Raw genomic sequence first — 56,991 nt, 5'->3', positions numbered from 1 at the left:
TACTGCCCCTTTGACTAGTCTGTTACTATTGTAGCGAAGTCGACAGAAGAAACCTATTCACGTTTGTCACCACATGGAGATGACACGTGTCATAAATGAAACTTAGAAGACGTAGTCACCCAAAAGGATGGCATAGTTTTCTGAAAGTGAACCATGTAGAATAATGAAGTAGAAAGATAAGGAGGTCGTTGAATGAATATGAATATTTTTATTATTGAAGATGATCCTCTTCTCCTAGAAGCTCTTAAAGATGGCTTAAATCAGTGGTCATATGAGGTAAGTAACCCCACCGATTTTTCACATGTGATGGATGCCTTCGCAGAGCACCGCCCGCACCTCGTAATGATTGATATCCAACTTCCAAAGTTTGATGGCTTTCATTGGTGTCGAGAGATACGAGCCGTGTCCAACGTTCCGATCATCTTTCTTTCATCAAGAGATCATCCGATGGATATGGTGATGGCCATGAACTTGGGCGCGGACGATTACGTACAGAAGCCTTTTAATATGGACGTATTGATTGCTAAGGTTCAGGCTATGCTTCGTCGAACGTATACATACGAAGAAACCTCCGACGTGATCGAATGGAACCAAGCGCTGATTGACCTCAATTCTGGTGGCATCTATAAAGATGGTAAAACGATTGATCTGACAAAAAACGAATTTTTTATCCTTTCGGTTTTAGTTCGTTCAACTAATAAGATTGTTTCACGTCATGAACTGATGAAATTGCTTTGGGATGATGACCAATTTATCAATGACAATACTCTTACAGCCAACATCACACGATTACGCCAACAGCTCTCTGCACTCCATTTAGCTGAAGGAATTGTGACCAAAAAAGGACTTGGATATATGGCTATTACGCTTTAGGAGGTAATGCATTGTTTTTCTCTTATCTCGTTTCTAAAAAAAGTTGGATTGCCTTACTCGGTTTCCTACTTCTACTTACAAACGCTTTAATCCTATTTGACGTTGGGATTCGTATAGAGTTCTATTCGCTCCTCTATTTAAATTTGTTGTTTTTGACGATCTGTTTCGTTTTTTTACTTTGGCGTTATAAAAAAGAAACTACCTTCTACACGTCTTTACAAATGCTTTCTCGTGGTGTTGGAGATGACTGGTTTGAAAACACACCAGAACCTCGCAACCATTTTCCAGACGGCATCGTGTATACTCTTTTACAAACAATTCATAAACATGAGCAAAACCAACGTCGTAACGATCAATCCACTCAGCTCCTGGAACAAAACGATCTTGCTTCGTGGGTTCATGAAGTGAAAACACCTCTTACAGCAATGAAGATTACTCTTGATGCTCATCGCTCTAATGAATTAGCTCAAAGACTCGATGCACATTGGCTGAGAATACACTTATTAATTGACCGCCAACTCTATATTTCACGATTAGCCAACTTAGACGCCGACCTACTTCCAGAAAAGCAACAAGTAAATCACTTAATAAGAGAAGAGATTCGTGAGCTATCAACTTGGTGTATGGAAAAGAATATATCGATTGCTTTGACGGGAGACGCAGCCTCTATCGTGTATACCGATAAAAAGTGGTGTGGGTTTGTCATCAGACAGCTTCTAACAAATGCGATTAAATACAGTCCAACCGATGGCAACGTCGTCATTCACATGAGTGCTGATGAAAATGAACACGTTACTGTCGCCATTAAAGATGAAGGACCTGGCATCCAAGCACACGACCTACCGCGTATCTTTGATAAAGGCTTCACTGGAGAAAACGGGAGGGTGCAGCATTCAGCCACTGGAATGGGACTTTACCTTGCTAAATTGATTAGTCAGAAGTTACACATTCGACTTGATGTTACGTCTTCCGTTGGTGAAGGCACATCAGTCTTGATGGCATTCCCGACTGATAATTCATTTGAACGAATGAGGCGCTCATTATTTGAGTAGTCAGGCGATTTTAGATGCCTGACTGTTTTTTATTTGGAACGTGACAAAAATATCACATTCAGTCTGCATTTATCACCTTAAGCATACGACCTGAAATCATAAACAAACTACACTATGAATAGAACAACTCGATTGGAGTGTACGAGATGACGAGTCAAAAGACATCAAATACCGTATTATATGCTGAGGGGATTCGCAAAACGTATGGGTCAAGTGGGAATGCCCAACACGTATTAAACGGCATCGACTTTCGTGTGACAGAAGGTGAGTTTGTAGGCATTATGGGACCTCGGGTTCAGGTAAAACAACACTTCTTAACACGTTAGCCACGATTGACCGTGCGACAGAGGGAAAAATCTTTATTAATAAGTATGAAATTTCAAGCATGAAAGATCGTAAGCTTTCGAACGTACGTCGCAAGCATTTAGGGTTTATTTTTCAAGATTACAACCTACTTGATACGTTAACGGTAAAAGAAAACATCTTGTTGCCTGTGTCGTTAACGAAAATCACGAACAGTCAAGCTGAACAAGAATATGAAACGATTGCATCGAGCTAGGCATTCAGGAGTTAGCAAACAAATACCTTCTGAAATTTCAGGTGGGCAAAAGCAACGAACCTCGGCTGCACGGGCGTTAATTCATTCACCTTCTTTAGTGTTTGCGGATGAGCCTACAGGGCACTTGATTCCAAATCAGCCTCCAATTTATTAGAGAACTTGCACAAGATTAATCAATCCAGACAAGTGACAATCGTAATGGTCACTCATGATCCACTTGCTTCAAGTTATTGCAATCGTGTGGTGTTCTTGCACGATGGCAGGATATTCTCTGAATTGTACCGTGGAGAAAAAACGAGAGATGCTTTTTTTAAGGACATTCTTGACATGCAAGCTGTGCTCGGAGGAGGGACTACGCGGTGAACATTCAGAAGCTCGTCATTCGGAGCATCCGAAAAAACCTTAAAATGTATTATTTGTATTTCTTCGCAATGATTTCTTGCATCAGTTTTTACTTTATCTTTTCTACGCTTCAACACGATGAAACCATTGTGACGATGTCTAGGGCGAGCATGAGCTTTTCAACCGCTTTTCAAGTTGCTGGAATCTTGCTAATTTTAATAACCGTTGTATTTAGTATGTATGCGACAAGTATCTTTATTCGAAGACGTAGTCAAGAAATCGGGTTGTACCAACTCATTGGTCTATCTAAATCATGGGTCGCTCGAGTACTGATTTTGGAACACATGATTCTCGGCATTAGTGCGCTAGTCATTGGTATGCTCGTTGGAACGTTATTCTCGAGACTTTTTCTTCTGCTGTTCATGAACCTGGTCGGGATTGAGGAATTGGTCGGCTTACCTTTCTCTAGCCAAGCAGCAATTCAGACGCTTGTTGTTTTTATTTGTCTTGTCATTGCCACCTGTATACAAATTATCACAACGGTTTATCGCAGCACCTTATTGCAATTATTCCAAGCCAACCGACAAGCAGAACATGGTACGAAGCGACCAACGATTGTTTCGGGTTTCTTCGCATTAGCAGGATTAAGTCTTATTGCATTTGGTTACTTTCTTTCCACACGGATCATTGACAATGCAGATTCACTGTTGTTCCTTATGATCCTCGTTCTAGGCAGCACCATTCTCGGCACTTATCTCGTCTTTCATACAACGATAAGCTGGTGTTTGTATGTGTATCGAAAAAAACAAAATGGCAACCTTGGCTTATATAATAGTTTATCCGTTGCGCCACTCATGCACCGCTTAAAAGGACACGCTAATTCATTAACGATCATCACTGTCTTATCTGCCATGACGATTACGATGATTTCACTTTCATATTCTTTATATTACTCAACTGAACATGATGTTAGGTTGGCAATGCCGTTTGATTTTGCAGTGGAAAACATGCAAGAGGAAGCGGCGATGATTTCAAGTCAGCTAGAAGAGGTTCACATTGATGTTCAGTATCATCAAGTAGATGCGATCCGATTTGATGGTACATGGATCGAACATGAATCTAATGAAAACAATCGTCATCGAACGTTTATGCTGTTCTCAGCAGAACAGATGGCGCAAGCAGGATTAGAAGTTAAACAACCGCAAGACGGCGAAGCCATCTACTACAATACGCGAGCCATCATTGAAGGATTGGAGATGTCTTTTCCTAAAGATGTGCAGTATGCATCAAACGATGGAGAAGATCACCTTACTGTTACCGAACTTAAGCTCGAGAACGTAATGAACTACAGATTCTATGGTGAACAGTTGCTTGTTTCTGAAGAAACATTTAAGAAAATGAGCGCCGGCATTTTGGATGATGAGCACAAAGAATTTTTAACCTTTGAGACGTTTCACGTATTGGATACTGAGAACTCTGCCATTGCCTCTGACATCTTTCTTACGAATGTAGACGATGACTTTCTTACTGACTATTATTCGTCGTACGAACAATCGATTCAAACGTACGGAATTCTCATCTTTATTGCCGGCTTCTTAGGTGTCGTATTCCTTCTTTCAACCGGGAGTATTTTGTACTTTAAACAAATGACGGAAGCTGAACAAGAACGGAACTATTATCGAACACTGCGGCAACTCGGATTTCAAGTAAACGACATTATGAAAGGCATCGTCCGTAAACAGCTCTTTGTTTATTTAATCCCTTTAGGAATCGGGTTAATTCACGCTGCTTTTGCCCTTAACGTAGGTTCGGTTCTAATCGTTGCAAGCATGCTTACTCCAATCATGATGAGTATGGCCGCTTATATTATGATCTACTTGATGTTTACCGTAATAACGATTCGGTATTACAAGAGCATCGTTAAACATGCGCTCTAGAAAGGATGAACCGCATTGAATAAACGCATCTTAATTTCATGCCTCGTCGTTGTCGTTGCATTCGCTAGCCTTTACCTCTTATCTCGCGAAACCTTTGACCGTTATAACCCATTAATTGCAACAGAGTACGTCTATGTTGAGATCCAAGATGATGAACCTACAGATGATCACGGAAGATACAAATACTCAATGCAAGGAATCACTGAAAGCGGAGAGACAAGCCGAGTCGTCTTCACCACAAGCACAAGGCTAGATGAAGGTACACATTTAAGAGTGTTAGCCAAAGGAGCCTACACCGAAGAATATGAATTTATCGATGAAGACAACATACCTTTGCCTGAAGAAAACAATGAATGATACTTGATTACAGTGACCTTGATCAAAACAACGTTCAACGTTTTGGTTTGGTCGACATCAAAGAAATGGAAAAAGGCTAACTTCTCTGTTTATCACAGAAAGATTAGCCTTTTATTATTCCATTACGTCTTGTGTGAAAATGATCTTCGCGATTAACGTAAGGTCGTCATCATTGAATGCCCATCTACAATGTACAAATAAACGAATCTTTTACATGATCATTTTCTCATTTGAAATCTTTGTAACTCACATTTACAACTTTGCTCGCATCACTCGGAATACTTTAAAGTTCCATGACCATCTAAATACGTTTGCAGATTCTAAAACCATGGATGCAAAAACGTTCATAGGATTTCTGTAACAGGATACGATTGATGAACAATTGTTACGTTCTCATCGGCCACAAATTGGATTTCCTCAAGCTTCTCAAGTACTTCGCATACTAAGGATTGTCCAACCTACAACGCTCTCGGCATAAAAATCCTTCCAAAGCTTCCACTGTTTTAAGTGCCAACTTTTGAAAATTGTCATTCAGTATAGGCAGCGAGATTTTCCAATGTAGACATTAAACCAGCGTCATGATCTTCTTTTCGTATTCCTTCAGGTACGTTTTCACAGACAATCGTCACCTTTGTGCCTTCTGGAACAGCTTCTAAGTACCAAGTCTGTATCATTTCACTTGCGAACGCTGGATCTTCCGATTCGAAAATGATTGATAAAACTATTTTCTTGTCTGGATCTAATCTCAAGAACTTCCCTTGAGTTACGTCAGTATGATCTGACGTCTTTCCGGGGGTTGATTGATTTCGTTCGTACGTAAGAGTCATACTATACGTTCCACCCTCGCGAGGATCAAAAACGTCAATATGACCTGACATCCCTTTTGGCGGAAGCCATGAAGCTAATGCTTTTGGATTCAAGTATGCTTGATAGATACTTCGTGGCAATGCTTAATAACTTTTGAAGCAGAGTCTATTCTATTTCTTGACGGATTAGCCATGATCATACACCTTCTTTCTGGCGTTCAACGCAAATGATAAGCGTTAACAGCAGGAGCTTTTTTTATACACAAATTCTCTCATGGACTGTCCTAACGACTTACATTTCTGAATAATTTTTGTCGTTCCTAGCAATTTCTATTTCATCTAACATAAAAAAATATGGTTTGCATCATGAAGATCAACTTTACAACCTTTCTGTTCCTCTCAATTATCTCGGCGAAAACTCTATTTCATCTCGAACGATGTACCCTAATATTCGAGTATAGAATTGTTTTGCTTCTTCAAGATCCCTAACCAAAATCGAAACTTGGGATGCTTGTGTAATCATCTCGACATTTTCTCCAGTATCAATTATATCATTAAATAGCGTTAGTTAACAAAATAATCAGATATTTATTAAATGCATTTTAAGACTCTTATTAGAGCAGTTTGAAGTACTATCCTTCATTCACTAATCTTCCCATTAGAACCAACAGAACAAGGACTTTTTTCTTAAGGAACACCCTTGTTCTGTAAATACCACGTTATTCTTTAAAGGTACTTCCCGAGACATTGACTCTCTTTGATACATACTTATAAACAAATACATAAACAAATAAACTACTAATCACAAGATAGAATAGAATAGCAGTAGAAAATTGCATGAACATTGGGAAGTAGAGAATGAAACATTGTGCATACAAAATGACCAAGACAAACTTTAAGAAAGAATCTTTTATCTGTGATTTCGGAATAGGATAAAGTAGTACAATTTGCTTCAGTTCATGTTGTAAAGGAATGACTTGAGAACCTGTCATATAGAGAATTAGTAGAGTAAAAACCCAACCACTTGTTGGCATTGCATAATTAACAACGATACCAATTGCAGTCAGTCTTAAATAAAGGTAAAAGTAATCGTTGTGTCTTACAAACAAGAGTGAGTATAAATAGAGAAATGTACTACTTTGTCTATATGGGACACACTTTTGCAGAATTGTTGTGAGCAATCGCCTACGCCGAAAAGAACGTTTGAGATTCGGGACATCGATAAAGAAATTAATAAATTTAAAATTTCTTAATAAGGCACTTTCTTCTTCATTGATGAGCCAGTGCCAATCCAAAATCCTTCTTTTTCTAAAAAAATAAATGACATAGACGAAGTTTAGACTCATTACTATAAGTACATAAATCCATTCATTTGTAAACATAAAATAACACATGAAATAGAGTAAAAAGAAGCGATTCAACCTATGTAACAAAAGTTGTACAGGGTTCTCTAACCACTGTTCAATCCACTTCATTAGAAGGTTATAAGCAACTATTCCCACTATAAAAAAAAGAAAGAGAAGATTTATCGTCGTTGTGTGCAAAAATAAGGATAAAAAAACAGTGATGAAACTTACCAATTTAATAACATCAACAACGAAACTATAGACAAGTGACTTAATAAAATAAGGCTTTAATCGCCATTCTAATGGCAACAAAAAGGGAATATCTGCCTTTTAACAAAAGTCCGTACTTTTGTCCGTGTTAACATGTAGGTTAGAAATAGCGATAAGATTACTTCAACAGATAGTTGTGGAGGGATCCACTGTAGAAATACATTAAAATAATAAATTAAAACACTACCAATGATCAGAAAAAAATAAAAAACATTTGCACCAATTATTGAATAGTACCTGAACATTTTTTTATAATATTCTTGAAATCTAAAACTCCATAATGTTTTTATCTCCATTCATACACCCATACCTTTATTAAATACGACTCCACACTTTTGTTAAGTACCATCAATGTCATCTTTACATAAAGATACCACAAACAACCCTTTGCGATTTTCTTTTTTCGTTTAATTTATTCTCCATTATTAAACTAACCTATCAGTAAAATTAAGAGTTCAGCAAGAGCCAGCACTCTTAAAAAATTTTTCTTATAAAATTCTCTCCTCAAATGCCCACTCAAGTATAAGTACACTTGGGTTGTTTCACTCTTTTTGTGACCCATTAAGTTTTGTATAACTTCTAAAGGAGCTCCGTTATTAATCAATGTAGTGGCATAGCTGTGTCTTAGTTGGTGAGGATAAATGGTTTTATGAATGCCTGCTCTTTTTGAAATTCTTCTAATTACATTTCTTGTTTGTGCAACACTCATTCGATATGGCGAGCGTTCCGTTACAAATAATGCATCATGCTGAAGAAAAGCTTAATAAAACAGTCACAACATTTGTTCTAAATGTGCATTATTTAGAGAGTTTTGTAAAAACAACGAAAAGGTTATTGAATGTCATAGACTAACGGGCGAATATAGTTATTTAGGTGAAATTATCACAGATACAAATCATTCATTGGAAGAATTTATTGAACAATCCATGGATTATGGCAAACCTTATACTATGATGAATTTGTCGTTACCCGTACCTTTTAGCTTGTTTGAACTATAGGTAGTATATAAATAAAAGTAATAGCGAAAAAAATATGTTATAATTTAAAAATCTGATAATTCAGATCCCATGAAGATACTTTATTAGGAGGGAATTATTATGACAAATAAAAAATTGGCTTGTATGAACAACTTAACGGGGATTACGAATAGCTAGCCTACTATTTTCGTTTCCCCATATATTGAGAGGGGAAAATCATTTGAGACAAACACTATTAATTATTGATGCTCAACAAGAATTAATTGAGGGAAATCACGAAGAAAGCCCGGTGTTCCATAAAGAAAAACTTATTAGTAACATTAATTTATTGATCAAAAAAGCAATCGAATTAGATGTGTCAGTTATATTTGTGAGAGATTTAGACGTTGCAAAAGGGAGAGGCAAAGGCTTTCAAATTCACAATGACATTAGTTTGCCTAATCACCTAAAGTTTTTCGACAAAACCGCAACGAATGCATTCTATGAAACTGGACTACTTAATCATTTGGAATCTCAACAAGTAGATCATATAATTATGGCTGGCTGCAAAACACAACATTGTATAGATAGTGCAGTTAGAACAGCAACAATAAATGGTTTTGATGTTACTTTAGTTGGCGATGCTCATTCAACATCAAACAGTAATTCTTTAAGTGCTGAAGAGATTATTCATCATCATAATGAGACACTTCATGGTCATTATAATGTGGATAACTTTTCAATTGTAAGGAATTGCGAAGAAAATGTATTTGTGCCAACTCATAACTCTTACAGAGAGTAAAGTTATTTATTATAGTAAAGTAAGCAGAGTACATACCCTGCTTACTTTTTAATTGGATTAATTGAACTCTACTAACCTACCCCGTTAACACCATAAGAAAAGAGCTTCCCTTCATTCAGAAAAGCCCCGTCTAATTATTTTCTATAATTATTACTTAAGCATGTAATGTCTCATTAACTTTATTCAACGTATAATCGTATAATTTAACAAAAATCAAACTTGGGATTATATTTTATGTATTAAACCAAGTTCTTTCTAATGCTAATAAATTAGTCAATTTCATAAATGCTTCTCTTTGTGATTTTCACGAACGATATTATCATTTTTTATGATTATGTTCGTAAAATTCATATCAACGTGATTGGAACGAAAGGCGGTGACACCTGCGGAAGAAGGATTGAGCCGAGACCCCGCAAGGCGTAAGCCTAAAGAGGCTCGGTCGGTCCTCCGCGGCAAGCATCCGTCTGTAGTGAAAATCAACACTCCTGACATTTATTAATTGTTCGGTTCTAATCTTAAGTATTTGATTTATGAAATTGACTCACTTTTCTTTTTTAAAAATTTAGATGGCTCCGCAACGTGATAGTTACATTTCATCTTCCTTTAAATAGATATTAAGGAAATCTAGGGTGTGTTGATTAATGATTTGATGTTGATCCTTCGCTCCCAAAGTTCCACTTATACCTAACCATTGCATTAAAGGTGATAGTAAGGACATGTCGGTAAAATCCATGTGCAGTGCTTCATCAAGAGATATAACTTTTTCTTCTCCACTAATCATAACAGCACGTTCTAAGAATTCATCGAACACTTCAGGGATATCTAAGTAATTTTTCATTAAGACTTGATCGCTTGTAAGTGTTAGAAAAGGTTGATCCACTCCAAATACATGGGCTTCCCCATATGGAAAGCCATCCATGTTCACCCCTGCAGTAAACCGATCATCGACTGCTAACGTATGCACAGCGGTTGCCCCTCCAAATGAATGCCCAATATATCCAACCCGGCTTAGGTCAGCTAGCTGAATAATTGTTGCTAATAGACTTAATTCTTCTTTTTCATGAGCTGACTGATCGATTCTTTCTAACCAATTCATTACACTTTGGGCATCTGCACTCCACTCATATAAGTAATCTACCATCTCTTCATCAAGCTCACTGACATGAAACTCTAAAGCACCAGGAATTGTACCATCTTTAAAAACAGTTCCTGGTGAATAATAGGTATGATCAATACCAATAACGATGTAACCATGACTTGCCAACTCTGAGACTTGATAATAGTTTTGGCTTCGATTTCCACCAAATCCATGAGAAAAAAAGACCACTGGAAACGGGTTGTCTGCATTGATTATTGGTACATCTTGATAGATTGGCGTGCTTTGTTTCGCAAAAGATTGAATAAGAAAACCAGGTATTCCGTTTGTTTTAAAAAACTCATCCACAAATACATTTGCATGCTCATGATAAGGAGCTCGTTTTCCTCCATTTACTTCACTGGCTGGATACCAGAATTGCACCATCAATTTACGATGTTCATCATCAGTTGACCATTGCTCACTTCGATCCAATACATCCACCTGTTCTATCATTGTTCCCACCTGATACGGACCACTAGGCTTGTCCAACTGGTTCCATGGAAATAGATAACTAGGTATAGCAATGACAAACAGTAGGAACAATATCCAAACTACACTAGATTTCAATGACCTTTCTTGATTTGGTCTGATCATTAAGATAATAATTACCAATATACCTAACCCATATAAAGGAAGCATTGGGATCCGCCATTCATCTAACAGCAATTGCGCTATACTCATGCCAACGAGGGCAAATACGTATACCAATACGATAGAACGAGGAATTGATTTTTTTAGTATTAAAAGAACAACCCCTATCGCAATAAACCCTACCATTATCCATTCAAATACAGTCATTGTACACTCCTTCTTATTTAACAACGACACACAATGTTAAATCTCATTTTTAGAATAATAGGCATCTATGAAAGAAAGTTTCTAAAACTAAAATTATTTGAGTCAATTTCATAAATGCTTCTCTTTGTGATTTTCACGAACGATATTGTCATTTTTTATGATTATGTTCGTGAAAATTCATATCAATGTGATTGGAACGAAAGGCGGTGACGCCTGCGGAAGAAGGATCAAGCCGAGACCCCACAAGGCGTAAGCCTGAGGAGGCTCGGCTGGTCCTCCGCGGCAAGCATCCGTCTGTAGTGAAAATCAACACTCCTGACAATTAATTGTTCCGCTTTAATCGTAAGTTTTTTAATTTATGAAACTGACTATTTATAAAACAATTACACTTACCTGCCTCGATAGTTTTACATTCACTTCAATCACTTTAAATCAAAGTTGTTATTTCCTCAGTTACTAACTTTAATGTGCCTCGTTTTGAAATCACGAATAGGTTTCCAAAATAAATTAAATGGCACCCCGTTATCTTCGTAGTCCTTAAACGATTCTTGCTCATAGAAAGACGCTTCAACAAAGCTTGCTCTGTATACAAAAACAATTTCGTGACCGAGAATCCCTTCATTTGTAAAGATATTCTCAATCACTCCTAATAAAGCTATGTTCGTTATCTCTGCCCTAATCTCTTCAAAGATTTCTCTCTTTAAAGCATGGACGCTCTACTCCCCATATTCTATTCCACCACCGATAGGACGATAGAAATACTCTTGCTTTACTTCGTCAAACCCCTTAAAGACTAGTATTGAGTCTTCCTTTTTAAAAGCACAAATAGAAATTGCCCGCATTTTCTCTTCTCGCCTTTCTTTACAAAAACAATCTTCTTAACTTTAGAAGTAGATGATAAAGAAGACTTCCTTACTTTTTAGAGAAGTACCCAATAATTAAAAGAAATCTATCATAAACTTAGATCTAGCTCATCATCCTTTATCCATCTTCTTCAGCAGACCCTTCACGATAAGCTTTGCCCTTTTTTATGATCTTTACAAAATAATAAATGATGACGATCTTCATCCATACGACAGTAGCTGCAATGCCTAACATAGGCTGTTCATTTGTTATGAACAAAGCTTCTATATAAATAGCAAAGAAGATTGCGGTTGTTACTAATGCCATATGAGCAATCATGTTTCTTGTTAGTATAATAAGAATTCGTATGTTTCCATCTGTAACTTCAACCGGAAAATTAAACAATGAAACTAGAAATCTTGATCCAAAAAGGAAAAGGCTTGTAGCGATTGCAATAATCGGTAGGAATATAAAACTTACCGGACTTCCATAAGTAATTTCTCCACTAAAAGATCGGTGGATGGGCACTTCAGAAGGTAATTGGCTCAAGGACCATCCAAGAAAAAGGATAAAGATGATTACACTCACAATCGTTACTGTGTACACAACTTTTTCTACCGTACTAGCTGCTACTTTGGGGTATTCAACATCGCCATTTGTTTTCATGTTCTCTTCTTTCTTTCTCGATATCAATTCGTCTAGTTTTCATCCAACCACCTCTATCCTTCATACGAAGGATACTAATAAAAGATTCAAATTTGTCATAAGTACACGAGCTTTTCTCGTGAGTGTCACCTTCCTATACAGTGAACTAGTGAAGCGATCATCGTTGTAATTTCTTCGCTTTTAATTCTAAAATAACCGGTGAGACATTAAGTAAGATAGAAACAATGGTTAAAACCCATACGACCTTTTCCATACCCGGCACTACATCCATTAAAGCTGCCCAATCCTCTACTTTCACCCACTGAGAAACAAGACTGTACTCTGCACAAAGTGTTAAGGCTGTAAACGACAATCCCATCGCCATAGCAAGCTTATAGTCCTTTCCTTTTTTATACAAATAGAGGTTTATACAAGTTGCTACGATCGCAATCACTCCTAATAGGATCCACATCACCTTACCTCCTTTATCTAATTACTCATACGAATCTCATTCAGTTAGACATGCAATCTATTTCGCATTACGACGCTTTTTTTTATAATTCCTTGTTGAACACAAAAAAAGGCTTCTTTCAAAATAAGAAAACCTTCGTTCGTTGACTAAGAAATTTGTTAACCCTTTTTCTTTAGGTAGTTAATCAGAAAAATTCGATCTTCTGGAAAGGTCAATTCTAACCTCTGAATTTCATCGACATCTTTCCAATAAATATCATAGATTAGGTGATCAAGGTCTTGAATCCTTCTTCTCCGCCCGCAATCTTCACAAGAAATAATGGGCTTCAACGGCTATATTAATCGACTCATAAGCCTTTTTCTTAACCTTAATTTCTTCTATAACTTCGACAATATACCCGTTTCTTCTAGCGTTTCTCTAATGCAGCATTCTTCAAATGTTTCTTCCTATTCTTTCCCTCCCGATGGAATCGACCACATTTTTCGCTCATCCTGTCTTCCTTGCAAGACCATTAATAATTGATCCTTTTCATTCATACATACCGCTGATGAACCAAACCATTTTCCATTTAGCCCCCCCAAAAGACCGGCCCTAGAAATTTATTATCAAGGAGTACATCATCATTAGCTTATTACTTATTGTTCACTTAATGAAAACACATGCTCCAAATCATCTTGACTTAATGATGTGTTCAGTTTAGCTTCCAACGCAATAGTAAGTTGATTTAACAATTTTTTACCGTTTGTCGTTAGTGAGATAGAATAGCCTCTTTTGTCATAATCGAGAGACTTTTTTTTCGATTAGATTTAATCCTTTGTAACTGATTAACCTCGTCGTCATTCTAGATAAAGCGCTAGGACTTAATTGCAATAAGGCTTGCAATTGTGCCTGTTGTAACGCTTGATTTTCTGCTTCGCCGAGGAAATACAGAAAATAAAAGTCATTCATTCCAAGTTGGTATTCTTCCATGATTACGTGGTTCATCGCTTTTGAAAGCCTAGTGTAAAACTTTGAGTAATTGATCCACGCATCAACGACATTTATAGTTTCACTGTTCATCATGATTCTACCCCAATCCTTCAATTATTCTCGGTCAAACACTATATCGTTGTACCTTGAGAACATGTTACTTGCAATAACATGATTTTTGTTTATAATTCTATCATATGGAAATATATTTGCGTGCGCAAACAAATATTTAAGGAGTGATTAGATGTCCGTAATACAAACACCGTATACCATTAAAGGCTTGAGTTACGAAATCGTATCGTTATGCCGCCAATGTGTCAGTATTCTGTAGAGAAAGAGGACGGAATTCCTAATGATTGGCACTTCGTTCACTATGTATCAAGAGCTGTTGGTGGTACAGGTTTAATGATTATGGAAATGACTGGCGTAGAACCTGATGGACGTATCACAGACCACGATTTGGGTTTATGGAGCGATGATCAAATCCCTGCATATCAACGAATTATTCAAGAAGTCCATAAACATGGAACGAAAATCGGTATACAAATTGCACATGCAGGACGTAAAGCAGAAGATGCTCCCCAACCTGTTGGCGCATCGAACATTCCAGTTGATGTGATTCCAGAAGAAACGAAAAATGGAACGTTAACCCCTCCAAGAGCTTTAGAGACGAGCGAAGTGGAGCGCATGATTACTCGTTTTAAAGAAGCTGCTGAACGAGCAGTAAGGGCAGGATTCGATACCATTGAATTGCACGGAGCTCATGGTTATTTAATCCATCAATTTATGTCTCCAAGTAGTAACAACCGAACCGATAACTTTGGAAGTCTCTCAAAGTTTGGCGTAGACGTTATCCGTGCTGTGAAATCTGTCATGCCACATGATATGCCGCTAATTATGCGCGTTTCTGCTATTGAGTATATTGATGGTGGTTATGACGTAGATCATTCAATACAATTGGCAAAGGAATTTCAAGAAGCTGGAGTAGACCTGTTCCATGTATCCTCTGGCGGGGAAGGGTTACCTGGCAAAACAAAACCTCTTAATACCCCTGCGTATCAAGTGCCTTATGCAAGAAAATTTAAAGAAAACTTGAAAATCCCTGTTATTGCAGTTGGCAGATTAGAAAACCCACACGTTGCTGAATCAGTTCTTTCAAATGGGGACGCAGATTTGATCGCTGTCGCACGGGGAATGTTAAACGACCCTTATTGGGCGATGCATGCAATTCGAGAGATTCATAAGCACGTCATTCCACCTAAACAATATGGAAGAGCGATCCGTTAACGCTTGAAACTGGCGAACGGCTGTGACTTAGCAGCCGTTCTTTATTAAACATTCGTTCCTTTCTGCTTAAGAAGCTTATCATTTAGATACTGACCTCTTATACACCATTTCTGTGCACTTGTTCACCTTCATTAGCAAGTTACATCACTCCTTACACCATTCACTCGTTTATCTTTTATACTAAGGATCAATTAGTTAAAGATAAATCAATGAAGAACGTTTAAGGAGAGTGTTCAATGAAAACGATCGCTTTTACTCATGAAGAAAAAATAACGGCATTCCTATTAATAGGAATTTCTTCTTTTTGCACCTTTTGGTTACTGTATTGGTATTTGGGAAATCCTCAACAATTTGTCACACACCGGCTAGGATTAACTTCTGAAGCGTTTAACCATCCGTTTGTCTGGATCCTTGCGTTTGTCATTGTTATTGGATACGTCATGTATACGGCTAAAGTTGTACCGTTCGTTAGAAAGCACTTGTTTACACTTTCATGGCTTAAAGTACTCGGTATTTGGGCTGCTTTGGTCGCCAGTACAGTAGAAGAAATCTTGTTTAGGCAAGTTTTGATGGATTGGCTAATGAGTTTGAACGCCTCTATCCCTTTCCAAATACTCGCTTCAGCCACCCTCTTTGGCCTTGTACATGGTGCATGGATCTTGTTACGGGGAGAATTTAAGATTGTACTTCCAGTCATTTTGTCTACGACCGTATTAGGTGCATTACTCGCGATTCTCTATATCATCGCTGACCGTAATATTCTTGCACCTATTGTTGCTCATATCTTTATTAATCTCTTTATCGAACCTTGGCTTATCCTTTCCGCGATTACTGGAAAGTGGAAAGAATCAGATTAATGCATTCATATGAAAAATAGTATTCTTAGCTTCAGCGAGTACGTTCATTATATTTACGAGTATCTTCAATGATTACAACGTTACTCATTTGGATACAGGTTCTGATAGGTTTCTACTGTATAGCGGATTAACTCCTTTAACACATCGGGATCGATATCCGCCATTTTATTAACGTAGATACAAGCCTTACTCACTGAGTGATTACCGAACCTTTCTAATATTCCGTCTCTTTTGTCGCTTTTATAAGCTAAATACAGGCTAATTTTTGCCTTTCTTGGAGAAAAGCCCGCTAAAGGGGCATCTCCTTCATGACCGGATGCATACTTATAGTGATAGCTTCCAAAACCAATAATACTTGGTCCCCACATTTTTGCTTTGTACCCTGTTACCTCTTCAAAGATTTCTACTAACTGATACGCATCTGCTTTCTTCTTCTCACTTTCTACCGTTTCAATAAATTCGTTTACACTCTTGTCCGTTTCTTTCATTTTCGGTTCTTTCATCCATGCACACCTCTTTTCTCTGAGTTTATCCTTGCTAACATAATTACAGAAGATACGGTCCATTTCCTGTAAAAAAAGATATCTCGATCCTAGACGAATTATTATCTACTTAGTTAATCGTAACCTAGAAGAGAAAATACGCATTAAAGTGACGAGAAGACTCCCGGCTTTGCTTTTCGTAAAAGGATTAAGTAACAAGCCGAGTACGTCACCCTATTATTTAAACCAACCTTTTTCTTTAAACAGCGAAATCGCTTCAATGCGATTGCTGACATTTAGTTTCTCATAAATCACGGATACATAGTTTCGAACAGTGCCTGTTTTTATGTCTAACAGATCGGCCACTTCTTTTGTACTTTTGCCTTCTGCAATTAACGAGATCACTTGACCTTCTCGTTCTGTTAGCGGATTGATGTTCGTATGCATCATATCCATCAGTTCTGGTGCGTACACTTTACGGCCACTCATAATCGTTCGGATCGCTCTTGCAAGCTCATCGCTCGGGCTATCTTTTAGCAAGTAGCCGCTCACGCCTGCTTCGCGGGCATAATTGAAATATCCGGTTCGTGCAAAAGTCGTTAGCACGATAATTTTGCACGTTTCGTCTTTTAAAGATTCTGCAGCTTCAATCCCGGTCATAAGTGGCATTTCAATGTCCATAATGCAAATATCAGGTTGATGCTCTCGAACTAACTCCACCGCTTCAAGACCATTCGTAGCCTTACCGACTACGGTCATATCGTCTTCTAATTCGAGCAACGATGCAAGCGCTCCTAGGAGCATACCTTGATCTTCTGCTAATATAATTCGAATCATTCGTGCCCTCCTTCGGTTTGGTGGATAATCCTCGGTATACGAATCATGACCTCAGTTCCTTGATTCGAATGAACCTCCAACTTGCCATTAACAAACTCTAGCCGTTCTTTCATTCCTTTTATGCCACTTTTTGTGTCGGTTGGCGTTTCTGGCTTAATCCCAATTCCATCATCTTGTACGACCATCCGCCACTCTTCTGCAAGGTTACTTAGCTGAATCTGACATGTTGATGATTGACTATGTTTCACAACGTTTGTGACTGATTCGCGTAAACACATACAGAACACATCTTCAATCAGTAAAGGAAGTTGATCCAGCGTATGCTCCCCTGAAATATCACACTCAATCTGGCTAAACCTTAATAACTCTTGTACTCGGACCATTTCGTCTTCCAGTCTTGCCGTTCGCATGTTTGAGACAATCTCCCGCACTTCACTGAGTGCCGTTCGAGACGTCTGGTTAATATCATCAAGTTCTTGCTTGGCCAAGTCTGGTTTTGTACTTAATAATTTACTGGCAAGATCGCTTTTTAATCCAATTAACGATAGCTTCTGTCCAAGTGTATCATGCAAGTCACGGGCGATTCGCTGTCGCTCTTCCATGACCATCAGTTGAGAAATGCGCTCATTAGCATCTTTTAATTGGCTTTCTAATTCTTCTCTTCGGTTACGGTGATAGATGGTAAAAGGTAGCAAAATGACACCGAGTAATCCCAATACGTTAAACGGTAATTGTGCAATAAAGACATCATATTGAAAAATGAATCCAACAGCAAATGCAATAACTGTCGTTGAAAGATGAACGACGTAAAGACTAATAAATCCTGATTTACTCTTCACATTGCCGATAAAGAACGCGATGAATAACGCGAAATACACGTAACCAAAGTAGATCGTCATGCCAATGCTAATGACCATTTCAATACTAAGTGCGACGTAAACCGTCCACCCTTGTTTTACAAAGGAGAGTCGATAAATCGTGAAAAATAACATGAGCATCGTAATGCCAATGATAATTTCATATAACGTTGACGATCGAATAATAAAGTAAAAAGGCAAGATACAAAATGCAATCCACGCATATAAGCTTAGACCTGTATTCTTCGGGAAGATATGGAACCAATGATACAAGTGAATAACTCCTTTACTACAATGATCGTTCATGACGAAGAAAAAAGCTCTCATTCAGGAGAGCTTTTCTTTATAACCTTTGTTCAACTTGCTTAGATTTACTCTTCAAGCCAGACGCCGATTGTGAGCGACGTGATTGTCTCATCTCTTTGAACGTCACAAACGTCTGATTCTTTTCATCATATAATCGAAACCGAATCGATTCAAGACTCTTTTTGAACGTAATCGTCGTTGCCGTTTGCAATGGCGGCGTATTATCGTGTGTTTTCTCTAAATGATAGTTCGGTACTTTCGGACTTAAATGATGAACATGGTGATAGCCGATGTTGCCTGTAATCCACTGAATCACTTTCGGAAGCTTATAATATGAACTTCCATCAACAGCCGCTTTAACAAAGTCCCATTCATCATCATTCTCAAAATAAGAATCTTCGAATTGGTGCTGAACATAGAACAACCAAATACCAGCTGCTCCTGATAAATACATAATTGGCACTTGAACGAGTAAGAATGCTTGCCAACCGATCAATGCAATCATTACACCATACAGTAAAGCAATACTCACATTCGTTAGATACGTATTGTACTTCTCTTTTTTCTTTACACCTTTTTTATTGAAGCGGTTTTCTACGAGAAACAAATAAAGTGGCCCTAATCCAAATAAAATGAACGGATTACGGTACAAGCGGTATTTCAAACGCTCCATTTTAGTCGCTTCTTTATACTCATCAATGGTCATGACCCAGATGTCACCAACACCACGTTTGTCGAGATTTCCACTCGTCGCATGGTGAATCGAATGACTGTGTTTCCATTTTTCAAATGGAAAGTGCGTGAGCACACCGCACACATTTCCTATGATCCGGTTCCACCTTCGATCCTTAAAGAAGCTCGCATGCGTACAATCATGAAAAATAATAAAGATCCGAACGACAAATCCGGCAGCAATGACTGAAAAAACGAGACTTAACCAAATTGAGATGCTTAAGCTCTGGTAAGCCAAAAACCACGCTACACCAAATGGGAGCAATGTATTTATTAATTGAAAGACGCCCGCTTTCGTATTGGACGTCGCATACGGTGCGACACTCTGTTTAAGCGCTCGTTGCTTTTCCCTGCTCATATCAATCCCACCCAACCTCACTGATTACATACAGTGTAGCGAACCGATTCTGATTAGGTAAGACACACGTGTCACAGCCAAACCATGACAAGTGTCATAGTGAGGGATGCACACATCCGCCTATAGTGAAAATCATTCCTTTTATAACTAGATGGAATCATTCAGCTTTTTAACGAGGTCTTCAAATGATGGAATTCATTCAGTTAAATGTATGCGTATTCCGATCATGTGGATTCACCATCATTAAGAAACTGTTTTTCATGGACAATATTAAGATTAATTAAAGCACTTGTCTTCTTTCACATTTTATCCTATAACTCATGAGTGTAACGTTTCTAAGTACGACCGAATTTCCTTCCTACTTTTTAATACGATGACTTTATTTGACGGGTTCCCTTCTTGAAATGCAACAAACCGATCCTTCATTTTCTTTTTACGTGGGTAATACGTTGAGCAGATAAATCGAAGAAACTCCATATCTAACTTCTCTTTACACCCTTCTCCCATATCTGGACGCGTTCTCCCGTGATAGAATAGCCGACGTTTGATTACACGGTAAAGACAAACATAAAGTGGAAGCTCTAGATAAATGATCGTATCTGCATTTTTTGCACGAATGGTATACGTTTGTGTGTAATTCCCTTCAATAATCCACCACTTATTGCAAGCAATTAATTCATGTTGACGTGCTAAGAATTCTTCATATGACACTTCTTCCCACCCTGGTTTCCAATAGTAAGCATCCAGGTGATGTACAGGAATTTGCATCCGTTTTCCAAGTTCCTTTGCAAATGTAGATTTTCCTACACCTGCAGAAACACCCATAACCATGACTCGATTCATGACTATCCCCCTTTTTGCTGAGCACCAACCAATAAACTCAGATAACTTCGATCATCATAAGATAATCTTCCATTCGTCACACCTTTAACGTTCTTATTCGTTCGAATGCACAACGGATCTTCCTGAATGCATTTTGTAAGAAAAGCTTCGGTTTCTTCTAGTGTCTCTTTAAGCTTTGGATATCCATCGGATGCTAGGATGAGTCTAATCGGGTTACCTTGCACAACGAGTTCTACAATGCTCGTTTTATGTATATGAAAGCCATTAATGACACTATAAGAATAAGGATCGTCAGGATGACCATTCTGAAATTGGTATTGAGATTGAATGAGTGGTTTGATCAGCTCGAAGCTTCGATCATCCTCTTGAATATCACCCAATGATCTACCTTTTGCTAGCTCAGCCTCGACAAGTAATGCGCGGGCGTCGGCTGTAATCTGGTCGACGATCTTTTGATTTTGGAAATAACGTCCACTAATTAGGCATTGTGCGTCTCCAATGGCCCATACTCTTCTATAATAGTGACTGTACAACACCATCGTTGCAGACAGCTGTAAGTAAGGGTGTTTCTGAACATCTTCCAACATGTTGTGTTGTTTATAAAATGATATAAAACGACGGTTAATGAGCTGAATAATCTCATGAATAACTTCATGACCTGTTAGGGATTGAATCGTTTCCACAACGAGCCTCGAAGCGTGTTGACCTGGTGTACTTCCATCAATCATTCGACCGGACACATTCGTCGCCCCATCAATGACCGCAGCAAACACTTCTGTCACGACCGTTACGTCTTCCATATCGGCTTTATTCCCTGTTTTTGAGCATTGATAAGACTCAAGGACGGTAATCACGACAATCCCTCCATAATCATTTTAGCGATTTCACCATCTTCACAATCTCTTCGTCAAACCCTAAATGTTTATAAAACTGTACAGCCCCCTCATTTGCCTTAAACACATCTAATACGAGTTGAGAGTTGCCTCGTTCGATGCACCACTCCTCTGCTTTTTTCATTAATTGCTTCCCTACTCCACTGCCTTGCCCTTCTGGGGTAACCGCAATTGCTGAGATGTATGCCACGCTTTCATTCGTAAAGAAATCTCGTTGTTCAGCCAATTCGATGTATCCAAGGAATTGTTGATCTTGTTCGGCAATAAAAAGATTCGAAGCATTTTTAAAAGCAGCCTCCGTAAGCTCAATTTGCTTCTCGTACATTTGTTCAGAATCGCGATGAGGCAACAACTCAAATTCCAAAAAACGTTCAGCTAGCGCTTTAATCTTTTCTTGGTCTGCTTGTTTATATGGTCTGATATTCATGGTCAACACTCCCTTCTACACGTTTTCTAACGTAGCATTGAATCTTTTGAATCACAACACAAATGATTCAATAATTGGACTTTTTCAATTTCTTTCTTTATACTTCACCCATTAATGGAGAATAAAGGAGTGAGTGTGATGGATACACGAGAATTACTTCTTACCCAGCTACAGGCGATTCACAACAAGAGCGGTTGGTTTGTTTCAATGAGTGAAGCATTAACCGGCGTTACCGAGGAAGAGGCGTTATGGAAGAATCACGATCGCGCCAACACAATTTGGGGGACGGTTAATCATTTGCTTTATTACAATCGTTCTTATTTAAATCGTTTTAAAGGTCAAGGAGGTTCACCTTATACGATTGATTCGAATGATGAGTCTTTTAACAACCATCGCCATGATTCTTGGGAAGACACGACACGTGCGTTTGATACGTTGATGACAGAGTGGACTGACGCTGTGCGCAGTTCCAATGAAGAGACACTTAGCGAAAAAGCGTCTGATCTGACCCATTTAACGATTCACAATGCGTATCATATTGGTCAGATTGTTGACATTCGAAAGCAACAAGGGGTTTGGGACGACGAGCTCGGAGTTGATTAATCATCGATACGTTTTCATATTCCTAGATTAGGGAAACTGACGGACACGCTGGAATAAGCAAAGGAGTTCTTACAATGAACACGGATTATGATGTGATTGTTGTCGGTGCAGGTACGATGGGAATGGCTGCAGGCTACTACCTTTCAAAGAAGAATATCCGCACGTTACTCATCGATCAATTTGATCCTCCCCACGAAATGGGAAGTCATCACGGAGAAACGAGAATTATTCGCCATGCATTAGGAGAAGGAGAGTTCTACTCCCCTCTTGCTCTTCGAGCACAGGAACTGTGGGAACTATTAGAAGAGCAGTCTGGTTATGAGCTTTTTCGCAACACAGGTGTATTAGCATTTGGACCTAAAGGTGCTTCGTTTATTCGTGAAACGATCAACAGTGCCAAGAAGCATAACATCCCTTATCAATTGTTAGATTACGAGCAAATTCACACCCGTTGGCCAGGTATTGAAGCGCCTGAAGGGTATGAAGGTTGCCTTGAAGAAAATGCTGGCATGTTATATAGTGCGAACTGTTTGCGAGCGTTCAAAAAGATGGCACTTTCTGAAGGTGCAGAGCTTTTAACAAACACGAAAGTGACTGGAATCGATGCTGAAGCGTCCACTGTAACGACGGATCACGGTAGCTATTCAGCAAAGCAAATCATTGTAAGCGGTGGCGCATGGAACACAGAACTATTCCAACAGCTTGATCTGCAGATTCCAATGCAACCGACTCGACAGACGAATGTCTGGTTTGAACCTGAAGAAGACCTCTACCGTATTGAGGATTCTTTCCCTATTTTCTTTGCTGATTTACCAGATGGAGAATATTACGGCTTTCCAATGATCGATGAAAAAGGAGTAAAATCAGGTCGTCACGATCACGGTCCTAATGTGGATCCAACGACAATGGATCGTACATTCGGCACGTATCCTGAAGATGAACAAGACCCACGCCAATTTCTTGATCGCTTTTTACCTAAAGCTGCTGGTCAATGCAACGACGGAAAAGCATGCATGTACACACGCACTCCAGATCATGACTTTATTATTGATTATCACCCTGTTCACAAATCCATTGTGTTGGCAGGTGGATTCTCAGGACACGGCTTCAAATACGCACCGGTCATTGGAGAAATTCTTGCTGATCTTACCTTAACTGGCGACAGTCATTTTGATTTAACTCCGTTCTCGGTAACACGTAGCGCGCTCAACACGTATCAAAAATAACTTCGGTCACACAGTTCATCCTGTGTGACTTTATTTATGGTTGACGTAGAATCTTCTCCATTGCTTTGCCCTTCGCTAATTCATCGATCAATTTATCGAGATAACGAATTTCCTGCATCATCGGCTCTTCAATCTCTTCTACGCGTACGCCACAAACGACACCTTTAATGAGTGCTCTTGATGAATTTAACTGTGGCGCTTCATTAAAGAATGTTTCAAAATCGGTTTGATTGTCGATTTGCTTTTCGAGTTGTTGCTGACTGTATCCGGTTAACCAACAAATAATTTCATCGACTTCATTCTTCGTTCTGTCTTTTCTTTCAGCCTTCTTAACATAATGTGGATACACACTCGCAAAGCTCATCGTATAAATCTTATGTTTCGTCATCACGTTCACTCCTGTCATTTCTTAACTGTTCAACATCATCGGTCGGCATTATCTAACGAATCTTTTCTTCTCGTGATTGTATCACAATGAATTTATTGAAAATAATATATTCACTTTCATTTATATAATCATTTACTTATATATAAAACTTAGATTATAATCGTACTCTGTAAGGAGGAAGAAAATGAATCACACTCATCGCTTAAGTTCGGAAGAGATCGCTACCTACGTGAAAGTCATGAGCGATCCGACACGATTGTTAATCATAAAACTTGTATCTAAAAAAGAATATTGCGTCTGCCAATTTGTCGATATGTTTGAGATGAGCCAGCCATCGATCAGTCAGCATTTAAAAAAACTAAAAAGCTTTGGTCTTGTGGAGGAAACAAGACGAGGACAATGGCGTTTCTACTCATTGAATACCGCTTCCGATGCCATCGGCATTGTTCATGCCATCATGAATCAAATCTCAGATCAAGATGAGCGTTACATCGAGCTCATCAACAAAGAACGCCCAGTTGATTGCGGCTAGAAAGGAAGTTTAACACGTGTCCTCTGTGATTTTGGCTTCATTAATTTTTATTGCGACACTTGTTCTCGTTATTTGGCAACCGAAAAATTTAAACATCGGTTGGTCCGCCTGCGGAGGTGCGGTGATTGCCTTGCTTCTCGGCGTCGTCTCCTTTGGCGATGTACTTGAAGTTACGAGTATCGTCTGGAATGCAACGTTAACGTTTATTGCGATTATCATTATTTCTTTAATCTTAGACGAAATTGGTTTCTTCGAGTGGTCTGCCCTTCATATGACAAAGGCCGCTAAAGGAAATGCTGTGCTTATGTTTGTGTATGTGTGTATTCTCGGTTCGATTGTGGCCGCTTTCTTTGCCAATGACGGTGCCGCGTTGATTTTAACGCCGATCGTGCTTGCGATGGTTCGTTCGTTGAACTTTAACGAGGCGATGGTATTTCCCTTCATTATCGCAAGTGGCTTTATTGCCGATTCAACTTCCTTGCCACTCATTGTCAGTAACCTCGTGAATATCGTGTCTGCTGATTATTTTGGTATCGGTTTTATTGAATATGCGACACGCATGATCGTACCGAACTTTTTCTCATTATTTGCAAGCATCCTAGTCTTGTACCTTTATTTCAGAAAAAAGATTCCAAAACGCTATGATCACGACAAACTGCAAGCTCCGAAAACGGCGATTAAAGATCAGAAAATGTTTCAATTGTCGTGGTGGATTCTAGGGATTTTACTCGTCGGTTACTTAGTAAGTGAATTTCTACACATCCCCGTTTCAATCGTTGCAGGCATCATTGCGATCCTTTTCTTGAGCATTGCAAGTCGAAGCCCAGTCGTTCAGACTCGCTCCGTACTAAAGGGTGCGCCGTGGAACATTGTCTTCTTCTCGATCGGGATGTATGTCGTTGTATTCGGGCTACAAAACGTTGGGCTCACCGATGTATTGGCTACTGGATTAGAAGCGATTGCAGAACACGGTGTTTTCGCAGCAACGATGGGTATGGGTTTTATCGCAGCGATCTTAAGTTCAATTATGAACAACCTCCCAACCGTTATGATTAATGCAATCGCGATTGATACGACTGCCATGACTGGACTTATGAAAGAAGCGCTCATTTACGCCAATGTCGTGGGGTCTGATTTAGGACCGAAGATCACTCCGATTGGCTCATTAGCAACGCTTCTCTGGTTACATGTGTTAACCCAAAAAGGGGTGAAAATCTCTTGGTGGACGTACTTTAAAACCGGAATCGTCATTACATTGCCAGTGCTGTTCATCACATTAGTTGGACTATACCTCTGGCTTATGATCATTAGTTAAGGAGCATTATGATATGAAAAAGAAAACTCTTTATTTCCTTTGTACTGGTAACTCTTGTCGCAGTCAGATGGCAGAAGGATTTGGAAAACAGATTCTATCAGATGAGTGGGACGTTTACAGTGCCGGCATTGAAGCACACGGACTAAACCCCAACGCCATTAAAGCAATGAATGAAATCGGGATTGATATTTCAAACCAAACCTCTGACCGACTTGATCTGGAGCTTCTGCAAAACGCTGATCTCGTTGTTACCCTTTGCGGAGACGCAAAAGATAAATGCCCAATCACACCTTCTCACGTAAGACGTGAGCATTGGGGCTTTGACGACCCAGCAAAAGCGACAGGCACAACTGACGAAAAGTGGAAAGTTTTTCAGCGAGTTCGTGACGAGATTCAAGCACAACTTCACGAATTCACGCGAAACTAAACTGGCCTCTTACAACAACAGAGACGTTATCCAGAACACGCAAGTCAAAAAATAAAGCCAATGACATGTAACTAGTCATTGGCTTTATTTTATATGAGCACTTTTCTTACTATTGATTATACTGTTATTGGTACTTATTATCTCTTTTGACTAATTTCTACTAATAATCTTGTTGTAAAAAATATCACGAGTCCAATAAAAAGTATCACCGTATGTATACTATATAATTCGTCCAGAACCCACATACTATAAATAGACATAAATAATAAAAATGAACCCCAAAATGCAAACGTTAAAAAAGTAGCTACATTTACACTACGCCTATCTGTTGACTCACTGTCTCTTTTAAAAAACACTGGAACACCTCATTAATAAACATATATTGTTATCTTAACATCTTGATAAGCTATACTCGCGCTACAACTTTTTATATTGGATGGTGGCTTTACATCATCTCCCTTTTGGGCCGCTATGAAAAATCGGAAAGGCGGTGTAATCGATGTTGATTACGTATGAATGCTAATTTGCACTTAATACATTTAATGTTGCTTTTGCAAATAATACATGCACCTGAAAAGCGGCAGTTGTGGCGAAGACGCCTGCGGCGGCCTGCAAAGCAGGTTAGTTCGACATCATGGCTAAAAGCAATGATTGTTGAACTTCCTTTATACGTTAGCTGAAGATTGTCGTGCGCAGCACTAAGATCGGGCAACGCCCGCAGCGTAGCCACGACAGTCGTTTACTCAATGTAAATACGTAAGTTCAATATCCAACAATCGATATTGAGAATCATTATCACTTGTTGTATACTAACTACTAAAGGGTCAAATTACGGTTTAAGGGGATCTGATTATGCAAATTTACTGGACGAAAATCAATAAGATTGTTGAAGAAACACCCGAAGTAAAAACGTACTTACTCGACTGCCCTGAGGACTTCACCTGGGACGAAGGAGCCCACACTCACTTCGCATTCGAAGGATTTAATGCTGGCGAAAAGCCAAATCGCAGTCTCATCCGCCATATGTCCATTTCCACATTGCCACACGAAAACGCAATCGGAATTACAACGCGCATCAAGGAAGAATGTTCGGAATTCAAATCAATTTTACGTAGCCTTGACGTTGGGCATGAAGTTGCGATCTTTAAGACGCATTCCAACATACCTCTTAGAAGAGAAGACAAAAAGGTCTACCTCTTGTCCTCAGGTGTTGGCCTAGCAACGTTCAGACCACTTTTACTTGACTATTTCGATCGTGCGGACAACGTTAGCCACGTTCATTCTTTGAACATCGATTCATCAAAAGATTACCTATTCACAACATTATTTGAGTCGGCTCCTGATAAAAAGTTCACATCACAGTTCGTCGATAACCGTCATGATTATTATGAAGAAGTGAAGAATCTCTCCGCAGACAAAGATGGACTCTTCTACATCGTCGGTAGCGATGAATTTCTGGCAGAAAACATTCACGTATTACTCGATCAAGGAATTCGCCCAGAACAAATCAAACTCGACAAACACCAAAAGCAACTTGCTGAGTTTTTAACGATTGAAGTATAAAACGCTAAATAAAGTTAGGCACAAGCGATCGGTAACCTTCGCTTGTGCCTCTTTCACGTTATGATAAGCTTTTAGTAGAAAAGTGAGTTGATGTTATGAACGAAAGAAAAACAGAAATCTTAGAACATCACAAGCAAACGATGAATTTCGTATAATCCTTGTACGATGTAAGCGAAGAAACGTGGCGAAAAGAAATTGAATACGGGAAGTGGACCGTTGCTGAAGTAATCGGACACTTCATACCGTGGGATGAATTTATCTTATAAAAGCGAATTCCTTATCTATTCACAAACGAGCAATTAGCAAAGGGTCCTGACGCAACAATCATTAACCACTCATCAGCGTTGAAATCTAGAAACGAAGAAAAGAGCACCACGATTTATCAATTTACTTTCGTGAGAACACGTCTTCTAACAGCAATTCAAGAGCTCCCTATAAATCGATGGGAACAACCTTTCACCATTGGGAAAACACGCCTACGATTCTAAGATTATTTCACTGGACTAGCTGAACACGACCTCTATCACATTGCGCAAATTAAACGCGCAGTTACGAATAGTCAACGCTAAAGAGTTGTAATTTTCACAACATATAAGGGGGGTTCACATGAAATTTGATAACATTCGCTTACTCGTCTCGCATTTCGATGATTGTCTGCACTTCTATGAAACAGTGATGGGGTTCTCACTCACTTGGGGAGAACCCGGTGGGAATTATGCCAGCTTTGATGTTGGTGAAGGAAGCGTATTAGCGCTGTTCAAAAAAGAACTCATTGCTGAGACGGTCGGAACGACGGGTCTACCAAAACGAGCTTTATCTCAAGATTCGTTCATGTGTATTTTTGAAGTTTCCAATTTAGAAGAAACTGTACGTGAAATTAAGAAACGAGGTGGTACGTTCGAATCAAGCATTCAAGAAAAGCCACTATGGGGAATTTCAACCGCACATGTACGAGACCCAGACGGTAATTTAATCGAATTAATCACGAAGTTGCCACAAGACAAATGGGATGAATCCTTAATAGAACAACACAAAAGGTATTCTTAAACGAACCGTAGCTATATCGCAAATTAACACCGCGAGTGTAACCAAAATTCCGATAACTCGACAATGATCGTATAAACATGGACGATCGGAGGTGAATTTTCATTACACGAAAACGGGGATTTATAGCGTTAGCCATTCTTTTGCTTTTACTAATTATTGTAATTCTAGCAATAGCACTTTATCCTAATCAACAACTCTTCACTTCTTCTACAGACCTTAGTCACGAATCGATTGAACCTTTCTCATTACACATGAGCGTTGATGAAGATACGTTGCGATCCGTCGGTGAGTTTGAGCGTTCTCTTCAACCTGATGGCTACGGTTATCAATCAGCGACTTATTATGTTCATACGAATGACGCTCATGAAATTACATCAATCTCAATGGGTGAGGATCTACAGACATCCTCCGGCATCCAAATTGGCGATCCAGCCAAGAAAGCGATTGACGTTTATGGCGATGATTATTACACATATCAAGAGATGGGCTTAGGTGAAGCGATCGTATATATTGACCGAGATCACAACATAAAGTTTACGATTTGAACGATGGATGATCATGTTCGGTACATTTGGCTTTCTACGCACTAATGCCTTGCTTGAGAACACGTGCGCAAACGTTACATGCTAGTCGCACAGGTTGCATGATGAACCTGTGCTATTCTGGTTGTCTTAACACTGTCTATCATTTCTATGCGTTGATCATTTAACGTGTAACGAGTTCCTTCATCATTGTAATCGCGCTCTCCCATGTTTTACTTAAAAAACATATATTTATAATGCCCTGCTTTTGTGATACACTTCTTCAGCAGTGATAAGGAGGTTCAATTGCAACTTTCACCCGAAAAGCAATCCAATCGTTATTATACATTTTTACTGATTTTAGCCATTTTAATTATTGCTTCAACCTTACGTTCACCGATGACTTCCGTCGGTCCGCTCATTCCATTTATACGGGAAGATCTTCAAATTTCTAACTCTACGGTTGGACTTTTAAATACACTTCCACTTCTTGCTTTTGGCCTCTTCTCTCCATTTGTACCTAGGCTATCGAGAAAATACGGCATGGAAATTACATTACTCTTGGCGATGGTGCTGTTAGCATTTGGGATTTTCATACGTTCTACCGGCTCTGCTTCTTTATTATTAACGGGAACCGTGTTATTAGGACTCGGAATCGCTGTCGGTAACGTACTCATGCCTGGCTTAATAAAAATGAGTTTTCCTTATCGAATCGGTATGATGACTGGCATTTATTCAGTCTCCATGAACGTCTTTGGAGCATTGGCGTCCGGCGTATCTGTTCCCGTTGCATCGTCATCCATGTTTAGTTGGCAAGGCGCTTTACAGCTTTGGGGCATCTTGTCTGTATTCGCAATCATCGTTCTTCTACTGCGACTACCGGCAATCCTCTCAGAAGATAAAAAAATGCCAGGTAAAGTGAACAATCAACACCTTCTGCCTTGTTTAAATCAAAAATCGCTTGGGCCGTAACGTTATACATGGGCTTTCAATCGTTTATCCCATACAGCATCTTTACGTGGCTCCCTGATATGATGCTCGAAAAAGGATTTGATGCAACCGAAGCTGGATGGTTTATGGCCATTTACCAAGTAGGCTCATCCCAGCGACGTTTATCGTTCCGATTATTGCCGCTAAAATGCACAATCAACGCATGCTCGCCTTCTTATCTGGGGTATTATTGTTTACCGGTTTACTCGGAACGTCCCTTTCAAGTTCGTATTTCATTCTTGTATTTCTTATTCTAACTGGCATGGGCGCTGGCACAACGTTTAGTTTAGCGATGATGTTCTTTGTCTTACGAACACGCACAGTAACCGAATCGGCTCAATTATCGGGAATGGCCCAATCTGTCGGGTATCTCATTGCAGCGACTGGACCGATTCTTCTTGGAACCGTTGCGCAATGGACAAATGGCTGGACAGTGCCTACGTGATTCTAATGATTGTTGCGACTTGCATTGCGCTGTTTGGACTTGTGGCCGGGCAAAGGAAACTAGTGATTGCAGAATCTAAAGTGTAATGACTTACAGCCGTATTGATTGATTTGCGTTAGCTAGTAATACCTCACTTGTTCATATTTAGTAACCCCTAAACGGCGTCTGGGACTCACGATCTTAATATGCGCATAGAAAAATCCCGTAAATAAAAAATAACCAGACAAACCCTAGTTGGATTTGTCTGGTTATTCAGAGTGTCGAGAACCTCTGAAAATCCTTTAAAGATTGATTTTTCAATCAGTTTAGAGTAATGGCTTTGTCAAACTCTTCACCTTCAACTGTAATCCAACTAATTTCAATATCTATGGGGTGATCAGGGGATTGAGCACACCCAGTACAGAAACTAGTATCTGTATGTGTTCCGCTTTGATCTAAAATAATACCTTTTTTGGTTATCCCTGTACTTGTTACAAAACTAAATTCTTCAACGTCTTCTTTATTTTCGGGAAGATAAGTAAATGTAAAGGAACTTTCTTCTCTATCTTCAATTGTTTGATCTGTTTGAAATTCCACTCTCCATGTATCACCTTCATGACTTTGTTCAATTATCTGACTACAACCGACCAGAATGAGAGTAGACGCTAATAGTAACAAACATATTCTTTTCACATTATCCCCCCCTATATATTTATCTCTGTGTAAATAGGATGCTACATTATAAAGAATATTTTGTAAATTAATTTATTGTTTTATGACTACTACCTTCATTGATATACAAAATGACTTCCGTTAATAACTAACTATGTTAACTTAAAAAGTTCTGAAACCCTTGATATAAAGCCATTTACAAAACAAGGTACTTTCATTGCTTTTATGCAGTTCAATAATCATTGATAATAAAACATTTACCATAATATGTAAATGTGTGAATCGTGTATATTTTCACCTCTAATCTTTAACAAATGTTGTAAACAAAATCATTGAGCTCAGGGAAAATTCAGCTAGATAGTTGAATCATAATGACTCCTAATGATATTAATACAAGAGCCAATATTTTATTACGACCAATGGATTCGTTAAAAAATAACATTCCTAAGATCGCTACAATTAAAATTGTACTACCAGACCAAACCGCATAGACTATTCCGACCTCTATATAGTTAATGCTAAGTATTAAAAAGACAGGAACTATTGTGTAACAACTAATTGCTGATATAGTTACAATCTTATTCTTAAAACCGTCCGACTTTTTCATTAAAACGTTGCCTACACATGCAGCAATAATAGAGCTTAATAAATACAAGTAACCCATTAGATGCTATCCCTCTTTTTGTCCGTCCCCAAATTCAGCAAGAGAATTCCTGCAACGATGAATGCCAAGCTAATGATCTTTAGGGCATTTATAGATTCGTTAAAAAGAATAATACCAAGTATCACTACAACAACGGTACCCAAACCTGACCAGACAGCGTTAAAATAGCCAACCTCCATATATTTCAATATAACTATACTTAACAACACTGCTAATATATAAAACGTAAACACAATAATAGTAGGAATGACTTGTGTAAAGCCCTCAGACAATTCCATGAATAACGTTCCTATAATCTCTATTGAGATTGCAATACCAAGTAATAAATAGATGCTCTTTTTTGACATTTTGTATCCTCAAATCATTTGCAAATTAATACTTATTATATTTCAAACTTTTAAAAAAACAAAACAAGAAGATCTATTTTAGTAAGGTGTTCTTGTTTATGGTGCACTATAAGAACTCGCGGTTTCGCCCCACTGGCGACAAACGTCACACGTTTGATCATGTAAACGGCATGATGACGCAGGTAAAGTTACAATTTCGTTCTACCGTTGACCAGCTTTTTCCTACATATCCAAAGCTGTTTAATGAATATATTCAAACATATCTCTTTGTTTCATTGAAGCCTTTCCATCCACAAAAGAGGTGCTCAAGCATTCTATAGATGAACTCAAGCAAGTGGTCTATGAAGCCATTAAACCAGCACGTTCATTAAAATGGGCGGGGAATAAAGCCACAAAATGAAGGTCTTCTCTTCGATCTTCTTATGCAAATCAACATGTTGAAACAGTAGAAAGAGCATATGGCTGGACTCGAGTCCGAAATCGAACGCATTGACCGGCTTTAATATTATATCTTCTATACCTGGCGTCGGAAAACTTACCTCCTCTATGATTCTGCGGAGATCGGGGACATTCATAACTTTTAAACGCAAGAAAGCTTTCGCTTTTACCGGAATTGATCCTGGGGTGTTCTCCTCTGGTTGCTTTACAGCTTCTTCTACTCGTATAAAAAAAACGTGGATCAAGGCATCTTCGTCATGCCATTTTCTTGGCTGCACAATGTTCGATTTGGGGGAATATTAACCCAAAGTTACGGATGTTTTATGAGAAGAAGAGAAACAAAGTGAAGCCATATAAAGTAGCCATTATGGCTTCAGCTAATAACTTATTGAATTGGATCTTTACCATGTTAACGAGGCAGAAGAATTTGCAGGTCGATCACTAATAATTATAATCTTCATTTTGAAATTGATTTTGAGCAAGATTTATTTAGTGATGCCAAATTTAATAACTTTGTACCATTAAAGCGCCCGATTGCGAAAAAGCCTTTATGTTGCATTATTGAAGTGAAGCACCAGTTTCAGTCAGCTTTTTAGTTAGATATATAGAACCATCAAATCTTCATCTAAATACTCCCCATTAAATTTTTGGGCATTTCGCTCTACGCCATAGACCTCGAATCCTACGGAATTGTATAACTTCTTTGCGGAATCATTTGCAGATACAACTGTTAAGTTTATTTGTTCTAAACCAGTACAATTTTTTGCATTCTTTATAAGCTCAATCATAAGTGATTTCCCCAAACCCTGACCTCGACCTTCCGGTGCTACATACATTCCGAAAACATTCCCTTTATGACTGGTTTTAAGGCTGTTTTCACGTATAAAGGTAACGATCCCAACTAACGAACCACTTTTATTAAAAGCACCTAGAACAAATTTATCTTTCGTTGGATTTAATCGTTCTACGACAGTTTCAAAGTTGAATTTTTCTTCTCTGTCATATGTTGAACCAAATGCTTCTGGATTGACTTTTAATCCACTCAATCGTAATTCTTGGTACAACAGGGCATCAGACTTATTTAAAATACGAATATTCATTAACGATTCACCTTAATCTCTTTCGTTTTACTTATATCACACAAGTTATTGAATTAAATGGCCCTTCACAAAGTTAAGCGCAATTTTTATTACAGGATTGCGACCTTTAGCCGCACAAGCTTACCTGATTAACTATATTTTCTTACTAATATATATCCAATAACCCAAACCAATGAATATATTAAGTGACATCAAAGTAGTAATACAAACTCTTAGTAAAATATAATCAATCGGCTCCCACCCTGTTATAAAGATAATTAAAGCTAATCCTCCCATTAAAAATGTAAATAAGAAACTAAAGAGTTTATAGCCCAAATATTGAGCTCTTTCATCTTTACCTTCTTTTTTCATAAGAATTACTAGTATGACAAAAGCAAACAAAGCAAATGCAGTTAATCCATTTGTGATGTTTATTAACGTTTCCATCATAATCTCTCCTCTTCAAATTTGGTATATTGAAACACATCATTTATTTCTACCCCAAAAACTTCTGCTATTTCAAAAGCTAGTGTTAAAGATGGGGTATATTTATTCTTCTCAATCGAAATTATTGTCTGTCTACTTACTCCTGCCCTTTCAGCTAAATCTTTTTGTGTCATTTTGAATTCAGCTCTTAAAACTGTAATTCGATTAGTTAAGTTCCCGCCTTTTTCTCCCATTAATTTATTCATCCCCTCCAATAAGTAAAGTAATCTTCACTTATTGTAATTTATTTTTTACTTTATGTAAAGTTTATTTTACACAAAAATATACCTTAATAACCTCCCCTGTCAGTGGTTACAAAGTATTACTTTCTTCAGTTGAATGGACCGATTGTCGAAGGCACACTACTTTAAAAAGAGCGATAAATTAGTTTGCGTATCACTTTAAAAACTTGTTGACTCCTGTTAGCTGGTTTCTTTTTTGTCAGCATCAAAACGATAAAAGTTAGCAGCGTTAAGAGAAGCATGGAACTGACTACTAACGTCAACGCTTCATATACCGACATGGCATCACTCCCTCTCTTTAAGGGATGTACCAACGCCCACACATGAGTAATTCAGCTACTTAAATCTCTTTATATATAATCTGAATATTACTACTTCAACTAAATGAACAATTGTGTTACGTTAACCTTTATGTATACCCTTTCTTAAAGCACCTCTCAATCGATGCAATAAACGATTTCAATCACTAAGGAGGAACGAATATGGAACACATTCTCGTCGACACAAAGGATGGCGTACGCACACTCAAATTGAATCGTCCAGAACGGCTGAATGCGGTTAACAGTCAACTCAGTTTAGAAATTGTACAAGCGTTTAAAGAAGCTTCACTCGATGATGAAGTACGGGCAGTCATTGTCACGGGGAATGGACGTGGGTTCTGTGCAGGGCTTGACCTTGAGGATCTCGGAAACCAAAAAGCATCCGAGAAAACACGACATGAAACGTTAGATGATCTTGGATGGGTCGGGCATCAAGCATTGGGAATTGTTCAGTGTGATAAACCGGTGATTGCCGCAATTAACGGAGTGGCAGCGGGTGCAGGATTTGCCCTTTCACTAGCCTGTGACATTCGCTTTATTAGTGAAAGTGCCAAAGTGACGACTGGCTATATTCGTAGAGGTTTAAGTCCAGATGCAGGAATGTCGTACTTTTTACCTCGATTAATTGGTTATCCGAAAGCAGCAGAATTGATCTTTACGGGTCGGGATATTGGCGCTCAAGAAGCAAAAGAGCTGGGACTCGTAAACGATGTGTTACCAGACGAAGACTTATACAACCATGCACTTGACTTGGCAAAAGAAATTGCAGCAGGACCACCCGTTGCCATGACCTATTCGAAACGTCTCTTAACAGCAAGCAACGACATTGACCTGACGACTTTACTCAAACAAGAATATTTACTCATTCAAAAATGTTTCCAAACAAATGACGTTCAAGAAGGCGTTCAAGCTTTTCTAGAGAAGAGAAATCCTGTTTTTCAAGGTGAGTGATTGCACTTTTTGTAATCGCTACCATAACTAAGGTAACACAAAAAACATCCAAATCTATCGGGTGTTTTTGTGTTACCTGGCAAGTGATACTTATACAAGTCAACGGCATCCATATTCACTTTTAATGTTACTATAAGAACCCACTGGTCGGCTCCAGAATCATCTATCGTTGATCAATTTAACGGTGTTTCCAAAGACCTTATTCACAAATGTGGATAAGTAATAACCTGTACAAATAATAAGCAGACTAGCAACTCCTGTCGTTGGATCAATTCCAAAACGCGCACTCGCTGAAGCAACAACATACGTTATGATAAAAGCAATCAACATCAAAAACAGTACACTATGTGTCTCTTTCTTCAACCTCGTCACCTCCATTGTATATAAAGTTACGCTTGTTACTCAATAAAAGTTTCAAACATTCTGTCTTTGTTGCATCAATTACCTCGCATTACAAGATACCTTAACCTATTATAAATATATACCTTGTTTAACAAGTTATATGAAAGGTGTTAACCTATGTCCCAAACACAAATGCTAAAAGGAATTATTGATGGTTGTCTTCTTGCAATTATTAACGAAGAAGAATGTTACGGGTATGAAATGGCTACTCGCCTAAGTCATTTTGGCTTCTCTTCAATTAGTGAAGGCACTATTTACCCTGTGCTATTACGATTACAAAAAGAAGAACTTGTTACTTCTACACGCAAAAAATCAACCGCTGGGCCAAAACGGAAATATTACAAATTAACCCAAAAAGGTGAGGAAGAATTAGCTATCTTCCTAAGAAATTGGAGTGAAATCAGCCGCAACGTTAATGCTGTAATAACTAGAAAAGTTGGGGAAGTGAAAAGATGAAAGATCATGTATTGAGTAAGGCAAGCCAACAGTTTCTTGAAAATTTAAGAGTATATTTGTTTACATCTGGAAAACGTGAAAGTGAAATACATGATATTCTGCAAGAACTAACAGAGCACTTAACTGATGCAGAAAGAGGAGGGAAGTCTACAGAAGAAATTGTTGGTCAGTCACCTAAAGCGTACATGGAAAGTTTGTCATCAGAAATGAATCGTGATTATCGTACATGGGGATTAAAAATCATACCAATGCTACTTCTTGGGGCTATATCTTTTCTGTTTATTCAAGACTTATTGCAAGGTGAATTTGCATACAGCATGATTCAAATAACAGGATATTTATTATTCATTATTTCATTTCTAGGTGGCGTTTTGGTTGCTTTTAACCTTTTAGCAAAATCAAAGAAATCATTCGTAAAAGAAATGATTTGGCTAGGAACACCCGTCCTGCTAAGTATGCTAATTCTAATTGGTGCATTAATTCTTGATCAGAATGTTGTTTCTCCAATGATAGAATTGGGGATTGTTGGCCAAATCTTGCTGTCCATTCTGATGATTTCATTTGTCATTTCATTTTCATTTTGGGCAAAGACTTTTATTCTTCCAATCATTTTAATCGCCTTTCATCTGCCGCCTATCTTGTTAGCTTATACGCCTTTAACATCAGATATACAGTCACTACTTGCTACTGTAATTGCTTTTGGTGTAATCATTCTTTACTTAATGTTTACGAACGATGAAGACGATAAAAAGTCTTATGCTACTTAACTATTAAAAAGGCACAACATAAACAATAAATAGCAAAAGAACCCTGCAACCGATTTCTTAGGTTCGTTGCAGGGTTTTACTTTCTTTTATTAGTATCTAGGCATTATTTTTATTTCTTTAATTAATATATGAATTATTCATCTAAAAAAGATAGTTATAGAAATGCACTAAAAAAGCTACTCTAAAGAAGAGTAGCTCAAACTTGTTTTACTATACAAAGGAAATATATAGTATTTTTATAATATATCATATTTTGGTTTTTAATTACACAGTTGAATGATACCTTTGCCTCATTTGTTGCCAATTTCTTCATTAACTATAGTAATCTAAGAATCCTTGATGCAACGCTTCTCCAGCACGCGCAGGGTATCCCGGTTGTCTCATAATTGATGCGTCACCGCTGTTCGTTAAGAACCCTAATTCAATTAAAGTCGCTGGCATGGTCGTCTCTCTTAATACGGCGAAGTTCGCAGAATCCACACGTCGATACGTCATCCCTGTATCACTCACTAAGCGATCTTGCATCACGTTTGCGAGTCTTACACTGGCTGGGTTCGCAGACGGATGATGAAAGGTCTCTGCTCCTCTTGCCCTAGCATCCTCAGCTGCATTACCATGTACGCTAATAAACAAATCTGCATCTGCCTGATTTGCAATGTTCGCTCGCACAGACAAATCAATAAACGTATCGGTGCTTCTCGTCAAGATCACCTCAGCTCCGCTACTTTCTAACCGCTGAGCTAGCTCTAAGGAAACTTGAAGGTTTAATGTTTTCTCTACGAGTCCGTTCCCTTGAGCCCCTGGATCATGACCTCCATGACCAGCATCGACGACAATTAATCTTCCTTGCAACGGTCCAGTATTTCCAGCGTGCAATCGGAGATGATCTAAGTGTGTAAACCCACTCCCGCCGTTGAAGTTTACCTCTACCCACGGACCACCATTAACAAATTGCAGAATTTCGACTTGGTCACCCGTCGTTAGTCGATGAACGGTTTCATAGGACGCTCCTGGGCCACTTCTTACAGAGAGACGATGGTGCGTCACGGTTGCTGTATCAATGACGTCACCCATCTCGGTTACATTCATATAATCAGCATGTGTATAAGCGACTTGACCTTCATATTCAATCTTCACCCACGGACCACCGTTGATGTATTCATAAATTAAAACGATGTCGCCACTTACCAAATGACCTAACGATTCACTTGATCCACTTGGTTCTGTGCGGACCGCAAGTCTTCCATTTGCATCAACAATGCCTGTCGCAATTACCTCGCCTAACTCCCCGTCTTCCGGAGGTTCAGGTGGTGGTGTAATGTCTTCAATGTCGACATAATCTCGGTGTGTATAGGCAATCCCGCCATCGAATGTGAATGAAAACCATGGACCATTATTCACATATTCATGAACTTCTACCTGCGCGCCCTCGGTTAACGTACCGACCCGTGCAGCAGAACCACTAGGATGAGAACGAATGGCGAGTGCGCGATGAGTGACTGTACCTGTGCCAATAACAGGTTCATCCTCACCTGCTACTTCAAGTTCGACGAAGTAATTACTGTGCGTGTAGGCAATGTCTCCGTTATAACGAATACTTACCCAAGGTCCTTCCCCGACCGTTTCAAGAATCTCAAGCGCATCACCTTCGGTTGCGTTTCCAACTCGCTGACTTGAGCCACTAGCAGATTCACGGATGGCAAGATTACGGTGCGTAACAATGCCAATTGAACGTGGTTCAAGTCCGTCTGCACTTTGAGGTTGAAGTTGAGAATCATCCGGAACTTCAGCTTCCTCTTCGATCTGTTGCGATTCTTCTACTTGCTCTTCATCAACCGAACCTTCATTCTCCTCTTCTTGATTCTCTGATTCACTCTTAAGAATGAGGGCATCTTCATGGACGAATGCCAACTGACCATTTAAATCCGTTACGAACCAAGGTGACCATTTCTGGTCATAGATGTTCACTTCTTCTCCATGAGGGAAACTACCGATTTCTTCAGCACTTTCATAAGGCTGTGAGTATACGACCACCTCTTCGCTTCTGACAATCATCGTTTCAACGACTTCACGCTCTATGCTTTCTAAATAACGTTCCACTATCATAGAACTATGTACATAACCACTTGTTCCCTCATTATTTTCTATTTCAATCCAACCATTATCCTCCACATGCTCCATCGTAAACGGTTCATCTGACTTGACCTCACCTATAATTGCTGCTGATTCATCGGCACTTTCCCGTATTTCCAACGTCTTGTGAGCAACATAAGCCTCTTCTAATGCCTCTGTTTGAGTACTATTCGCGGTACTCAAACTCAACACGAACACCAATGTTATGGCGACTTTACAAAGCAATGAATTATAATTTCGCATACAACACCCCTTTAGGAAAAATAGACTTTAATTCCAATAAACTCCAGTAAACTTATCACACTTTATAAAATTTTACAAAAAATATGTAAAAATGACATTCATGACACGCCACCACACTATTTTATTCTAATAGTAATACGTACAGTCATTCTTAACTCCCCGTACTTTCCTGACTGATGCCGTTAGCACCTACAACGCTACATGTCGAATTAACGTTGTTTATTCACACTACTCAAGGGTAGAAGAAACTGTAATGACAACTGAACAAAACAAAAACGTTTTGAGGTGTTTCCATTGCGCTTTTCTGACATACCGACCAAAAGAAAATGGTGGATGTTCCTCGGTTTCCCTATCACTACAGGCATTGCCGCTTATTTATTTAGAGCAATGATTGAGGTGGGGTGGCCACCGTTATCTGCAGGCATCGGGTTGACGATTGGCTTTTTCATCGCAAGTTCTTTAATGGGTATTTTCAAACCCGAATTAGCCGTCCAAGAAAAAGAACAAAACCCTACACGCTTCCAAAAGATCGGACGAATTGTTCTCTATACATTGTTGACAAGTGCTATTGCCATCGTTACGATTCGATTTCTTATCTTAGTGTAACGAACGTTAAACATCGGAGAACGTTCCTATTACTACATGAAGGTTTAGAGTCACGTGCTGCAGTGGTAGAATGTGAAGTGTTTTGATTCATCTAAGGGGGATTCATATGAAGAAGAGATTACTTTTTGTTACATCCGCACTATTGCTAGGGGGATGCATGCAAGCGCAAGAAGAAATAACGGATACATCAATTAAACATGACTTTGATATTCCTACCGTTTTACCATTTGAAGTTAACCAGAAACAAACCATCATCGATATCCATCACTTACATGGGGTTCACCAATTCATTACATCTTATGATAATCACGATACAGGACAATTTCTAAAGTACATAGTGAGCCAACATCAAACGAGCGAAACCTTTGTCCACGACTCCTTACCTCATAATGATCATTACGATGAAATTTTCCAACTTGATAATGGCACGATTTTATATTATTTAGATGACACTCAGACCCAATCCATCTGGTGGGCAGAAGACGAAGATTACGTCGCAACGTTTATGTATATGCAAAGAGATACAGACGTACTTGGGGACTATAACTAGACGTTGATGACCTCATTGATTTGGTCATTCAAGTACATCATAGTTAAGTAAATCTATGATCATTCACGAACAAGGAGAGCGATCGATATGGATAACTTTAAAGACATCAATCTTACGTTACCAACTGGTTGTGACAACGCTCCACGAAAAAAAGTAATCATCGATCTAACGTTGGCTTTTTTGGCAAATGATTCTCTTACGATTCAAGAATACTTACATCCTACCGCTGTTTGGATGAAGTTTGCTACGAATGAAGAATTAACTGGCATAGAAGAGATTAAACAAAATGTCGAGGCGACTCATCAACCGATACGTGATCTAACCATTGCATCAGTGATTACACACGGAAAGTTCGCATCTGTTGATGGCGTTGTTCATTTTTCTAATAACCATATCCTTTACTTTTGTGATGTTTTTACATTTACAAGCGCTTCAAACAAAGGTGTCGTAAAGGAAATTAATTCGTATCACATAAGAAAATAAATCACTGTAATGATTAACGAATAACAAAACAAGGAGTATTTTTATGCTGCATTCTAACAACTCTGAAAGCAGAAATAAACCTCGTTTACCAATAAGAACTTTCGTATTTTTAGGATTGCTCATCGTCTGGATTTTAGGGTACTGGATCATGAATGGTGAATTACCACCCATGAGTTTTGACCGTGCTAACAACCGATTAATGATCATTATTATTGCAATTATCGCAGTAGCAATTTGGTGGAGGTTTTTTAACAAGGGAAAAGTAAAGAATCACCATCTTTGATGAATAATAAGGGATGATTATTATGAAGGTCTTTCACTGTGACTATTACTGGTCGATTTCAGAATCAGCTACTATGCCTGAGTTTAAGTACCATAGCAGGAAGTGATTACGATGTTCTACAAGACAATATCTCTGTTCGTTATCGTTACGTTCGTTATAGCATGTTCCTCAACGCATCATAAAGATGAAGAATTGCCGATTGTTGAAGGACATGGCTCTTCTTCAACTTGGGAAGCAGAGCTTATTACAAATCATGAAGCATCAGGCGAGAGAACTTACTCGATGGAGTTACGCTTTAAAGAAGACACGGATCGTTTAATGGGTTATGAAATTGAGATGAATGGGCGGCTACAATCCTCTAGCCCTGGTAATAATCCAACACCAAAGGCACATCGATATCATGATATTGAACTGGAAGACTCCTATCAATTCTACATCGCTTGGCGGGATGATAATGGAAATGAACATCTTGAGGATTTTGTTGTTACAGTGGAGGAGGTTTGAGCTTAAAAGAAAACAATGGTCTCCGTGAGGACTGCACCAATAAACAACCATCCATAAAATAACTATAACTCTCTTTTGTTGGTGTTCTTTTTCTTCCCTAAGCGCTTTTGCTCTTGTTCAATTAACAAATCTTGAAAATAATGAAATAAGACGAATGCTAAACCTACCAAAACCGGAAATGACAAAGCACTATACACGATAAGTTCGGAGCGACTTTCATTTACCAATGAATGAACCACGGATACTGCACTAATGACAAAAGGCAAAAAGAGCACATATTGAAAGAATAACTTTTTCTTCATTTTCTCGTGAGTCGGATCCTCAGAAATAATAATCTCTCCTTCTCGTGTTTTATTGACTACATGCATTCGGGCATTAATTGCACTGGTCGTTTTGTCAGCGGTCACCTACTTTTTTATCGTTCGTAACGTAAACAAACACACGATAACGACTAGCGATGATCGCCGTTATCGTGCATCGTATGGTCATACTCTCACTCGTTCACACTAAATCAATCATTAAGCGCAATCTGATTCATTCGTTCAATATTCCTAAAAGCAGCTTCAATGTAGGTATACGCTTCTTCATAATCGTCGTAGCCTATAGCGTCTGCGGCTTGAAGGTACTCTCTCGTTTCTTGAAGCCATAACGTAAGCTGCTCATGTTCATGAACGTAGAGTTCTAATTGTGAAAGTAGTTGCGATGTATGGGTTAACAACAACTGAGTCCCACCCCAGCCTTTTTGAATCGCTTCATCTTCATTACCATTTTTGTAAGCAACGAGGTACTGGATATCATCTAAATACGTTCGATCTTCGTCACGCAAAGGCATGACGTTTTCATGACGTTCCCCGTTAGGAGATGGATAAGCTTCTCCTAACCTCATTAATTCCTCTCTAACGAAAGATACTCCTTGGGTACCGTATGGGACAATCATTTCAGAAGTGACGGGATCCATACGATTTAGCCCCGCGACCGGAAGCTTAGATTCTTTTTCGAATACTAAATAATTCTCATAAAACACATAATCCTCATTGTAATCCCAACCTAAATGGCCTTGAATGATCGAAAAATGGCTTTCTGCTTCCTCACTTAAGAGACGTCCTTCATCTGGTAACTCATACGAACGAAAAAACATTGCAAATTCTTCATAATCACCATCATCAAACTGTGAATCTAGTCCAATAAGAGTGTCCTCATCAGCATCTATCATTTCGTCCTCGTACTGTTCAGAAGTCGAACTAACATTTCTTGGTTCATAGTACGTATTATTTAGTAAATAGTAATCCAAATCCCGGTACAACGACTGCAATTCTCTGACGTGGATCAGCCTCTTTTCACTATGATCGAGATCAGCAATTAACTCGTTAAATTTCTCTAAAATCGTTATCAAATCTTTTGTCACGTGCTCTTCTTCACTATGCTCAATCGCTTCCTCTAATAATGCTACTCTTCTCGCTTCAGAAACTTTGAAATTCTCTAGGTTGTAATTCTCATCTTCAAAGCCATACATGGCATACCCATTCATCAACCGATGACCTTCTTGTACCGATTGTACAATTGAACGGTGCATGTGATGAACGTCAGATAAGTAGTTTAAACGATCTTCTTCCTCATCAATCTGACTCTCCAGTTCCTTATCTTGACCCTTAACTTCCGCACCGTCAGTAGATTGATGGAGATCGAGATTCCAAATAAGAACGATCATCGCAAAGAAACCGATCGAAATCGATGTTACAAAAGCGAACTTTTTCATGCTTTTTCTCCCTTAATTAAGATGTATAATCGCATATAGATTAAGTGTACTTCAAAGGCGAATGAATATAAACATAATTAAGAATTAAAAGATAATTATTTCAGACTAGTAATTCAAGTTGTAGGCGAACCAAACTAAAAAGCCAACCTTCATACGAAGATTAGCCTCATTGGAGTGTTAACGTTCAAGTACAACTCTCGTATCAGATAAGAGGTCGTGGACACCGGCTTTTTCTGGGTGTACTGCCACGACGACGTAGAGAAGGTTTGTAATCCATAATACGCGATGAATAATTCTTCCTGCTACTTCACGTATGAACACGTCTTTCCAAATGAGTCGTTGTTCATCCGTTCGTTCCACTTTCAAACCGAACACCATCTTGCCAAGCGTCTGCTGCCAAACTTTTGTCATGACGACAAAATATACATAGTAACTTAAGGCAAGAAGCATTCCCTGAATCGTAAACACGCCAATCGCTGGTTCGGTAGTGAACAGGAAAGCAAACAGAGGGTGAATGATGATTGAACTTATCGACACGACCACTAGAAGGTCAATTAAATATGCCCATAACCGTAGCCAAAACCCTGCATAGGTTCTCATAACTTAGCCTCCTACTGATGTAAATAGAGCATTCTTGTTGCTCTACTCTCTTCTAGGATGGTTGAAACAGGATCCTTTGTAGCCATCGGTGCAACGACATTCCACATCGAACCTACGGTCGATTCGCTCGTATAGTGGGTGACTGTTGCATCAAGATCAAGCATAAGTTCCATATGCGAAACCGCATCTCGTAAATCCCCTAACTCATCAACGAGGCCATTTTCTAGTGCTTGATTGCCTGTGAACAATTGACCTTGAGCCAGCGTATCAACCTCTTCATCACTAAATCCTCTTCCTTCTGCAACCACTGCTGTAAAATCATCGTACATGTCATCAGAGATTTCTTGGAGTAATGCTTCTTCTTCTTCACTCAACGTCTGAAATGGCGAACCCATCTGTTTGTATTCACCCGATGACACACTTGTCTCCGAGATGCCCCATTCTTCAGCTAAGTCTGCGAAGTTAAGGCCTGCGCTCATCACCGTTCCAATTGAACCTGTCAGTGTTGCAGGATGGGCCATAATGTAGTCCGCACCAGCCGCGATATAATACCCCCCTGATGCAGCCATCTCACCCATTGACACGTAGACCGGTGTATCAAACTCCTCTTTAGATCGAACCACTTGTTCATAAATTGCGTTGCTAGCAACGACGCTTCCACCCGGTGTATTGACCGTAATTACAATGCCATCAACAAGTGGATCTTCCATCGCATCTTCTAACATCTCAAGAAACTGGCGATGGTGGTACCCAACTGAAAAGAACCCCGTGTTACTCCCAGTATCTTCAATGACACCATCCAGTTCCAGTACAACAATTTCTCCGTTCGAACCGTTTTTCATAATCTCTTTATTGTACATCTGATCAAAAGAAAACCATTCTGATCCTTCTGCGGTTAGGACCGTGGTTACAACTTGAATCGGTATGGCAACAATCACAATCACAGCAGCAACTGCACTGGCAATCCATCGCTTTGTATTCATCCTCTTACTACCCCTCTCTTCATTTCGCTTCTACACCTATCGTAATCATTCAAGTTCACGTAAAGGAAACGAAGAAATCACAACGAGCTCAACTTTTACTTGATGCGTTGATCTTCTCGTAATGTTGTGATGATAAACTAGTTGTACGATCATAAAGGAGTGATACTGATGAGCGAACCACGCATTTTACTTGTAGAAGACGACCCTTCCATTCGCATGATGCTCCAAAAAGTGCTGAACAAAGAAGGCTTTCATATGGTTGACGATGCAGACTCCCAACAAAAAGCACTTGAATTATGTCAAACGCATACATACAACTTTATTTTGCTAGATATTATGTTGCCAGACGGTGATGGCTTTTCAATTTGCCGCCAAATTCGTCATCTTACGTCTGCGACGATCTTTTTTGTGAGTGCCAAAGATACTGATTTTGATAAGCTATCAGGCTTTGCAATCGGCGGTGATGATTACATTACGAAGCCGTTCAACCCTTTAGAAATTGTAGCTCGAATTCGTGCCCGGATTGCCCGCCATTCACCAGTAGTACAACATGAGAAGCGTCGCTTTACTTATAAGCGCTTTACCATTGATGAACGAGAAGGCACATTAATCGTATTAGGTGAGCGTGTGCAATGCCCAGCACTCGTCTTCCAATTGCTTCTGTTCTTCTGTAAACACCCGAACCAAGTGTTTCATAAAGAACAATTGTACGAACACGTATGGGAGGATCCGTTATCCTTTGATGCACATACCGTAACGGTACACATCCGTCGGGTGCGCGAAAAAATTGAAGCTGATCCTAGCCAACCAACCTACATCGAGACGGTACGCGGCCTAGGTTATCGGTTTGTCCCTGACCAGGAGCCATCATGAAAGGGTTTCGATTCCGGTTATGGCGTCGGTTCACCTTCCAATATTCATTAGTTCTTTTTGTTACTGCTCTTCTACTCATCACATTTATTCTGATTTTTGGGTTTTATCTTGAGACGCAAGAACGGCGAACAAACTTCTATGAAGCGGGTCTCGACAGTCTTGCATTTTCGGTGGCTACCGACTATGCATTTGAAGGAGAACTGGCGATCAGTGATAGCTTACAACAGGAAGCTGATGCACGAAATGGCTGGTTTCAAATTGTCAATGAGGATGGTGCTGTTCTCGATGCGTATCCTAGCGGATCAGGTTTTTCAGATTCGTATAGCATGCATGAGCTTACAACATTAATTGACGCAAGGACGATTGAATCGCAACATGTGTACACGACGTTGTTTGAAGAGACCGATGAAACGTATTTACTCATCTACGGAGAAGAGCGGATTACAGATGAGCTTCTTGGGCTCCTGCAAACAGAGGGTACAACGAAAGAGGTTTTACAGCAATTTAATGATCATTCTGCTTGGGGATATGTGTTTGATGGCGACGAATTGATTCAACAGATGCAGGCGCCTCATTCATTAAGGAATCCAAGTATGGGCGAAGTGCTCTTACACCAAGCACAACCAGAACGTGTTGAGGCTTATGTTCAAATCGGGGAATCAGAAGGTCTTACGTACGTCGTTTATTCCCCCATACCAGAACTGCCTTTTCTTCCTTTAAATGAAGTTGGTACAACGTTAACGTGGATTGCCTTGTCGATCCTCGCGCTTGCATTATTATCATTTATTGCATCGATTCTTTGGTTTACAAGAACTTTTACGAAACCGATCGGTGGTGCGGTCAACTGGCTAGAGCAGCTAGAAGACGGGAACTTTCAAGAACCTGAAGCATTCGGAAAAACAAAAAAAGGACGTTGGAAACGCCCTTATCACCTTTATCAAGAGTTGTATCAATCGTTATCTAAGCTCTCAAATCAATTACGAGTCAATAAGGAAAAACGAGAAGCGTTGGAAGCAAGTCGCGAAGCATGGATTGCAGGGCTATCCCACGATATGAAAACACCACTCGCATCAATTCAAGGGTACTCAATTATGCTTGCCAACGAGCAGTATGACTGGGAAAACCATGAAACTCAAGAAATCGGGAACGTGCTCACTGAACGATCCACCTTCATGGCGAAGCTGATTGACGACTTAAGTTTAACGTATCGCCTCGAAAGTCACGCGATGACTTTACAAAAAGAAAACGTCGATGTAACTGAATTGCTTTCAACGAGTATTGAAGCTTTTCGACATGATGAACGATCCATTCATTTACAAATTGAATCATCTATTGAAAAGGCTTATGTCGATCCAAAATGGTTCGGCCGGATGATTGAGAACTTACTAGATAATGCGTTGAAGCATAACGAACTAGAAACGAACATTTGGGTGCACGCTTTCACGAACGGAGACGATACCTTCACCGTACAAGTCGCCGATAACGGACAAGGCATGAGTCAAGAAACCCTAAAGCGGCTGTTTGACCGTTACTATCGCGGCAAGTCTTCACAAGAACGCTCCGTCGGTAGCGGGCTCGGAATGACAATTACGAAAGAGCTCGTCCAACACCACGGCGGTTCCATTGATGTGAGCAGCGAACTCGATGCAGGCACGACCGTCTCCCTCGTTTTACCAATCGGTCCAAGTGTTGAAAATGAGTGATGAACCCCTCGAAGGCGAAGTGTCTAGATAGATGCTTCGCTTTTAGTTATACATCTCACTTCTTAACGGAATAACTATCTGTACCCGTAATCTATGTATTCCTTTTAAATAAAGGACGACTCAAAGATTCCTGAACGATATAAAATACCCATGAGGCTAGAATACTAAATATAAAGAATGAAACTTGAACCGATAATGGTTCTCCCCCTAATTTTAATATTACTAATATAATTAGGCCAATGAAGCCTCCGAGTGCTAGGTAAGTAATTTGCTTACCCCGAAACTGGTCTGCGATATATGACAACGGTAACCCTATAAATAAATACAGTACCGATGAATAGACGTTTACTATAATGAAATGATCGGTAAAACTACTGTACACATTTTCATCATGATAAGAAAAAAAGGCTGGAAATGATAAAAACGCACTAAATAGAATACAAGATACAATTGTGGTGACTATTTTGCTAAACATCTAAAACCCCTAAATTTATAAATTACTATACTCATCCTACTTTTTAATAAGGTTAAAACTTTCATCAGAAATAGTAAAACAAGCATATGTTGATTCGCCAGGTTAGCTTAAAATCCCCTTTTCATCAACATGACATAAGACGCAAACAGTTATTACACCTGATTTGCGTCATGTTAAATGGAGAACTATTCAACCATAAAACCTCCGAAATAAATTGTCCTACTAAGAGAAGTTTATTCTGACAAAACCTCAATTGTAAAACCACCTGGGGCTTGAACATAGAACGTATATCCATGAGATTCAATAGGAGAGTCGACCCTATAACCAGCATTGAAGAGCAGCTTGTTTATTTGATCTACTTTCTCTCTGCTTTCTTGTGGAAATCCTATATGAAACGTTTTAGGGTATTGAACGTCTTTGCCTTTCATTAATGTTAGGACAAATTGGTCGTCATCAAACATCGCTGCAAACCCATTACCACGACTTCCAACACAGGTCATATTGAAATAAGTTTCTAAGAATTCCTTAGATGCATTCACATCATTCACTGTTAAATTTAAATGGCCAAGTTTCATCACGTTTACCCTCTTTCACATTTTACTTTTTCATTTGAAAATCCATTCGATGCATTAATTCTATAATAGTATAGAAGGGTATTTTTCTTGCTGCAATTACTTATTAACTTTAAATAATTGAAGGTGTCAGCAGTAAAAGAAAGAAGTAAGTAAACTCCATTCCTTCATATTCTCTATTCCGTTTCACATTTGATTTTCTACAATCTGGTCATTCATAAAGATAATCACTCAATAAGAAATGCTATGTTTCGATCATCAACGAATTGTGTTAACCGAGACAGGTTATATGAAAAAAAACAGTAGCCCGATCCGTCATTGGTAGAGAACTTCGTGGTATTTCTTAAGAAGAAGGGGGAAATCAATTGAATTTCAAAAAATATATCAAAAAATTATCTCTATTCTGTGCGGGCACTGCGTTGTTGACTCTTGGTTTTTATTTTGCAAATGAATTTGATTCTCCATCTGTAACGGGCAGGCCATCATCATCCATTTTACTTTCAGGATTCGCAATCATGGTTGGGTTCGCAATAGGACTGTTCTTAAAAGAAAAATACAAATCAAAATAGCTAAACACTACACAATGAAAAAGCTATTAAATGACACTCGTTCATCAACATGCCATTTATTTAAATTTGTCATTTTACTCTTTTAACCATCTTGTAATTAATCAAGTGAACGCCCTTTCGCTCAACCGTTTGTTCACACATAACATTGTAACCTCGTTGTTCAAAAAAAGGCTTAGCTGTTATGCTTGCTTCTGTATGAACTGCTACAAGATTCAACCTCATTGCCTCAGATTCAAGCAGTTCAACGATCGCTGTGGCTATGCCTTGTCTTTGATAATTCTTATGAACAAAAAGCCGATCTAAATAGCCGCTATAAGTTAGATCACCAAAACCAACGACTTCTTCATCAATCTTTGCAACATAGGTGATGTTTTGATTCAAGGTTTCCTTCCAAGACTTGATTTTAGATTCTTTTTCATCTTTTGGTGCCCACGCATCCACTGCTCTTTGAGAATAATCCCTTAAACTCACGGAGTGAATGGTATCGTAAAATAATGAAACCATCTCTTTCGCATCGTTATCTTCATACCTTATGATTTTCATTTAACTATCACTCCAGATCGATTATATAGGTGACTGCCAATGCAGGCAGTCACCTATACATTAGATGCGCTGATAATTCTTCCCTTTAATTAGAACGATTAGACCAATAAGAACAGCTAACAACGCAAAGCTTAGCAACACATGTTGAATCGCTATTCCTCCTTCAATGAGTGACGGAATAACGCCATATGCAATGGGATCAAATCCATTCATCGCTAAATAAATGAGGCTCATCACACGCCCGATTAACTTTGGATCTGTCGTCTCTTGAGCCGAAGTGAAGAACGGAATCGTAACAATTGGCATCGCTAAACCAATGAAGAAAACAACCATTGTTAGCCAAAATAAATCTGTTAGTTGACTGAATACAACTAACACAGCAGCTGCCCCTAACAATCCATAAATCGAGGTATTCCCTCTATTTTTTAATTGAACAAACCCTACAATCGTAGAACCAATGACCATCCCAATTCCTAAACTAACTTCTAAATAGCTTAAATGAATTGGTGTTCCCCCATACAAATCAACGACAAGTGGAATCGAAACAATAATAGCTCCCATCACAAGGAAGTTATATGAGATTAAAATGATTATTCCCGTTATTAAATACTTGGACTTTAATACATAAAACAAGCCTTCCTTTAGATCAAGAATCGGCGTATGGTGAAGTTTAGCCTCAACCGCTGCTTCTTTAATAAATGGTGGGAACACGAGCACTGTTGAAAGCAGAACTAAAACGGTTGCGACGAAATAACTCGTTGAAAAATTCCCAAATTCCATAAATACTCCAGCGAGAAGTGGTCCCATAATAAATGACACTTGATCAAAGCCTTGGAAAAGGGCATTCGCTTTTTGCAGTTGGTCTTTTGTAACGATTTTCGGAATCATGGACGTTTTCACGGGTCCAAAGAAAGCATCAATTGTACCGAAGAAAGCTGTTAAAACAAGTAATAATAGAAAAGTCATGTCATCCAAGGCAACAAAATAATAAATGATTGCTAAGATAATGACTTGTGCTAGATTAGCCGAGAACATAACCGTCGTTTTTTTGAAGGTGTCCGCTAATACGCCTCCAAAAACCATCATGATTAAACGTGGGAGGGTTGCTGCAATCAAGATAACCCCTAAGTTACTAGCCGATCCTAAGTCTGTCACGACGTACCAGGTCGTTGTCGTAATAAACATGCTATAGCTAGCAATTGTAAAGAAACCAGCAAATAGCAGTAAGACGAATGTTCGGTTTCTAAATAATGACTTTGTATAACTTTGTTCCATCCTCTATTCTCCTTATCAAATTAACATGAGTCTGAGAACATCCAGTGCAATCTTTTTTTGTTCGTAAATACATATAAAAAAAGCCCATACTTGAACACAGCATGGACTTAACGTTCTAATTTTGAACAGTAAGGCGATGTTGTCTGATGTTCTCTACTAATACAGGTAAGGGTATTAAAATTTCGCATGCGAAATAAACTTCCGTATTTAACGGAGTTTTTTAATTACCCTTTTCAATTACTGTTATTAGTTTTGAAAACTCAGTAACATGCACACACCTCACTTTTACAATGATCTCGAATAACTTAACACATGTAGTTCACGATAGCAAACTGTATAAAAACATTCATCTGCTCGTCCACTGATCAATTAAAGAACGCAAGTAGATTGTTATACCTTACTTGCGTCCTTTACACTTATCAAGCTCTGCAATCCTTCATGCAGGATCAGTACATTCTAATTAGTTAGCTAACACTAAAAATGACACAAAAAATAACGCATAGGAGCCCATGAACCCAATCGAGAGCTTTCCTAACCTTGTATTTAATGAAAACCCTTTTGCAATTCCAACTTTAAACATATTAACGATTAAAATACAAACCGCTAGAAAGAATGACAACATTGCAATAATTAAGGCGATTTGTTCCAACATGATAACCTCCCTTAATGAAATTAATTGCACGATTAAAAGTACATTTAGCAAGCTTATGAGTACCAATAACCGATCCATTCGGAAACCATAAATTTTTCTTTCACTTAGTTCAATCTGCCAAGCATCTAAAATGCCAAATAACAGATCAATCATGACCTTAACCGAAATTCCTGTTTGCTGTAGAACTTGCTCTAACTCCTTACCGTATCTTTTTCTCCAAATTTTAGGGTAAAGGTAGATAAACCACCTCATATTAAGCCAAGCCTTTTTGAACCGAGCGTAGCGATTTTTTGAAGTTCTTCTATTTGTTGAGTTAAATACACACTACCCTCTTTTGTTAATTTGTAAGGTTTTTTACGATCTTCTGATTCAAGAACACGTATATACCCTGCCTTCTCTAAGCGTGAGATTGCTCCATATAACGTACCTGGTCCTAGATTAATATCATAATTCGATTGAATATCTTCCATAATTGCATATCCATGACGGCTTTTTTCTGCAAGGCTTATCAATATTAACAATGATGGTTCTGAAAACTTTCCTTTTTTGACCATCTTTTCACTCCTTGTTTTATTACGTAAAACGTTATATCGTATAACGTAATAATAAACTATGCGTAAGCGAAAGTCAAAATGAATACTTTAAAATTTCAATTTTTTTGCCGATTCAATTTGAATCGCTTGTTGGACACTCGGCTTGGTCACAATTGTCTTCCTTCATTAATATAAGACTTCCAGCAACTAACTTTTTATGTTAACTTGAAAACAAAATGAACAAACAGAAAAATTAAATAAATAAGATTGGAAAGGAGGTATATGAAATCGACGTTTTACTTTGGATAACAATTGGTTTCATCCTAATCGGATTTTTTGTTCTTCTTTCTATGAAAAAAGGTATGGAAAATAACCTTGCTTTTATAACTGCGAATAAGGAAGACGATCCACATTCAATAAAAACACATTCTATCATTTGGTGGATCTTGAGTGCCACAGTTTGGGGAATCGTGAGCATGATGCTTATCGTTTGGTCGTTTCATAGTTATTTTGGATAATTGCTAGTTTCAAGTGCTCTTAGAAATAAACTTCTAGAAATCAAAAAACCCTTTGGAATCAATTGATCCAAAGGGTTAAACTTCGTGACTAATTCTTATTGTTCTTCAAGAGTACCGACAGTTGGTAAGTCTTCTAATACATCAGTTCCATGTGGAGCTGCTTCAATTTCTTCTGTACGGTCACCACCAGCTTCTAATCCACCAGCAGGAGCGTGCTCTCCACCTTCCCATGCGTCAACACCTGTAACATCATAAACAACGCCGTCAACAGCTACATAAGCATCGTTTCCATCTTGACCATCATATTCTTCAAGTTCTTCTAAAGTGAATACTTGGCCTTCATCTGTTGCAGCTTCTTCATCCGTTCCTTCTTCTTCGCCACCGCCACAAGCAGCAAGTAGCAACATTGAACTACTACCAAGAACCAATAATAATTTATTCATAGAAAGTCCACTCTCCTTAAAACTAATCAGTACTTATGGTTTCTCCACAGACACTATAACATTTGTATTTCGTCTTACATAGACACTTCATAGTTTTGTCAGTTTTTATTCATAGAAAGTTTATATTTACAAGTGAACAAACGCATCTTTCCTTAAGCATATGATCTACACAAGCAGTTTTTAATAAAAACGCATCCTGCAATAAGCGCATCCTTATTGCAGGATGGCGCCCGATTGTTGGATTATATTACATCTTATCTCCTTCTTTACGAGCATTAATTATCGTTTTTATTTGCTTGTTTTTGTAATGCATAAAAATAATACCTTGAACAATTAGTGTTCCGAGACCTATTACGAAGCCTAACACTATTACTATGTACATAATCTGAAAGAATTCAAAACCATAGCCTTCACCCTTTATAATAATTTCCCTTACCATAAATTCCTAAGTGCTGAACAAATAGATATAGAATAAGAAAGTTACCCTAAAAATGATTTTATTGTTCTAAATTACTTGCGAACAACCTAGAAATTCCTTCCCCTCCACTAACGCTAAATAAGATAAATATTGCTAGAACGATTATCAATATACCTACAGCTATAGAAACATATTTAATCGATTTCAATGAACTTTTTATCATCAACGGCAACAATATAAACATAATACCAATAGAAGAAAAGATTAAAACTCCTAAATAAAAGCTACGTATAGCAAATTCACCGTAATGCAATTCATTATCCTCCATTCTTTCTAAATTTCACAAACAACCCGGAAAGGCTATTAAGTTCTAGAATATTAGACATCCCCACATAGGTATTTATACCCTGAAAATAAACCGCGAAACAATAATAATTCAAACTTTTATAAGTTAATTAAAAATTGATTGCTCATTTATTCAATTAAATGCCCTCACAAAGATAAGCGCAACCCTTATTACAGGATCGCGCCCTTTAACTGAAAAGGTTAATATCTATGCGAAGGTCGAAAAAAATACCGCCTATTCGACAGCTAGTTTAATCGCTTATGCTGTCTTTTTTATTTCGTAGTGTATTAAACTCTGCCCATAAAAACATCAGAATTGCCACTACTAGAGCTATGATCGCACCTGTATGGAACATTTCGACTCGCATCATCTCCAATAAACTCTCAAACTGATCTTCGTTCATAGTTTGGACTGGCTCAAAGTTTGCTCCGTAAATAACAGTGAGCATGTATGGCGTAACCCACAAGAGTGTGGCAATAATAAAAAATGTCGATGCTAAAAAGTACCTTCCCGCATTAACCCTCCGATTCCATTTATTACTGTGAATTCAAAATTATTACATATTATTGTAATTACCCTAAAAAAGAGTGAGTAAACGAGCTTCTCGTTTAATGCATATCCCCCATTCTCGTTTTGGGTTGACGGGAAAAGCGCAATCCCTATTACAGGGTCGCGCCCGTTAATTGAACAGCAGCATTCATCGTCAACAAAGAACATGAATTACATGAAAGATCGACTATTTTCGTATATTAAGCTAATGATAGTTCTTCTATTGTAATGTGCAATGTGTTGAGCTAAACCCTCCTAGAAACTTCCAAACCCGAAGCGACCATTGCCACCTTCGGTGCCGAAACCAATGAAAAGCGATCTAGATCGCGGATCTCCTAGAACTCCCCCAATCCCTAACCAACCGTAGATCTGATATCCACGGGCACATCAAACTTCTACACAATCTCTATCCGAGCTTCACGACGTGTGCGGTACACGAATAGAATTGCTGCGAGTAGTAAACCGCCTGCGCTCAGGAAAAATGGAAGTGCCAGAGGGTCGGTTACGACGAACACAAAGCTTATGATGTCTCGTAAGGCGAAGATGATAAACAGCAATGTACCTGGCACAAGCAGGCCGAGCAATGACAAGTAGCTGCCTGCAAATCGGGAAACGATACTTGTCATGATGACCATGAGCACGACGATGCTATAGACGATTGCAACGGAGACGAGCATGTACGCTTGAAAGGAAAGGTCATACCAGAAGAATGACGGAGACATGAACGAGTTTATGCTTGCTTCCCAGAAATAGGTCGTGTCATTTAGCACCACATACCCGGCAAATAAAATTCCGAGAATGAGTGTCGCGAGCAATAAGCCGACAAATAGAGCTGCCCAGAGTTTCACGCTGAATACTCGCCTTCCTTTTTTTGTGACGTACTGAAGCGGCCGCACATGATGGTCTCGGTAAAAAGATGGACTAATGAATACGACAATCGCGACTAGGACGAGCATGCTCCCGTTAAAGAGCAACGAATGAAAATTATCCATCACTTGTGCAGGTAAGATTGTACGATGTTCGCCTCGTGCATCACTTTCGGCAATTCGTTCATTGGCTGCTGCTGTGTAGGAAGGATCTTCGGTGTCGGAGTGGTACTGGTCAAGAATACTTCGTTCCATCTGGATGTACCAAAACAGCCCGTCCGCACTATCCATGAGCGTGTTTCGGAGCTCTGGCAGCTCTCGTTCGTCGATGTCACTGGCAAACAACTCATCGTATGTGTTAACGTCCAGTTCAATTGCATCGATGTGATTGGCGATGAACGTGTCTGCCGCGGCTAGCTGCTGTTCGTGATGCTCGGCAAATTCAGCCATGTTCGTCTCAGTCACCTCGACCCCGTATTCGTGCACGAGATTCTCAGCGGTTTCGTAATAATACGCATCACTTCCGTTAGGAAAGTGTTGAAAATGGAATTCAATATTCATGATATAAAGAATGGCAGCGATCGGGAGGAAGAGAAGCCACATCCGCCATT

The 56,991-nt window shown here is 38.8% G+C and carries 64 protein-coding genes and 5 pseudogenes (1 of these 69 running past the window's edge); 31 read left to right on the top strand and 38 right to left on the bottom strand.

The annotated features are described in order from the left end of the window. The first annotated feature begins 192 nt into the window (after window positions 1–192). The 6 genes and pseudogenes from JCM19038_RS08865 (at window position 193) to JCM19038_RS08845 (ending at window position 5,120) form a co-directional block, all read left to right on the top strand. Window positions 193–873: a response regulator transcription factor gene (locus JCM19038_RS08865; protein WP_042416861.1), complete on the top strand. Its 681-nt coding sequence runs from the start codon at window positions 193–195 to the stop codon at window positions 871–873. An 11-nt stretch (window positions 874–884) separates the two neighbouring features. Next, a complete protein-coding gene (locus JCM19038_RS08860; RefSeq protein WP_042416858.1) occupies window positions 885–1,925 on the top strand; it encodes a HAMP domain-containing sensor histidine kinase in 1,041 nt (346 codons plus the stop codon). 146 nt (window positions 1,926–2,071) lie between these two features. After that, complete coding sequence (locus tag JCM19038_RS25445) at window positions 2,072–2,251, top strand: hypothetical protein (protein WP_373902693.1); 180 nt, start codon at window positions 2,072–2,074, stop codon at window positions 2,249–2,251. 5 nt (window positions 2,252–2,256) lie between these two features. Next, window positions 2,257–2,638 (top strand): annotated as a pseudogene (locus JCM19038_RS25440) (ATP-binding cassette domain-containing protein). A gap of 205 nt (window positions 2,639–2,843) precedes the next feature. After that, window positions 2,844–4,763: an FtsX-like permease family protein gene (locus JCM19038_RS08850; protein ID WP_042416854.1), complete on the top strand. Its 1,920-nt coding sequence runs from the start codon at window positions 2,844–2,846 to the stop codon at window positions 4,761–4,763. A 15-nt stretch (window positions 4,764–4,778) separates the two neighbouring features. After that, on the top strand, window positions 4,779–5,120 hold the full coding sequence (locus tag JCM19038_RS08845) for a YxeA family protein (protein ID WP_042416852.1): 342 nt from the start codon (window positions 4,779–4,781) through the stop codon (window positions 5,118–5,120). Window positions 5,121–5,647: 527 nt separating this feature from the next. Here JCM19038_RS08845 and JCM19038_RS08840 read toward each other — a convergent pair. The 4 genes and pseudogenes from JCM19038_RS08840 to JCM19038_RS21785 form a co-directional block, all read right to left on the bottom strand. Further along, window positions 5,648–6,067, bottom strand: coding sequence for an SRPBCC domain-containing protein (locus JCM19038_RS08840; RefSeq protein WP_238554342.1), 420 nt, complete (start codon window positions 6,065–6,067; stop codon window positions 5,648–5,650). Between the two features lie 262 nt (window positions 6,068–6,329). Next, entirely contained in the window at window positions 6,330–6,449 is a 120-nt protein-coding gene (locus JCM19038_RS21790; protein WP_152549381.1) for a VOC family protein, read from the bottom strand. Window positions 6,450–6,645: 196 nt separating this feature from the next. After that, window positions 6,646–7,838 (bottom strand): annotated as a pseudogene (locus JCM19038_RS25435) (ABC transporter permease). Between the two features lie 134 nt (window positions 7,839–7,972). Continuing rightward, window positions 7,973–8,284: pseudogene (locus tag JCM19038_RS21785) on the bottom strand (tyrosine-type recombinase/integrase); the annotation flags it as partial. 37 nt (window positions 8,285–8,321) lie between these two features. On the opposite strand from JCM19038_RS21785, the gene JCM19038_RS23510 reads away from it, so the two are divergent. Both JCM19038_RS23510 and JCM19038_RS08830 read left to right on the top strand, forming a co-directional pair. Beyond that, a complete protein-coding gene (locus tag JCM19038_RS23510; RefSeq protein WP_081831707.1) occupies window positions 8,322–8,540 on the top strand; it encodes an Lrp/AsnC ligand binding domain-containing protein in 219 nt (72 codons plus the stop codon). 199 nt (window positions 8,541–8,739) lie between these two features. Then, window positions 8,740–9,300 carry an isochorismatase family protein gene (locus JCM19038_RS08830; protein ID WP_042416846.1) on the top strand — a complete coding sequence of 187 codons (561 nt, stop codon included), beginning with the start codon at window positions 8,740–8,742 and terminating at the stop codon, window positions 9,298–9,300. 586 nt (window positions 9,301–9,886) lie between these two features. Here JCM19038_RS08830 and JCM19038_RS08825 read toward each other — a convergent pair. The 6 genes and pseudogenes from JCM19038_RS08825 to JCM19038_RS08805 form a co-directional block, all read right to left on the bottom strand. Continuing rightward, window positions 9,887–11,236 (bottom strand): alpha/beta fold hydrolase, encoded by a 1,350-nt coding sequence (locus JCM19038_RS08825; protein WP_042416844.1) that lies wholly within the window; start codon window positions 11,234–11,236, stop codon window positions 9,887–9,889. Between the two features lie 449 nt (window positions 11,237–11,685). Next, the gene (locus JCM19038_RS23505) at window positions 11,686–11,880 is read right to left on the bottom strand and encodes a hypothetical protein (protein ID WP_238554341.1); all 195 of its coding nucleotides are present in this window, start codon (window positions 11,878–11,880) and stop codon (window positions 11,686–11,688) included. A gap of 337 nt (window positions 11,881–12,217) precedes the next feature. Beyond that, window positions 12,218–12,745 (bottom strand): DUF1648 domain-containing protein, encoded by a 528-nt coding sequence (locus JCM19038_RS20645; RefSeq protein WP_152549379.1) that lies wholly within the window; start codon window positions 12,743–12,745, stop codon window positions 12,218–12,220. A 157-nt stretch (window positions 12,746–12,902) separates the two neighbouring features. Beyond that, complete coding sequence (locus tag JCM19038_RS08810) at window positions 12,903–13,196, bottom strand: hypothetical protein (RefSeq protein ID WP_042416842.1); 294 nt, start codon at window positions 13,194–13,196, stop codon at window positions 12,903–12,905. 377 nt (window positions 13,197–13,573) lie between these two features. Next, window positions 13,574–13,639 (bottom strand): annotated as a pseudogene (locus tag JCM19038_RS25430) (NUDIX domain-containing protein); the annotation flags it as partial. Between the two features lie 331 nt (window positions 13,640–13,970). After that, entirely contained in the window at window positions 13,971–14,258 is a 288-nt protein-coding gene (locus JCM19038_RS08805; RefSeq protein WP_042416841.1) for a hypothetical protein, read from the bottom strand. Between the two features lie 151 nt (window positions 14,259–14,409). Between JCM19038_RS08805 and JCM19038_RS08800 the strand changes: the two are divergent. Further along, window positions 14,410–15,452, top strand: a pseudogene (locus JCM19038_RS08800) (NADH:flavin oxidoreductase/NADH oxidase). Between the two features lie 236 nt (window positions 15,453–15,688). Beyond that, window positions 15,689–16,309, top strand: coding sequence for a CPBP family intramembrane glutamic endopeptidase (locus JCM19038_RS08795; protein WP_042416840.1), 621 nt, complete (start codon window positions 15,689–15,691; stop codon window positions 16,307–16,309). An 80-nt stretch (window positions 16,310–16,389) separates the two neighbouring features. Here the strand turns inward: JCM19038_RS08795 and JCM19038_RS08790 are convergent, their stop codons facing one another. From JCM19038_RS08790 to JCM19038_RS08760, 7 genes are all read right to left on the bottom strand, one after another. Then, complete coding sequence (locus tag JCM19038_RS08790; RefSeq protein ID WP_042416839.1) at window positions 16,390–16,812, bottom strand: DUF1801 domain-containing protein; 423 nt, start codon at window positions 16,810–16,812, stop codon at window positions 16,390–16,392. A 216-nt stretch (window positions 16,813–17,028) separates the two neighbouring features. Next, a complete protein-coding gene (locus tag JCM19038_RS08785; RefSeq protein WP_042416837.1) occupies window positions 17,029–17,628 on the bottom strand; it encodes a response regulator transcription factor in 600 nt (199 codons plus the stop codon). Continuing rightward, entirely contained in the window at window positions 17,625–18,758 is a 1,134-nt protein-coding gene (locus tag JCM19038_RS08780) for a sensor histidine kinase (RefSeq protein ID WP_042416834.1), read from the bottom strand. The genes JCM19038_RS08785 and JCM19038_RS08780 overlap by 4 nt, the downstream gene beginning before the upstream one ends. A 70-nt stretch (window positions 18,759–18,828) precedes the next feature. Next, on the bottom strand, window positions 18,829–19,881 hold the full coding sequence (locus JCM19038_RS08775; RefSeq protein WP_042416831.1) for a fatty acid desaturase: 1,053 nt from the start codon (window positions 19,879–19,881) through the stop codon (window positions 18,829–18,831). 318 nt (window positions 19,882–20,199) lie between these two features. Further along, a complete protein-coding gene (locus JCM19038_RS08770; protein WP_042416829.1) occupies window positions 20,200–20,724 on the bottom strand; it encodes a topology modulation protein in 525 nt (174 codons plus the stop codon). A gap of 2 nt (window positions 20,725–20,726) precedes the next feature. After that, on the bottom strand, window positions 20,727–21,578 hold the full coding sequence (locus tag JCM19038_RS08765) for a hypothetical protein (RefSeq protein ID WP_042416826.1): 852 nt from the start codon (window positions 21,576–21,578) through the stop codon (window positions 20,727–20,729). A 16-nt stretch (window positions 21,579–21,594) separates the two neighbouring features. Continuing rightward, window positions 21,595–22,044: a GNAT family N-acetyltransferase gene (locus JCM19038_RS08760; RefSeq protein ID WP_042416824.1), complete on the bottom strand. Its 450-nt coding sequence runs from the start codon at window positions 22,042–22,044 to the stop codon at window positions 21,595–21,597. 138 nt (window positions 22,045–22,182) lie between these two features. Here JCM19038_RS08760 and JCM19038_RS08755 point away from each other — a divergent pair, with 138 nt between their 5' ends. Both JCM19038_RS08755 and solA read left to right on the top strand, forming a co-directional pair. Then, window positions 22,183–22,647, top strand: coding sequence for a DinB family protein (locus JCM19038_RS08755; RefSeq protein ID WP_042416819.1), 465 nt, complete (start codon window positions 22,183–22,185; stop codon window positions 22,645–22,647). Between the two features lie 74 nt (window positions 22,648–22,721). Then, window positions 22,722–23,873, top strand: coding sequence for an N-methyl-L-tryptophan oxidase (gene solA, locus JCM19038_RS08750; RefSeq protein WP_042416816.1), 1,152 nt, complete (start codon window positions 22,722–22,724; stop codon window positions 23,871–23,873). A gap of 34 nt (window positions 23,874–23,907) precedes the next feature. Here the strand turns inward: solA and JCM19038_RS08745 are convergent, their stop codons facing one another. Beyond that, a complete protein-coding gene (locus JCM19038_RS08745; RefSeq protein WP_042416813.1) occupies window positions 23,908–24,261 on the bottom strand; it encodes a DUF2200 domain-containing protein in 354 nt (117 codons plus the stop codon). Between the two features lie 184 nt (window positions 24,262–24,445). Here JCM19038_RS08745 and JCM19038_RS08740 point away from each other — a divergent pair, with 184 nt between their 5' ends. The 8 genes from JCM19038_RS08740 to JCM19038_RS23495 all read left to right on the top strand — a co-directional run bounded on the left by JCM19038_RS08740 (window position 24,446) and on the right by JCM19038_RS23495 (window position 31,101). Then, window positions 24,446–24,793, top strand: coding sequence for a helix-turn-helix transcriptional regulator (locus tag JCM19038_RS08740; protein ID WP_042416810.1), 348 nt, complete (start codon window positions 24,446–24,448; stop codon window positions 24,791–24,793). A gap of 16 nt (window positions 24,794–24,809) precedes the next feature. Then, window positions 24,810–26,108 carry an arsenic transporter gene (locus JCM19038_RS08735; RefSeq protein ID WP_042416808.1) on the top strand — a complete coding sequence of 433 codons (1,299 nt, stop codon included), beginning with the start codon at window positions 24,810–24,812 and terminating at the stop codon, window positions 26,106–26,108. Between the two features lie 13 nt (window positions 26,109–26,121). Continuing rightward, window positions 26,122–26,535, top strand: a complete 414-nt coding sequence (arsC, locus tag JCM19038_RS08730; RefSeq protein WP_042416805.1) for an arsenate reductase (thioredoxin) — start codon at window positions 26,122–26,124, stop codon at window positions 26,533–26,535. 852 nt (window positions 26,536–27,387) lie between these two features. Then, a complete protein-coding gene (locus JCM19038_RS08725) occupies window positions 27,388–28,098 on the top strand; it encodes a bifunctional nitric oxide dioxygenase/dihydropteridine reductase 2 (protein WP_042416802.1) in 711 nt (236 codons plus the stop codon). 606 nt (window positions 28,099–28,704) lie between these two features. Continuing rightward, entirely contained in the window at window positions 28,705–29,145 is a 441-nt protein-coding gene (locus JCM19038_RS08720) for a VOC family protein (RefSeq protein ID WP_042416800.1), read from the top strand. Between the two features lie 140 nt (window positions 29,146–29,285). Further along, window positions 29,286–29,690, top strand: a complete 405-nt coding sequence (locus JCM19038_RS08715) for a hypothetical protein (RefSeq protein WP_042416796.1) — start codon at window positions 29,286–29,288, stop codon at window positions 29,688–29,690. A gap of 282 nt (window positions 29,691–29,972) precedes the next feature. Continuing rightward, window positions 29,973–30,638: an MFS transporter gene (locus JCM19038_RS23500; protein WP_238554340.1), complete on the top strand. Its 666-nt coding sequence runs from the start codon at window positions 29,973–29,975 to the stop codon at window positions 30,636–30,638. Between the two features lie 97 nt (window positions 30,639–30,735). Then, window positions 30,736–31,101: a hypothetical protein gene (locus JCM19038_RS23495; RefSeq protein ID WP_238554339.1), complete on the top strand. Its 366-nt coding sequence runs from the start codon at window positions 30,736–30,738 to the stop codon at window positions 31,099–31,101. 300 nt (window positions 31,102–31,401) lie between these two features. On the opposite strand, the gene JCM19038_RS08705 is transcribed toward JCM19038_RS23495, so the two are convergent. The 3 genes from JCM19038_RS08705 to JCM19038_RS08695 form a co-directional block, all read right to left on the bottom strand. After that, a complete protein-coding gene (locus tag JCM19038_RS08705; RefSeq protein WP_152549377.1) occupies window positions 31,402–31,773 on the bottom strand; it encodes a hypothetical protein in 372 nt (123 codons plus the stop codon). Between the two features lie 328 nt (window positions 31,774–32,101). Continuing rightward, the gene (locus JCM19038_RS25425; protein WP_042416790.1) at window positions 32,102–32,416 is read right to left on the bottom strand and encodes a multidrug efflux SMR transporter; all 315 of its coding nucleotides are present in this window, start codon (window positions 32,414–32,416) and stop codon (window positions 32,102–32,104) included. Next, window positions 32,416–32,763, bottom strand: coding sequence for a multidrug efflux SMR transporter (locus JCM19038_RS08695; RefSeq protein ID WP_042416787.1), 348 nt, complete (start codon window positions 32,761–32,763; stop codon window positions 32,416–32,418). The genes JCM19038_RS25425 and JCM19038_RS08695 overlap by 1 nt, the downstream gene beginning before the upstream one ends. Window positions 32,764–33,252: 489 nt before the next feature. On the opposite strand from JCM19038_RS08695, the gene JCM19038_RS25420 reads away from it, so the two are divergent. Continuing rightward, window positions 33,253–33,504, top strand: coding sequence for a transposase (locus JCM19038_RS25420; protein WP_081831705.1), 252 nt, complete (start codon window positions 33,253–33,255; stop codon window positions 33,502–33,504). 293 nt (window positions 33,505–33,797) lie between these two features. Here JCM19038_RS25420 and JCM19038_RS08680 read toward each other — a convergent pair whose 3' ends face one another. The 3 genes from JCM19038_RS08680 to JCM19038_RS08670 all read right to left on the bottom strand — a co-directional run bounded on the left by JCM19038_RS08680 (window position 33,798) and on the right by JCM19038_RS08670 (window position 34,972). Beyond that, a complete protein-coding gene (locus tag JCM19038_RS08680) occupies window positions 33,798–34,301 on the bottom strand; it encodes a GNAT family N-acetyltransferase (RefSeq protein WP_042416778.1) in 504 nt (167 codons plus the stop codon). A 132-nt stretch (window positions 34,302–34,433) separates the two neighbouring features. After that, window positions 34,434–34,727 carry a hypothetical protein gene (locus JCM19038_RS08675; protein ID WP_042416774.1) on the bottom strand — a complete coding sequence of 98 codons (294 nt, stop codon included), beginning with the start codon at window positions 34,725–34,727 and terminating at the stop codon, window positions 34,434–34,436. Continuing rightward, window positions 34,727–34,972, bottom strand: a complete 246-nt coding sequence (locus tag JCM19038_RS08670) for a helix-turn-helix transcriptional regulator (RefSeq protein WP_238554338.1) — start codon at window positions 34,970–34,972, stop codon at window positions 34,727–34,729. The genes JCM19038_RS08675 and JCM19038_RS08670 overlap by 1 nt, the downstream gene beginning before the upstream one ends. 518 nt (window positions 34,973–35,490) lie before the next feature. On the opposite strand from JCM19038_RS08670, the gene JCM19038_RS08665 reads away from it, so the two are divergent. After that, complete coding sequence (locus tag JCM19038_RS08665; RefSeq protein ID WP_042416767.1) at window positions 35,491–36,279, top strand: enoyl-CoA hydratase/isomerase family protein; 789 nt, start codon at window positions 35,491–35,493, stop codon at window positions 36,277–36,279. 159 nt (window positions 36,280–36,438) lie between these two features. Here the strand turns inward: JCM19038_RS08665 and JCM19038_RS08660 are convergent, their stop codons facing one another. Beyond that, window positions 36,439–36,642: a hypothetical protein gene (locus tag JCM19038_RS08660; RefSeq protein ID WP_042416764.1), complete on the bottom strand. Its 204-nt coding sequence runs from the start codon at window positions 36,640–36,642 to the stop codon at window positions 36,439–36,441. Between the two features lie 156 nt (window positions 36,643–36,798). On the opposite strand from JCM19038_RS08660, the gene JCM19038_RS08655 reads away from it, so the two are divergent. After that, window positions 36,799–37,137 carry a PadR family transcriptional regulator gene (locus JCM19038_RS08655; protein ID WP_042416761.1) on the top strand — a complete coding sequence of 113 codons (339 nt, stop codon included), beginning with the start codon at window positions 36,799–36,801 and terminating at the stop codon, window positions 37,135–37,137. Further along, entirely contained in the window at window positions 37,134–37,904 is a 771-nt protein-coding gene (locus JCM19038_RS08650; RefSeq protein WP_042416758.1) for a DUF1129 family protein, read from the top strand. The genes JCM19038_RS08655 and JCM19038_RS08650 overlap by 4 nt, the downstream gene beginning before the upstream one ends. A gap of 312 nt (window positions 37,905–38,216) precedes the next feature. On the opposite strand, the gene JCM19038_RS08645 is transcribed toward JCM19038_RS08650, so the two are convergent. Further along, entirely contained in the window at window positions 38,217–40,280 is a 2,064-nt protein-coding gene (locus tag JCM19038_RS08645) for an SH3 domain-containing protein (protein ID WP_042416754.1), read from the bottom strand. A 294-nt stretch (window positions 40,281–40,574) separates the two neighbouring features. On the opposite strand from JCM19038_RS08645, the gene JCM19038_RS08640 reads away from it, so the two are divergent. From JCM19038_RS08640 to JCM19038_RS08620, 4 genes are all read left to right on the top strand, one after another. Further along, entirely contained in the window at window positions 40,575–40,886 is a 312-nt protein-coding gene (locus JCM19038_RS08640; protein ID WP_042416751.1) for a hypothetical protein, read from the top strand. Between the two features lie 106 nt (window positions 40,887–40,992). Beyond that, a complete protein-coding gene (locus JCM19038_RS08635) occupies window positions 40,993–41,436 on the top strand; it encodes a hypothetical protein (RefSeq protein ID WP_042416748.1) in 444 nt (147 codons plus the stop codon). A gap of 87 nt (window positions 41,437–41,523) precedes the next feature. Then, the gene (locus JCM19038_RS08630; RefSeq protein ID WP_042416745.1) at window positions 41,524–41,919 is read left to right on the top strand and encodes a hypothetical protein; all 396 of its coding nucleotides are present in this window, start codon (window positions 41,524–41,526) and stop codon (window positions 41,917–41,919) included. A 394-nt stretch (window positions 41,920–42,313) separates the two neighbouring features. Continuing rightward, the gene (locus JCM19038_RS08620; RefSeq protein WP_042416738.1) at window positions 42,314–42,706 is read left to right on the top strand and encodes a hypothetical protein; all 393 of its coding nucleotides are present in this window, start codon (window positions 42,314–42,316) and stop codon (window positions 42,704–42,706) included. A 62-nt stretch (window positions 42,707–42,768) separates the two neighbouring features. On the opposite strand, the gene JCM19038_RS08615 is transcribed toward JCM19038_RS08620, so the two are convergent. From JCM19038_RS08615 to sppA, 4 genes are all read right to left on the bottom strand, one after another. Next, a complete protein-coding gene (locus JCM19038_RS08615; RefSeq protein WP_042416734.1) occupies window positions 42,769–43,113 on the bottom strand; it encodes a hypothetical protein in 345 nt (114 codons plus the stop codon). Window positions 43,114–43,217: 104 nt separating this feature from the next. Then, window positions 43,218–44,462, bottom strand: a complete 1,245-nt coding sequence (locus JCM19038_RS08610; protein WP_042416732.1) for a hypothetical protein — start codon at window positions 44,460–44,462, stop codon at window positions 43,218–43,220. A 177-nt stretch (window positions 44,463–44,639) separates the two neighbouring features. Continuing rightward, window positions 44,640–45,062 (bottom strand): RDD family protein, encoded by a 423-nt coding sequence (locus JCM19038_RS08605; RefSeq protein ID WP_042416730.1) that lies wholly within the window; start codon window positions 45,060–45,062, stop codon window positions 44,640–44,642. Between the two features lie 11 nt (window positions 45,063–45,073). Beyond that, window positions 45,074–46,045, bottom strand: coding sequence for a signal peptide peptidase SppA (sppA, locus tag JCM19038_RS08600; RefSeq protein ID WP_042416727.1), 972 nt, complete (start codon window positions 46,043–46,045; stop codon window positions 45,074–45,076). Between the two features lie 168 nt (window positions 46,046–46,213). Between sppA and JCM19038_RS08595 the strand changes: the two genes are divergently transcribed. Further along, a complete protein-coding gene (locus JCM19038_RS08595) occupies window positions 46,214–46,918 on the top strand; it encodes a response regulator transcription factor (RefSeq protein WP_042416724.1) in 705 nt (234 codons plus the stop codon). Continuing rightward, window positions 46,915–48,621 (top strand): HAMP domain-containing sensor histidine kinase, encoded by a 1,707-nt coding sequence (locus JCM19038_RS08590; RefSeq protein ID WP_042416722.1) that lies wholly within the window; start codon window positions 46,915–46,917, stop codon window positions 48,619–48,621. The genes JCM19038_RS08595 and JCM19038_RS08590 overlap by 4 nt, the downstream gene beginning before the upstream one ends. A 708-nt stretch (window positions 48,622–49,329) precedes the next feature. On the opposite strand, the gene JCM19038_RS08580 is transcribed toward JCM19038_RS08590, so the two are convergent. From JCM19038_RS08580 to JCM19038_RS08555, 5 genes are all read right to left on the bottom strand, one after another. Further along, window positions 49,330–49,671 (bottom strand): VOC family protein, encoded by a 342-nt coding sequence (locus JCM19038_RS08580; RefSeq protein WP_042416717.1) that lies wholly within the window; start codon window positions 49,669–49,671, stop codon window positions 49,330–49,332. A gap of 635 nt (window positions 49,672–50,306) precedes the next feature. Beyond that, window positions 50,307–50,780, bottom strand: coding sequence for a GNAT family N-acetyltransferase (locus JCM19038_RS08570; RefSeq protein ID WP_042416710.1), 474 nt, complete (start codon window positions 50,778–50,780; stop codon window positions 50,307–50,309). 60 nt (window positions 50,781–50,840) lie between these two features. Further along, window positions 50,841–52,055: an MFS transporter gene (locus JCM19038_RS08565; protein ID WP_042416707.1), complete on the bottom strand. Its 1,215-nt coding sequence runs from the start codon at window positions 52,053–52,055 to the stop codon at window positions 50,841–50,843. 460 nt (window positions 52,056–52,515) lie between these two features. Continuing rightward, a complete protein-coding gene (locus JCM19038_RS23490) occupies window positions 52,516–52,707 on the bottom strand; it encodes a hypothetical protein (protein ID WP_238554337.1) in 192 nt (63 codons plus the stop codon). 248 nt (window positions 52,708–52,955) lie between these two features. Continuing rightward, window positions 52,956–53,261 carry a PadR family transcriptional regulator gene (locus tag JCM19038_RS08555; RefSeq protein WP_042416701.1) on the bottom strand — a complete coding sequence of 102 codons (306 nt, stop codon included), beginning with the start codon at window positions 53,259–53,261 and terminating at the stop codon, window positions 52,956–52,958. A gap of 266 nt (window positions 53,262–53,527) precedes the next feature. Here JCM19038_RS08555 and JCM19038_RS23485 point away from each other — a divergent pair, with 266 nt between their 5' ends. Next, window positions 53,528–53,758, top strand: coding sequence for a hypothetical protein (locus JCM19038_RS23485; RefSeq protein ID WP_081831704.1), 231 nt, complete (start codon window positions 53,528–53,530; stop codon window positions 53,756–53,758). A 95-nt stretch (window positions 53,759–53,853) separates the two neighbouring features. Here JCM19038_RS23485 and JCM19038_RS08550 read toward each other — a convergent pair whose 3' ends face one another. The 3 genes from JCM19038_RS08550 to JCM19038_RS08530 all read right to left on the bottom strand — a co-directional run. Continuing rightward, on the bottom strand, window positions 53,854–54,201 hold the full coding sequence (locus tag JCM19038_RS08550) for a cytochrome b5 domain-containing protein (protein WP_081831703.1): 348 nt from the start codon (window positions 54,199–54,201) through the stop codon (window positions 53,854–53,856). A gap of 1,014 nt (window positions 54,202–55,215) precedes the next feature. Next, window positions 55,216–55,413 carry a hypothetical protein gene (locus JCM19038_RS08535; RefSeq protein WP_042416695.1) on the bottom strand — a complete coding sequence of 66 codons (198 nt, stop codon included), beginning with the start codon at window positions 55,411–55,413 and terminating at the stop codon, window positions 55,216–55,218. A 496-nt stretch (window positions 55,414–55,909) separates the two neighbouring features. Then, window positions 55,910–56,991, bottom strand: the 3' portion of a protein-coding gene (locus JCM19038_RS08530) for a hypothetical protein (RefSeq protein WP_042416693.1). It continues 37 nt past the right edge of the window; 1,082 of the gene's 1,119 nt are visible here — the last part of the coding sequence; its start codon lies beyond the right edge, outside the window — the gene reads right to left on this strand; it ends in the stop codon at window positions 55,910–55,912.

This window comes from Geomicrobium sp. JCM 19038, assembly GCF_000698125.1.
In the GTDB taxonomy this organism is placed as follows: Bacteria; Bacillota; Bacilli; order Bacillales; family Marinococcaceae; genus Geomicrobium_A.
The sequence above is the reverse complement of the archived record's forward strand: the minus strand, read 5'-3'. Positions and strand labels throughout refer to the sequence as shown.

What these genes read in the sequence shown, in the direction of transcription:
- JCM19038_RS08635 (WP_042416748.1), top strand. Translation starts at nt 40,993, where the DNA reads ATGAAGAAGAGATTACTTTTTGTTACATCCGCACTATTGCTAGGGGGA.
- JCM19038_RS25445 (WP_373902693.1), top strand. Translation starts at nt 2,072, where the DNA reads ATGACGAGTCAAAAGACATCAAATACCGTATTATATGCTGAGGGGATT.
- sppA (WP_042416727.1), bottom strand. Translation starts at nt 46,045, where the DNA reads ATGAATACAAAGCGATGGATTGCCAGTGCAGTTGCTGCTGTGATTGTG.
- JCM19038_RS08555 (WP_042416701.1), bottom strand. Translation starts at nt 53,261, where the DNA reads ATGGTCAAAAAAGGAAAGTTTTCAGAACCATCATTGTTAATATTGATA.
- JCM19038_RS21790 (WP_152549381.1), bottom strand. Translation starts at nt 6,449, where the DNA reads ATGATTACACAAGCATCCCAAGTTTCGATTTTGGTTAGGGATCTTGAA.
- JCM19038_RS08665 (WP_042416767.1), top strand. Translation starts at nt 35,491, where the DNA reads ATGGAACACATTCTCGTCGACACAAAGGATGGCGTACGCACACTCAAA.
- JCM19038_RS08645 (WP_042416754.1), bottom strand. Translation starts at nt 40,280, where the DNA reads ATGCGAAATTATAATTCATTGCTTTGTAAAGTCGCCATAACATTGGTG.
- JCM19038_RS08565 (WP_042416707.1), bottom strand. Translation starts at nt 52,055, where the DNA reads ATGGAACAAAGTTATACAAAGTCATTATTTAGAAACCGAACATTCGTC.
- JCM19038_RS08720 (WP_042416800.1), top strand. Translation starts at nt 28,705, where the DNA reads ATGAAATTTGATAACATTCGCTTACTCGTCTCGCATTTCGATGATTGT.
- JCM19038_RS08805 (WP_042416841.1), bottom strand. Translation starts at nt 14,258, where the DNA reads ATGATGAACAGTGAAACTATAAATGTCGTTGATGCGTGGATCAATTAC.
- JCM19038_RS08775 (WP_042416831.1), bottom strand. Translation starts at nt 19,881, where the DNA reads ATGAGCAGGGAAAAGCAACGAGCGCTTAAACAGAGTGTCGCACCGTAT.
- JCM19038_RS08620 (WP_042416738.1), top strand. Translation starts at nt 42,314, where the DNA reads ATGTTCTACAAGACAATATCTCTGTTCGTTATCGTTACGTTCGTTATA.
- JCM19038_RS08785 (WP_042416837.1), bottom strand. Translation starts at nt 17,628, where the DNA reads ATGATTCGAATTATATTAGCAGAAGATCAAGGTATGCTCCTAGGAGCG.
- JCM19038_RS08680 (WP_042416778.1), bottom strand. Translation starts at nt 34,301, where the DNA reads ATGAATATTCGTATTTTAAATAAGTCTGATGCCCTGTTGTACCAAGAA.
- JCM19038_RS08770 (WP_042416829.1), bottom strand. Translation starts at nt 20,724, where the DNA reads ATGAATCGAGTCATGGTTATGGGTGTTTCTGCAGGTGTAGGAAAATCT.
- JCM19038_RS08790 (WP_042416839.1), bottom strand. Translation starts at nt 16,812, where the DNA reads ATGAAAGAACCGAAAATGAAAGAAACGGACAAGAGTGTAAACGAATTT.
- JCM19038_RS20645 (WP_152549379.1), bottom strand. Translation starts at nt 12,745, where the DNA reads ATGAAAACAAATGGCGATGTTGAATACCCCAAAGTAGCAGCTAGTACG.
- JCM19038_RS08725 (WP_042416802.1), top strand. Translation starts at nt 27,388, where the DNA reads ATGCAAATTTACTGGACGAAAATCAATAAGATTGTTGAAGAAACACCC.
- solA (WP_042416816.1), top strand. Translation starts at nt 22,722, where the DNA reads ATGAACACGGATTATGATGTGATTGTTGTCGGTGCAGGTACGATGGGA.
- JCM19038_RS08675 (WP_042416774.1), bottom strand. Translation starts at nt 34,727, where the DNA reads ATGGAAACGTTAATAAACATCACAAATGGATTAACTGCATTTGCTTTG.
- JCM19038_RS25425 (WP_042416790.1), bottom strand. Translation starts at nt 32,416, where the DNA reads ATGGGTTACTTGTATTTATTAAGCTCTATTATTGCTGCATGTGTAGGC.
- JCM19038_RS08795 (WP_042416840.1), top strand. Translation starts at nt 15,689, where the DNA reads ATGAAAACGATCGCTTTTACTCATGAAGAAAAAATAACGGCATTCCTA.
- JCM19038_RS08745 (WP_042416813.1), bottom strand. Translation starts at nt 24,261, where the DNA reads ATGACGAAACATAAGATTTATACGATGAGCTTTGCGAGTGTGTATCCA.
- JCM19038_RS23495 (WP_238554339.1), top strand. Translation starts at nt 30,736, where the DNA reads ATGGTTTATGGCCATTTACCAAGTAGGCTCATCCCAGCGACGTTTATC.
- JCM19038_RS08655 (WP_042416761.1), top strand. Translation starts at nt 36,799, where the DNA reads ATGTCCCAAACACAAATGCTAAAAGGAATTATTGATGGTTGTCTTCTT.
- JCM19038_RS08695 (WP_042416787.1), bottom strand. Translation starts at nt 32,763, where the DNA reads ATGTCAAAAAAGAGCATCTATTTATTACTTGGTATTGCAATCTCAATA.
- JCM19038_RS08650 (WP_042416758.1), top strand. Translation starts at nt 37,134, where the DNA reads ATGAAAGATCATGTATTGAGTAAGGCAAGCCAACAGTTTCTTGAAAAT.
- JCM19038_RS08760 (WP_042416824.1), bottom strand. Translation starts at nt 22,044, where the DNA reads ATGAATATCAGACCATATAAACAAGCAGACCAAGAAAAGATTAAAGCG.
- JCM19038_RS08825 (WP_042416844.1), bottom strand. Translation starts at nt 11,236, where the DNA reads ATGACTGTATTTGAATGGATAATGGTAGGGTTTATTGCGATAGGGGTT.
- JCM19038_RS08755 (WP_042416819.1), top strand. Translation starts at nt 22,183, where the DNA reads ATGGATACACGAGAATTACTTCTTACCCAGCTACAGGCGATTCACAAC.
- JCM19038_RS08610 (WP_042416732.1), bottom strand. Translation starts at nt 44,462, where the DNA reads ATGAAAAAGTTCGCTTTTGTAACATCGATTTCGATCGGTTTCTTTGCG.
- JCM19038_RS23490 (WP_238554337.1), bottom strand. Translation starts at nt 52,707, where the DNA reads ATGTTGGAACAAATCGCCTTAATTATTGCAATGTTGTCATTCTTTCTA.
- JCM19038_RS08630 (WP_042416745.1), top strand. Translation starts at nt 41,524, where the DNA reads ATGGATAACTTTAAAGACATCAATCTTACGTTACCAACTGGTTGTGAC.
- JCM19038_RS08590 (WP_042416722.1), top strand. Translation starts at nt 46,915, where the DNA reads ATGAAAGGGTTTCGATTCCGGTTATGGCGTCGGTTCACCTTCCAATAT.
- JCM19038_RS08865 (WP_042416861.1), top strand. Translation starts at nt 193, where the DNA reads ATGAATATGAATATTTTTATTATTGAAGATGATCCTCTTCTCCTAGAA.
- JCM19038_RS08580 (WP_042416717.1), bottom strand. Translation starts at nt 49,671, where the DNA reads ATGAAACTTGGCCATTTAAATTTAACAGTGAATGATGTGAATGCATCT.
- JCM19038_RS08740 (WP_042416810.1), top strand. Translation starts at nt 24,446, where the DNA reads ATGAATCACACTCATCGCTTAAGTTCGGAAGAGATCGCTACCTACGTG.
- JCM19038_RS08570 (WP_042416710.1), bottom strand. Translation starts at nt 50,780, where the DNA reads ATGAAAATCATAAGGTATGAAGATAACGATGCGAAAGAGATGGTTTCA.
- JCM19038_RS08810 (WP_042416842.1), bottom strand. Translation starts at nt 13,196, where the DNA reads ATGTGGATCCTATTAGGAGTGATTGCGATCGTAGCAACTTGTATAAAC.
- JCM19038_RS08670 (WP_238554338.1), bottom strand. Translation starts at nt 34,972, where the DNA reads ATGAATAAATTAATGGGAGAAAAAGGCGGGAACTTAACTAATCGAATT.
- JCM19038_RS08550 (WP_081831703.1), bottom strand. Translation starts at nt 54,201, where the DNA reads ATGAATAAATTATTATTGGTTCTTGGTAGTAGTTCAATGTTGCTACTT.
- arsC (WP_042416805.1), top strand. Translation starts at nt 26,122, where the DNA reads ATGAAAAAGAAAACTCTTTATTTCCTTTGTACTGGTAACTCTTGTCGC.
- JCM19038_RS08605 (WP_042416730.1), bottom strand. Translation starts at nt 45,062, where the DNA reads ATGAGAACCTATGCAGGGTTTTGGCTACGGTTATGGGCATATTTAATT.
- JCM19038_RS08535 (WP_042416695.1), bottom strand. Translation starts at nt 55,413, where the DNA reads ATGCTCACTGTTATTTACGGAGCAAACTTTGAGCCAGTCCAAACTATG.
- JCM19038_RS08595 (WP_042416724.1), top strand. Translation starts at nt 46,214, where the DNA reads ATGAGCGAACCACGCATTTTACTTGTAGAAGACGACCCTTCCATTCGC.